This window comes from Streptosporangium sp. NPDC053982, assembly GCF_055585205.1.
The window spans coordinates 57,672-115,342 of sequence record NZ_JBVJKQ010000003.1 but is presented as its reverse complement, the minus strand read 5'-3'; the positions used below and the strand labels follow the sequence as shown (position 1 = coordinate 115,342).

Sequence of the window (57,671 nt, the reverse complement as noted above, 5' to 3'; positions counted from 1 at the left end):
CGCCGAGGTGCTGCACGGGGTGGACCTCACGGTCGAGCCCGGAAGCACCGTGGCGCTGGTCGGGCCCACCGGCTCGGGCAAGTCCACGCTCGTGCAGACCTTCGTCCGCCTGGTGGACCCGGTGGCGGGCGCCGTCCTGGTCGACGGGACGGACCTGCGCGAGGCCGCCCGCGGCGAGGTCAGCGCCGCGGTGGCGCTGGTGCCGCAGCAGACGTTCCTGTTCGACGACACCGTGCGCGGCAACGTCACCCTCGGCCTGCCGGTCTCCGACGAGGAGGTCGGGGAGGCGCTGCGCCTGGCTCAGGCCGACGGCTTCGTCGGCGCGCTGCCCGCCGGGCTCGACACCAGGCTCGGCGAGCGCGGCGCGTCCCTGTCCGGCGGGCAGCGCCAGCGCCTGGCCCTGGCCCGCGCGCTGGTCCGCCGCCCCCGGCTGCTCGTCCTGGACGACGCCACCTCCAGCGTCGACCCGCAGGTGGAGGGGAAGATCCTGTACGGCCTGCGCGACGCGGCCCGCTCCTCGACCGTGGTCGTCGTCGCCTACCGGATGGCCACCATCGCCCTGGCCGACGAGGTGGTCTACCTGGAGCACGGCCGCGTCGTCGACCACGGCCCGCACGAGGAGCTGATCGGCCGCTGCGAGGGTTACCGCAACCTCGTCACCGCCTACGAACGCGAGGAGGCCGAGCGCGAGGCGCTCGACGAGGACGGGACCGGAACCGGGGACGGGGTCCCCGGCGCAACCGGAGCCGCCGGGGCCGCCGGGACCCGCATCGCCGCGCCCGGGGCCGTCATGAAGGACACGGAAGAAGAGGAAGAGGTCAGAGCGTGAGTTCGCTTCAGGGCACCGAGCGCTCGGCGCTGGCCACCGTACGCCACGGGCTGTCGCTCACGCCCGAGTTCCGCAGGGGCCTGGCCGGGACGCTCGCCCTGGCCGTCGTCGCGACCGTGGGCAAGGTGATCGTGCCGATCGCCGTCCAGCAGACCATCGACCGGGGGCTCAAGGGGTCGGTCCCGGACGTGTCCTACATCCGTGCCGCCGTGCTGCTGTGCGCGGCGGCCGTGGCGCTCACCGCGCTGTGCGCGTACCTGATGAACGTCCGCCTCTACCGGGCCACCGAGGCGTCCCTGGCCACGCTGCGGGTGCGCGGCTTCCGCCACGTGCACGACCTGTCGGTGCTGACCCAGAACACCGAGCGCCGCGGCGCCCTGGTCTCCCGCGTCACCGGCGACGTGGACCAGATCAGCACGTTCATGCAGTGGGGCGGTCTGATGATCGTCATCTCCGTGGGGCAGCTCCTGGTCGCGACCGTCCTGATGACCGTCTACTCCTGGCAGCTCACCCTGCTGGTGTGGGCCTGCTTCCTGCCCCTGATGATCGTGCTGCCGCGCTTCCAGCGGTGGCTGTCGGGCGCCTACACGCTGGTCCGCGAGAGGGCCGGCGACATGCTGGCCGCGATCAGCGAGTCGGTCGTGGGCGCCGCGGTGATCCGCGCCCACGCCTCCGAGGCGCGCACCGCCGAGCGGCTGGACGCCGCGATCGAGGCCAGCAAGGCCGCGCAGACCCGCACGCAGCGGATCGTCGCCACGGTGTTCCCGGTGACCGAGATCGTCGCGGCGGTGGCCGTCGCCGGCGTGGTGCTGCTCGGGGTACGGCTGGGCGTCTCCGGCGAGATGACCGCCGGCAGCCTGGTGGCCTTCCTGTTCCTGATCACCCTGTTCGTGTCGCCCCTGCAGACCGCCACCGAGGTGCTCAACGACGCCCAGAACGCCGTGGCCGGCTGGCGGCGCGTCCTGGGCGTGCTGGACACCCCGCCCGACGTGGCCGACCCGGGCGCCGGCGGCGTCGAGCTGCCGCGCGGTCCCATCTCCGTCGCCTTCGAGGACGTCTCCTTCGCCTACCCCGGCGGTCCCCCGGTGCTGGACGGCGTGTCCGTCGAGATCCCGCCGCGTTCGCGGATCGCGGTGGTGGGGGAGACCGGCTCGGGCAAGACCACCTTCGCCAAGCTGCTGACCCGTCTGATGGACCCGGTCTCCGGCCGGGTCACCGTGGACGGCGAGGACCTGCGCCGGATCCGCTTCTCCTCGCTGCGCGAGCGGATCGTCATGGTGCCGCAGGACGGCTTCCTGTTCGACGGCACCCTCGCCGACAACATCCGTTTCGGCCGCCCGGAGGCGACCGACGAGGAGATCACGCTGGCCCTGACCGAGCTGGGGCTCGCCGACTGGCTGGAGGGGCTGCCCGCCGGGCCGGACACCCCCGTCGGTCAGCGGGGCGAGTCGCTGTCGTCGGGCGAGCGCCAGCTCGTCGCCCTCGCCCGCGCCTACCTCGCCGACCCCGACCTGCTCCTGCTCGACGAGGCCACCTCCGCCGTGGACCCCGCCACCGAGGTACGGCTGGCCCGCGCGCTGGAGGGCGTCACGCGGGGCCGTACGGCCGTCTCCATCGCCCACCGGCTGTCCACCGCCGAGGCGGCCGACGAGGTGCTGGTCTTCGACCGGGGCCGGATCGTGCAGCGCGGCCCGCACGCCGAACTGGTCCGCCAGGGCGGCGTCTACGCGGACCTGCACGCCTCCTGGGTCGCGGCGGCCCGCTCCTGAGGGCCGTCCCGCGGGGTCGCGGCCTTCCGGTCCGCGGCCCCGCCACCTGGACGGCGCCGTCGCCGTCCAGGTGGCGGCGGGGTTCTCCGGTGGCGCCGGGGAGGATTAGCGCGCGGGCGGTGAGGTAGTGCCTGTGGTGTGAACCCGACACCCGCGTCACGGGGAGAACATCGATGACGGACCTGACCGGCGAGGAGACGGAGGGGCAGCTGCCCCCGGTGCTCGACGTGCGCTCCGCGGCGGCCCGCAGTGACCTGCTCGACGAGATACCCGACCTGAGGGTCCTGGACGATGACGACGACGATCCCGTGCTGGTCAGGGAGGACGGCAGCCCGGTCGACACCTGGCGGGAGAAGTACCCCTACGGCGAGCGGATGGGCCGGGCGGAGTACGACCGGCTCAAGCGGCTGCTCCAGATCGAGCTGCTGAAGCTGCAGTACTGGATCAAGGACACCGGCGGGCGGCTGGTGATCCTGTTCGAGGGGCGCGACGCGGCAGGCAAGGGCGGCACCATCAAGCGGTTCATGGAGCACCTCAACCCGCGCGGCGCCACCGTCGTCGCCCTGGAGAAGCCCAACGAGCGCGAGAGCACCCAGTGGTACTTCCAGCGCTACATCTCCCACCTGCCGGCCGCCGGCGAGATGGTCTTCTTCGACCGCTCCTGGTACAACCGCGCCGGGGTGGAACGGGTGATGGGCTTCGTCTCGCCCGACGAGTACCTGGAGTTCCTGGAGCAGACCCCCGAGTTCGAGCGCATGCTCGTCCGCGACGGCGTCCACCTGGTGAAGTTCTGGTTCTCGGTGTCCCGCTCCGAGCAGCGCACCCGATTCGTGATCCGGCAGGTCGACCCGGTCCGGCAGTGGAAGCTGTCGCCGATGGACGTGGCCTCCCTCGACAAGTGGGAGGAGTACACCCAGGCCAAGGAGGACATGTTCCTGCACACCGACACGGAGGCGGCGCCGTGGACGGTGATCAAGAGCAACGACAAGAAGCGCGCCCGCATAGAGGCGATGCGCCACGTGCTCAGCCTGTTCGACTACGCCGACAAGGACCACGAGGTCGTGGGCACGCCCGACCCCAGGATCGTCGTCCAGGCGGCCGACCTGCTCGACGACGACCGCTCCCGCTGAGACGCGGCGGGCGGCCTGCGGCGCGACGGCACCCGGCGCGGGACCGTACGGCCGCCGGCGGGACGTCCCGCGGCGGGCCGCCCGATGCGCGGAGACGGTGGCGGGCGGCGTGGTGACCGGGTGCGGGACCGGGCGGTGACCGGGTGCGGGGACCGGGCGGCGGCCCGGCCCCCGGCTGCGGCAGAATTGCGGCATGTCCCTTGACCCCGCCATCGCGGCCCGGCTGAAGCGCACCGGCGACGGGCTGGTGCCCGCCGTCGTCCAGCAGTACGACACCGGCGAGGTGCTGATGCTCGCCTGGATGGACGACGAGGCGCTGCACCGCACCCTCACCACCGGCCGCGCCACCTACTGGTCGCGCAGCCGCGGCTCCTACTGGGTGAAGGGCGACACCTCCGGCCACGTCCAGCACGTCAGGTCCGCCGCCCTCGACTGCGACGGCGACACCATCCTGCTCAAGGTCGACCAGGTGGGCGCCGCCTGCCACACCGGCGACCGCACCTGCTTCGACGCCGGCCTGCTCGAGGTGACGTCCGGGTGACGGCCGCGCGGGCGCTGTGGACCTGGGTGGCGGCGTGCGCGGCGGGAGCCGGGCTGGTGCTGCTTTCCTCCGGCCGCGACTGGTTCACCGTGACGTACGGCGCCCGCGCGGTGCCGGTCTCCGCGGCCGACGTGGCCCCCGCGCTGGGCCCGGCCGCCTGGGCGGCGCTCGCCGCGATCGTCGCGGTGCTCGCGACCAGGGGGGTGTGGCGCGGGATCGTCGGCGGCGTGATGGCGGCGTGCGGTGCCGGGGCGGTGGCGGCCGCCTGGGCCGGATCCCGCCCGGCGGCGGCGGCCTCGGCCGCCGCCGAGCACGCCACCGGAGCGGCCGGCCCGGCCGGCGGGCTGGTCGCCGCGGCCCCGGCCTGGCCGGTGGTGGCCGCGGTGGGGGGCCTGGTCCTGCTGGCCGGGGGAGCGGTGGCCGCCGTCCGGGGGCGCCGCTGGCCCGGCATGTCCGACCGCTACGAACGTTCCGGCGGGGCGGGCCGCGCCGAGGCCCGGGGCACCGGTGAGCGGGCGCTGTGGGACGCGATCGACCGCGGCGCCGACCCGACGGCCGACACCGAGACGCCGGACGTCCCCGGTGGACCCGGCGGTCACGGTGAACCCGGCGGCCACGGCGGACCGAACATCTCCGGCGGACCGGACGGCCCCGGGAGACCGGACGATCCGGGCACGCCGCGCCCGTTCTGAGCGGCCGGGCACTTCGGGCGCGCCGGGCCCGCTCCGAGCGGCTGGACACCCCGGGCGCACCGGGCTCACCGGGAGGTCACGAACTCCGCACGGAAAAGGGCGTGGATCGGTGGGGCCGCTCGTTCTTCACTAGGATCTCGCTCCGCAGGCCGACAAAGGGGGTCATTCATGAGTTACGGGAACCAGCCCGGCGGTTATGGACCTCCGTCCGGCGGCCACGGTCCCTACGGGGACCACGTCCCCGGCGGTTACGGCCCGGCGGACGGTTACGGAGCGGGGAACGGTCACGGCGTGGGAGGCGGGTACGGCGCGCCGGGCGCGTACGGGCCGTCCGGCGGCTACGACCCCTACGGGTACGGCCCGCCGCCGCCCCGCGGCAACAACGGCATGGCCATCGCCGCGCTGATCCTGGGCATCGCGGGCCTGTTCCTGTGCGGGATCACCTCGATCGTGGGCGTGGTGCTCGGCCACGTCTCGCTGGGCCAGATCAAGCGCACCGGAGAGGAGGGCCGGGGCATGGCGATCGCCGGGCTGGTCCTGTCCTACTTCGGCATCGCCTGCTGGGTGGGCGTGGTGCTGGTGTGGCTCGCCTTCTTCGGGCTCTTCGCGGGCGCGGCGTACACGGGGTTCTGACCGGCGCTCCGGCCGGTGCGCGGCGACCTCCGGCGGAATCCCCGTACGGGGTCTCGTACATCTCCCGCGCGCCCCGCGCACGGACGGTTCCCGCCCGGAGTCCTGCCCGGGAGCGGCGGAGCGCGGCCGGGCCGGCGGCGGGGCGCCGGTCCGGGGATGAGTATCGTGGCCGGTAAAGGTCGTCCCGGTGGTGAGGGGCGCGCGGGCGGGGCGGAGGTGCGGGCGAGGCGATGGCGACGGACGGGGACGCGGTCCCGCGGAGGACGCGGGTGAGGTCCCTGACGGTCCCGCTGGGCGCCGCCGCGGCGGTGGTCCTGGCGGCCGCCTACGTCGGCGCCGTCGACCCCGGCGAGCCCGGTCACTACCCGCCGTGCCCGTTCCTGCTCCTCACCGGCCTGTACTGCCCGGGTTGCGGGGGGCTGCGGGCGGTGCACGCGCTCGTCCACGGCGACCCGGCGGCGGCGCTGGGGTTCAACCCGTTCGTCGTGGCGCTGGTGCCGGTGGCGGCGCTGGTGTGGGGCCGGTGGGCCCTGCTTTCCTGGCGAGGCCGACCGTTTGCCATGAAATCCGTACAAGCTAACTATGTATGGGTATTTCTGGCTTTAATGATCCTTTTCTGGATATTGCGTAATGTACCTTTTGGGGAATTCTTAGCCCCATAGTCCGCTACGGTGTCCCCCGTGGCAGGTGGACCCGGCAAGCCCGATACCATCGGCTGGACAAGGGCAATCGATTGGGGAGGGGCCTTACTCGTGAGCGAGTGGAGCGAGCGGACCGCGGTCACGGCAGGGTTCGCTGACCTGACCTCCGAGTTTCGCGGGGAGGTCCGGTGAGCGTGCTGGACGAAATCCTCGACGGGGTGCGCGCCGACCTCGCCGAGAGGCAGCGATCGGTGTCGCTGGAGGAGCTCAAGGAGCGCGCCGGCCGGGCGGCCCCGCCCCGTGACGCCTACGCGGCGCTCGGCGGGGACCAGGTGGCCGTCATCGCCGAGGTCAAGCGGTCGAGCCCGTCCAAGGGCGCGCTGGCCGCGATCGCCGACCCCGCCGCGCTCGCCGGGGACTACGAGGCGGGCGGCGCCCACGTGATCAGCGTCCTGACCGAGCGGCGCCGCTTCGGCGGCAGCCTCGACGACCTGGCCGCCGTCCGCGCCGTCGTCGACATCCCCGTGCTGCGCAAGGACTTCGTCGTCACCTCCTACCAGCTGTGGGAGGCCCGGGCCTACGGCGCCGACCTGGCGCTGCTGATCGTGGCCGCCCTGGAGCAGAACGCGCTGGTCTCGCTCATCGAGCGGGCCGAGTCGATCGGGCTGGCCCCGCTGGTCGAGGTGCACACCGAGGAGGAACTCGACCGGGCGGTCGACGCCGGAGCGAAGCTCATCGGCGTCAACGCGCGCAACCTCAAGACCCTCGAAGTGGACCGCGACGTCTTCGCCAAGCTGGCCGCCAAGATCCCCGAGGGCGTCATCAAGGTCGCCGAGTCCGGGGTGCGCGGTCCCCACGACCTGCTCGCCTACGCCAGGGCCGGCGCCGACGCCGTCCTGGTGGGCGAGAGCCTGGTCACCGGCAAGGACCCGCGGGCCGCGGTGGTCGACCTCGTCACCGCCGGAGCCCATCCCGCATCCCGACCCGAGGGGCAGTAGAGCAGTGGCAGCGACAGAGGAGACCATCCTGACCCCCGCCGACCTCGCCGGTAACGGCGTGTACGGCGATGACCCCGACATCCGGGGCAAGTTCGGCGTCTTCGGCGGCCGTTACGTGCCGGAGGCCCTGATCCCGGCGCTCGACGAGGTCGCCGCCGAGTACGAGAAGGCCAAGAACGACCCCGACTTCATCCGCGAGTTCGACCACCTGCTGCGCACCTACGCCGGGCGGCCGACCACGCTCACCGAGGTGCCGCGGTTCGCCGAGCACGCCGGCGGGGCCCGGATCATCCTCAAGCGCGAGGACCTGACCCACACCGGCGCACACAAGATCAACAACGTGCTCGGCCAGGCGCTGCTCACCCGGCGCCTCGGCAAGACCCGGGTGATCGCCGAGACCGGCGCGGGCCAGCACGGCGTCGCCACCGCGACCGCCGCGGCCCTGCTCGGCCTGGAGTGCGTGATCTACATGGGGGCCGTCGACTGCGAGCGCCAGGCGCTCAACGTCGCCCGCATGAAGCTGCTCGGCGCCACCGTCGTGCCGGTCGCCAACGGCAGCCAGACCCTCAAGGACGCCATCAACGAGGCGTTCCGTGACTGGGTGGCCAACGTCGACCACACCCACTACCTGTTCGGCACGATCGCCGGCCCCCACCCGTTCCCCGAGATCGTCCGCGACTTCGCCCGCGTCATCGGCGTCGAGGCCCGCCGCCAGATGCTGGAGCTCACCGGCCGGCTCCCGGACGCCGTGGCCGCCGCGGTCGGCGGCGGATCCAACGCGATCGGCATCTTCCACGCCTTCATCGGCGACGAGGACGTCCGGCTGCACGGCTACGAGGCAGGCGGCCGGGGCGCCGGGAACGGCGAGCACGCCCTCACCCTCACCCAGGGTTCCGTCGGCGTCCTGCACGGCGCGCGCACCTACGTGCTGCAGGACGACGAGGGCCAGACGATCGAGTCCCACTCGATCTCCGCCGGTCTCGACTACCCCGGCGTCGGCCCCGAGCACGCCTGGCTCAAGGACTCGGGCCGCGCCTCCTACCACGGCGTCACCGACGCCGAGGCGATGGAGGCGTTCGCGCTGCTCGCCCGCACCGAGGGCATCATCCCGGCGATCGAGTCCTCCCACGCGCTGGCCGGGGCCCTCAAGCTCGGCCGTGAGATCGGCCCCGAGGCGATCATCCTGGTCAACCTCTCCGGCCGCGGTGACAAGGACATGGGCACCGCCATGAAGTACTTCGACCTCTGACGACCGGCCCGCCTCCCCGCGCCCGGGCGCGGGGAGGAAGACCTGAACCGCGTGACTGGAACCAACGATGACGACTCTTCAGACGGTGTTCGCCAAGGCGAAGGCGGACGACCGCGCCGCACTGATCGGATATCTCCCGGCCGGCTTCCCCACCGTGGAGGGCGCCGTCGCGGCGGCCTCCGCCATGGTGGAGGCCGGCTGCGACGTGATCGAGATCGGCCTGCCGTACTCCGATCCGCTCATGGACGGCCCGACGATCCAGGCGGCCGTCCACCGGGCGCTGACCAACGGCACCCGCATCGCCGACGTGCTGCGCACCGTCGAGGGCGTCGCCGCGACCGGGGCCGCCACCCTGGTCATGACCTACTGGAACCCGATCGACCGCTACGGCGCCGAGCGGTTCGCCCGTGACCTGGCGAACGCCGGCGGGACGGGCACCATCACCCCCGACCTGACGCCCGAGGAGTCCGGCGCCTGGCGTGAGGCCAGCGCCGCCGCCGGGATCGACACCGTCTTCCTCGTCGCGCCCAGCTCCACCGAGGAGCGCATCAGGGCCGTCGCCGACTGCTGCACCGGCTTCGTCTACGCGGCCTCCCTGATGGGCGTCACCGGCGCCCGCGACACGGTGAGCTCCGCCGCCCGCGACCTGGTCGAGCGGACCCGCCCGCACGCCGACGTGCCGGTCTGCGTCGGCCTGGGCGTCGGCACCGGCGACCAGGCGGCCGAGGTGGCCGGGTACGCTGACGGCGTCATCGTCGGCTCGGCCTTCATCCGCCGCCTGTTGGACGCCTCCGACGAGGCCGCCGGGCTGGCGGCCGTCCGCGGGCTCGCCGCCGAACTGGCCGACGGCGTCCGCCGCCGCTGACCACGCGCCGCTGACCACGCGCGGCTGACCACCCGCCGTCGGCCACGCGCCGCCGGCTGCACGAGGCCGGTGCCGTACCCCCGCGGGGGTACGGCACCGGCCTCGTGGCGTTTCCCGCGCCGGTCGATGCCGCCGCAGGCCGTACGGCTTCGGCGGTGCGTCGCCGGTCGCCGGATGCGCGCCGTCACGGCCCGTGGCCTGGGACGGTGACACGCCGTGCCGCGGCGGGCTCCCGGACGGGCGGGGCGGTCCCGGCACGAGAGCGGGCGGCGCCCGGAGCCGCGAAGAATCATCTCCGACCGGTATATCCGCAGTTCAGAGCCATATCTCGGATAAAATTCCCAGGTTCGCCACGCTCGGCCGCGTCCGGGGCGGGGCGGCCCGCGAACGGCCCGCTGAGGTCCGCCGCAGGCTTATCCGACGCTTACCGGGCCCGTGATGGGATCTCCGCGAGATGGCGGGGGATTCCGCGACGAGCGCAGGCGGGGGCCTGGAATAGGAGACGATGATGCTCGTGACTTCCGAGAAGCCCACCAGCGTGGGAACACGGGGCGCGATTTCGGCGCTACCCTGGGTGACGACCGTTTCGCGGTTGGTGCTCGCGGGTGTGCTGATCGCCGCAGGCTGGCAGAAGATCGGTACTCCTGCGCTCTCCGTCCAGGCGGTCGAGGCATACGAACTGCTTCCTGAATCGTTGGCCAAGGTGGTCGGCTACGGCCTTCCCATCCTGGAGATCGTCGTAGGGGTGTTGCTGGTCGTCGGGCTGCTCACGCGCGTCGCGGGCATGATCTCCATGCTGCTCATGCTCGCGTTCGTCATCGGGATCGCCTCGGCGTGGGCGCGCGGGCTGCGCATCGACTGCGGCTGCTTCGGCGGCGGTGGTCAGCTCAAGGCCGGGGCCGAGCCCGACTACCTCCTCACGATCCTGCGCGACGCCGGTCTCTTCGCGCTCGGCGTGGTCGTCGCCTGGTTCCCGCCGGGCCGGCTCGCGCTGGACTCCGCGCTGGGACTGATCCCCGGGCGGGAGGTGTACGACGCCGAGGGCGACGAGGAGGAGCCCCACGTGAAGGAGAACCGCTGATGGGCAAGGCCGCGCGTGACCAGTCGGTCCGCGACCGGATCAAGGCGCAGCGCGAGGAGGAGCGGCGCAGGGAGCGGCTCCGCCGCATCGTGACCATCGCCGCCGCCGCCGTCGTCACCTTCGGCGCCATCGGCGCCGGCTGGTGGTTCGCCGCCCAGGGCAGCAAGCCCGAGGAGGCCGGCGGGGCGCTCGCCCCGATCAGCGTCGCCGCCGACGGCTCGGTGGTGATGGCCAGGCCGGGGGTGAACAGGCCGGTGCTGGAGGTCTACGAGGACTTCCAGTGCCCGGCGTGCAGGGCGCTGGAGGAGACCAGCGGCTCGACGATCAAAAACCTCGCGGCCGAGGGCAGGGCGAAGGTGGTCTACCACCCGATCACGATCTTCCCTGAGGACATGAACAAGGGCGTCACCCGGGGCAACTCGCTGCGCGCCGGCGCCGCCGCGCGCTGCATCCCCGGCGGCGCCCCGTGGGCCAGGTTCCATGACCAGCTGTTCAAGAAGCAGCCGGCCGAGAACACCCCGGGCTTCTCGCTGGAGGACCTGGTCGCCTGGGGCAGGGACGCCGGCGTCACCGACCCGGGCTTCGAGCGGTGCGTGACCGGCCAGGAGAAGGCGCAGGCCCACCTCGCCGCCAGCACGAGGATCCTCGACCAGGCGAAGCTGAAGGGCACCCCGACGCTCAAGCTCGACGGCAAGGAGGTCGACAACGAGGTGGCGTTCCGCCCGGCGGAGCTGCGCCAGGCCGTCGTTGATGCGGCCAAGTAGCCCGCGACACGGTAACGTCACCTGACATGCCCCTCGCCTCGATTCCCAGCCCTTCTCAAGGGGTCTGGCATCTCTTCGGCGTCGTCCCCGTCAGGGCCTACGCGCTGTGCATCGTGCTCGGTGTCATCGTCGCCGTCGTCATCGGCGAACGCCGCTGGAGGGCCCGGGGCGGGGCCCCGGGCACGATCGTCGACCTCGCCGTCTGGGCCGTGCCGTTCGGCCTGGTGGGCGGACGTCTCTACCACGTCATCACCGACTGGCAGCTCTACTTCGCGCCGGACGCGCCCAACAGGCCCATCGACGCGCTGTTCATCTGGAACGGCGGGCTGGGCATCTGGGGGGCCGTCGCGCTGGGCGCGCTCGGCGTGTGGTTCGGCTGCCGCAGGCGGGGCATCTCCCTGTCCGCGGTGGCCGACACCGTCGCCCCCGGCATCGCGGTGGCCCAGGCCATCGGCCGCTGGGGCAACTACTTCAACCAGGAGCTGTTCGGCGGGCCGACCGACCTGCCGTGGGGTCTGGAGATCGACCCCGACCGGCCGGGCACGATCGCCGGGGTCTCCACCTACCACCCCACGTTCCTGTACGAGTCGCTGTGGGACCTGGCGCTGGCCCTCCTCCTGGTCTGGGCGGGCAGCAGGTTCGCGCTGCGTCACGCCAGGGTGTTCGCCCTGTACGTCGCGGGCTACACCGCGGGCCGGTTCTGGATCGAGGGGATGCGCATCGATGAGGCCCACCACATCCTGGGCCTGCGTCTCAACCAGTGGACCTCGGTCGTGCTGTTCCTGGCGGCGATGGCCTACTTCTGGTACGCCCGCGGCAAGACCGGCGAGGAGCGGGTCCTCGCCGCGGGTCCCGGCGGCGAGCCGCCCGCCGACCCCGCCGACCCCGCCGACCCCGCCGACCCCGCCGACCCCGCCCACCCGGCCGGCCAGGCCGACGAGCACGAGGCCGCCGCGGCGGCCCCCGCGGATGAGCCGGGCGCCGAGGACGGGGCCGGTACGGCGAGCGAGGCCGATCCGGCGGACGAACCGGGTGAGAACGGTGGACCGGTCAGGAGCGGCGAAGCGAATGAGAGCGGCGAACCGGGCACAGTGTCGGCCGGGCTAGCCTTGGAGACCGGAGGGAGCGCCGATCCGGCGCACCCGGCGGATCAGGCCGACGGGCCGGAAGAGCCCGCCGACTCCCGGAAGGGGGTCGCGGAGGCTGCGTCCGACGGTCGGAAAGAGACATGATGAGCGGAGGGTCCGGCACGCGTGCCGAGATCCATCACGAGCACCGTGACGTCAACGGCGGATGGCTGCGGCCCTCGGTGTTCGGCGCGATGGACGGTCTCGTCTCCAACTTCGCCCTGATCGCCGGTGTGGCCGGCGGCACCTCCACGATCAAGGTCGTCGTGCTGGCCGGTGTGGCCGGGCTGGCGGCGGGCGCGTTCTCGATGGCCGGCGGCGAGTACGTCTCGGTCGCCAGCCAGCGCGAGCTCGCCATCGCCGAGATCGACATCGAGCGGCGCGAGCTGGAGCGCAACCCGCAGGCCGAGCAGGACGAGCTGGCCAAGCTCTACGAGTCGCGCGGCGTCGAGCCCGCGCTGGCCGCCGAGGTGGCCCGGCAGATCTCCCTCAATCCGGAGAAGGCGCTGGAGGTGCACGCCAGCGCCGAGCTGGGCGTCACCCTGGACGACCTCCCCTCGCCGAAGACCGCCGCGATCTCCTCGTTCCTGTCCTTCAGCCTGGGCGCGTTGCTGCCGCTCCTTCCGTACCTGCTGGGCGTCACCAGCCTGCTCTGGCCGGCGGTGGTGTCCTGCCTGGCGCTGTTCGGCGCGGGCGCCCTGGTCTCCCGGGTCACCGCGCGCAGCTGGTGGTACAGCGGCCTGCGCCAGCTCGTGGTCGGCGTGGTCGCGGCGGGGCTGACGTTCGGACTGGGCAGCCTGCTGGGAGGGACTTCCCTGTGACGACTCCTCCCGGTCCTCCCGGGCGCAAGCGCCGCCGCGGCTCCTCCCGGGCCGCCAGGCCGGCCGCCCCCGAGCCTTCTCCGGGCGTCCCCTTCCCGCCCGGCGCCGCGGCCCCGGACACCCCCTTCCTGGACGGTCCCTTCCCGGCGGGCCCCGCCGTGGACGACCCCTTCTTCCGGGAGGCGTACGCCCAGGGCGCCCCCTCCTTTCCGGGGACCTCCGCGCACGCCGCCCCCGCGTTCCCCGGGCGGCCCGCCCGGGCCGCCTCCGCCGTCCCGCCCGAGTTCCCCGTCCCGCCCGAGTTCGCCGTGGCGGACCCGGGGGAGGCGTGGGAGACCGAGGGCGCGGAGGTCCCCACCGGCCGGACGGGAAGGGGCCGCGGCAGGTCCCGCTCCGAGAAGCCGCGCCCGGAGAGGAGCCGTCCGGAGAAGTCGCGCTCCGAGAGGTCCCGCTCGGAGCGGTCCCGCTCCGGGAAGCCGCGCCCGGAGAAGACCCGCCCCGAGAACCGCTTCGACAGCGGCTCCCGGCTGGAGGAGTGGGGCCTGACCCCGTTCCAGCGGCGGGCCGTCATCGCGGGCACGGTGCTGGCCGGAGTGGCGGGCACCATCGTCGCCATGATCCTCATCGTCGGGTCGCTGGGCCAGGACGTCGTGCCCGAGCGGGTCACCACCGCCGCGCTGACCACCCGGCCCAGGCCCGACGCCTACAAGGGCTGGGCGTCGCCGAAGCTGTTCACGCCGATCGCGCAGAGCAAGGCCGACCCCGAGCCGCTGACGGTCAAGGACGTCTTCGCGGTCAAGACCCTCAAGGAGGGCAAGGTCACCCTGCGGCTGGCCGCCACCGACCTGAGCTCCGGCTGCCCGGCGACGGCCTGGGGGCAGCTCGCCGACCGGCTCGCCCAGGGCGGGTGCACACAGGCCGCCCGGGGCCTCTACACCAGCGCCGACGGCCGCTACGTCGCGATGTACACCCTGTTCAACCTCAGGGACGCCGCCTCCGCCGACGCGCTCGTCCAGGGGCTGACCACGGCGTACCGGGGCGGCTGGATCCAGGCGCCGCAGTCCGGCAAGGCCGTCTTCCCGTCCGGTGGATACACCGAGGGCAGCGGTTACGCCATGGGCCACTACGCCGGCCTGGCCTGGGTCGGCCGTACCGACGGTGCCGAGCCCGGTCCCCGGGACGACTTCGTCGCCCTGACCCTCGCGGTCCGCGGCGCGGAGAAGGCCGTGTTCCGCCGGGTCGTCGCGGCCGGCCCGGCCTCCTGACCCGCGGGAAGCGCCCCGGGCGTCTCCCGCGTCCCACTAGGCTGGTGCGTCATGCGCAAGTGGATCGCCGCAGCCGTCGCCGTGCCGGTCGTCGCCGCGGGGGCGGCGGCCTTCCTGTGGCTGCGCGGCGGTGACCTCCCGCGGCCGGCGACGCTGCGCAGCGAGACGACCAGCGCCATCTACGCGCCGATCGCCACCCGCGCCGCCGACCCCGACCCGCTGACCGCGGGCGAGGTCTTCCCCGCCGGGTCGGTGGCCGCGGGCGGGACCACCCTCGCCCGCCAGGGCTCCGAGACGCTCACCGACTGCGCCGCGGCGGTGTGGGGCGCCGCCGAGGAGGCGGTCGCCGGGTGCGGCCAGGCGCTGCGCGCCCGCTACGCCACCGCCGACGGACGGGTCTTCGGGCAGTTCGTCATCTTCAACCTGGCCGACGCGTCCGCCGCCGACCGGCTGGTGCGGGCGTTCGCGGGTCCCCGGGACGGCGGCGGCGGTTTCGTGCGCCTCGCCCCCGGCGCCCCGCCCGGCTTCGGCGCCGCGCGGAGCTGGGCGCAGGTGCGGGCCCTGGGCCACTACGTCACCGTGAGCTGGGTCGGCCCGGTGGGCGCCGCGGCCGGGGTGGACCTGACCTATCCGCAGGTGGCGCTGGACGGCCTCAGCCTGGCCGTCCAGCGTCGCCTGACGCGCTGACGGCCCCCGCGTCCGGGGGCCCCGCCTCGGCCCCGAGCCCCCCGCCGGACCCCGTGCCGGACGCGGCCCCGGACCCCGCGGCGTGCCCGGTTCCGGGTGCCGGGTGCGCCGCGGACCCGTCCGCCGCCACCACCGACGCCCGTACCGCGGCCGGCAGCTCCGCGAGGCGGCCGGCGGGCAGCTCCAGCACGGTCACCTCGCCCGCCCACGGCGCGGCGGCCTCCACCAGGGCCCTGGCCTGCCTCTTGGTCAGGTCGTCCCGGACCCGGATGAGGCCCTCGCGCCAGGTGTTGGCCAGCTTGCCATGGGCGTTGTCCAGGATGTGCCGCAGGACGCGACCCTCGTCCGTCTCCGGGGGCGCGAGCCGTACGGCGCGCACGACGGGGCCCTCGGCGGTCAGCTCGTACAGGGACGTCAGCGGCGCGCCGGGCAGGCCGGCGGGCGGCCCGGCGAGCGTGACCCGCACCTCGCGGGCGCGGGTGGCCAGCAGCAGCCGGGGGAGCGCCGCCTCCATCCCGGCGGGCACGGCGATCGCCACGCGACGCGGATCGCCCGCGTGCGGCTTGGCCAGCCAGGTGGACAGCCGCGTGCGCTGGACGCGGGGGAGGAGATCCTTCGGCCACTCGCCGACCAGCACCCCGGGCGACTCCCCGGGGTCCGGCGCGGCGGCCCGCGCGGCCGGACCGGCCGCCCCCGCCGACTCGACCGACTGGGGACCGTGGGTGTAGATCGCGGCGCTGAGGCCGTCGACGCGGGCCGCCACGGCGGGCCAGGTCTTGGTGGTGGGCCGCAGGACGTACAGGTCGGCGGCCGAGCCGATGGCCTCGGCGCCGAAGTAGCGGTTGAAGTCCGGGTAGATCGCCTCACTGACGAGGTTGAGCTGGGACAGGGCGTGCTGGACCTTCAGGGCGAGGGCCGAGGTGCGCTCGCTCGCGCCGTACGCGAGCAGGACGCGGCCCTGCTCGCGGTCGCGCAGCCCCTGCACGGCGCGCGCGGTGAACAGGCCGATCCCCTCGGGGGTGTACGGCGGGTCGGTGATCGCCAGGTCGGCCCAGGCGTGCGCCGAGGCGGGCAGGCCCAGGCGCAGGTCGGCCCAGCGGGTCCGGACGGCCAGGCCGAGCCGTTCGGCGTGGCCGGCGATGTGGTCCAGGATGCGCTCGTCGACGTCCACGACGGTGATCTCGACGCCGGGATGCAGCAGCGCGGTGGCCAGCGAGGTCAGGTCGTGGTCGCCCACGCACAGCAGCCGTGCCCCGTCCAGCCAGAACCGGGCGTCCATCAGCAGCGCCCGCCGGACCACGGTGTCGGCGGTCGCGGCGACGTGGTCGAGCGCCTGGCGGCCGCGCGGAGCCCGCGCGATCAGCTCTTCCATCGTCGCGACCAGGCCGGCGTGGCGGGGCAGCAGGTGGGCCACCGGGTCGGCCGGCGCGTTCTCCCTCGTGATCCCGGTGATCCCGGCCGGCGGGCGCGTCAGCCGGAACCGGTCGCCGGAGCGCTCCAGTTCGACCTCGCGCAGCAGCGCCTCGACGGTCCGCCGGGACGTCGCCGTCTCGCGGACCAGGTCGGCCAGCGTCCACCAGCGGCCGCCGGACAGCGCCGCGAGGACCGCCCGGGGCCGCCTGCCGTCCACACCGGCCCGCGCTATGAGGTCTTCGATCCCTTCCATGGCTCAACCCTAGGGCCGTGCGGCGCGGCGTCCCGCGCCGCCGCACGGGGGGACCGGGCGGATCGGTCCGGTCCTCCGGTGGCGTCCGTGACGGGTGGCCGGCCGCGGGACCCCGGAGAACCAGGGCGGTTCCGTGACGGGCGACCGGCCGTCCCCGGGCCGGCGGCGGATCCGGGAAACGGACGACCGGCGTCGTTTCGGGTGCCGGGCCGTAACCCGCGCGCCACCCGTCCGTCACCGCCCACCGGTGCGCAGAGTCACCAGAAAGGGGGGTAAATCGTAAAACATCTGTCAAATGGTCACTATGTGGACAGGATGGTCGTGTTTTGGACGGGGTACTGTAATGTCGAAACACTACGCAGCAGGGCCAACGTCGTCCCTTGCTTGATCCAGAGCAGTGAGACGACGGGAGGGATTCAATGCCTGCTGCCCACTTCGGCTTCCCCGAGCCCCAGGGCCTGTATCACCCCGAGCACGAGCACGACGCCTGCGGGGTCGCCATGGTCGCCGACGTGGCCGGGCGCCGCAGCCACGACATCGTCGTCAAGGCTCTGACCGCCCTGTGCAACCTCGACCACCGCGGGGCCCAGGGGAGTGAGCCGGACACCGGCGACGGAGCCGGGATCCTCACCCAGATCCCTGACGCGTTCCTGCGCGCCGTGACCGGTTTCCCGCTCCCCGAGGCGGGCTCCTACGCCGCCGGCACCGCCTTCCTGCCCGCCGGTTCCGAGGCCCGCGACGCCGCCGTGCGGCTGATCGAGGAGATCGCCGCGGAGGAGGGGCTGACCGTCCTCGGCTGGCGCGACGTGCCGACCGACCCGTCGCTGCCCGGCCCCAGCGCCCGCGCGGTGATGCCGTGCTTCCGGCAGCTCTTCGTCGCCTCCCCGAACGGGGAGCGGGGCCTGGAGCTGGACCGGCTCGCCTTCTGCCTGCGCAAGCGGGCCGAGCACGAGGCGGACGTCTACTTCCCCTCGCTGAGCTCCCGGACGATCGTCTACAAGGGCATGCTCACCCCTGGCCAGGTCGAGCTGTTCTTCCCCGACCTGACCGACGAGCGCTACGAGACCGCGATCTCGCTGGTCCACTCGCGCTTCTCGACCAACACCTTCCCCTCGTGGCCGCTGGCCCACCCCTACCGCTACGTCGCCCACAACGGCGAGATCAACACGGTCCGGGGCAACCGCAACTGGATGCGGGCCCGCGAGGCCATGCTGGAGACCTCCGCGCTCCCCGGCGACCTGTCGCGGCTCTTCCCGATCTGCGACCCCGCCGGCTCCGACACCGCCTCCTTCGACGAGACGCTGGAGCTGCTCCACCTCGCCGGGCGCCCGCTGCCGCACGCGGTGCTGATGATGATCCCCGAGGCGTGGGAGAACCACACCGAGATGGACCCCGCGCGGCGGGCCTTCTACGAGTTCCACTCCACCCTCATGGAGGCGTGGGACGGCCCCGCCTCGATCACCTTCTCCGACGGCACGCTGGTCGGCGCGGTCCTCGACCGCAACGGCCTGCGCCCCGGCCGGTTCTGGGTCACCACCGACGGCCTCGTCGTACTCGCCTCCGAGGCCGGCGTGCTCGACATCCCGCCGCAGGACGTCGTCCGCAAGGGCCGTCTGCAGCCCGGCCGGATGTTCCTCGTCGACACCGCCCGCGGCAAGATCATCGAGGACGGCGAGATCAAGGCCGAGCTGGCCGCCGAGCTGCCCTACGCCGAGTGGCTGCACGCCGGGCTGGTCCGCTTCGAGGAGCTGCCCGCCCGCTCCCGCGAGATCCCCAGCCACGGCGCGCTGGTCAGGCGCCAGCAGACCTTCGGCTACACCGAGGAGGAGCTGCGGATCATCCTGGCCCCGATGGCCAGGGCCGGCATCGAGCCGATCGGCTCGATGGGCACCGACACCCCGGTCGCGGTGCTCAGCGAGAGGCCCCGGCTGCTGTTCGACTACTTCAGCCAGCTGTTCGCGCAGGTCACCAACCCGCCGCTGGACGCCATCCGCGAGGAGCTCGTCACCTCCCTGTCCAGCACCCTCGGCCCCGAGGGCAACCTGCTGGAGCCGGGACCGGCCTCCTGCCGCCAGCTCGTCCTGCCGTACCCGGTGATCGACAACGACGAGCTCGCGAAGATCATCCACATCAACGACGAGGGCGCGCTGCCCGGCTTCCACCCGCACGTCGTCTCCGGCCTGTACGAGGTCGCCGGCGGGGGAGAGGCGCTGCTGCGCCGCCTGGACGAGATCCGCGCCGAGGTCTCCGCGGCGATCGAGGGCGGCGCCCGCGTCATCGTGCTGTCCGACCGCGGCTCCACCGAGACCCTCGCGCCGATCCCGTCGCTGCTGCTCACCGGCGCGGTCCACCACCACCTCATCGCCGAGAAGACCCGCACCCGGGTCGGGCTGGTCATCGAGACCGGCGAGGCCCGCGAGGCCCACCACATGGCGCTGCTCATCGGCTACGGCGCCGGCGCGGTCAACCCGTACCTCGCCATCGAGACCGTCGAGGACATGGTCGCCACCGGCGCACTCGCCGGCGACCCCGCCAAGGCCGTGCGCAACCTCATCAAGGCGTACGGCAAGGGCGTCCTGAAGGTCATGTCCAAGATGGGCGTGTCCACCGTCGCCTCCTACACCGGCGCGCAGATCTTCGAGGCCCTCGGCCTCGGCGCCGAGGTCATCGACACCTGCTTCGCCGGGACCACCTCCCGCCTGGGCGGCGTCGGCTTCGACGTCCTCGCCGAGGAGGTCGCGCGCCGCCACCGCCGCGCCCACCCGCGCGTGGACAACGCCCACCGCCGCCTGGAGGTCGGCGGTGAGTACCAGTGGCGCCGCGAGGGCGAGCCGCACCTGTTCAACCCCGAGACCGTCTTCAAGCTGCAGCACGCCACCCGCTCGCGCCGCTACGAGATCTTCAAGGAGTACACCTCCCTGGTGGACTCCCAGGCCGAGAGGCTCATGACGCTGCGCGGCCTGTTCCGGCTCCGCGAGGGCGTCCGCGAGCCGATCCCGATCGACGAGGTCGAGCCGGCCTCCGAGATCGTCAAGAGGTTCTCCACCGGCGCCATGTCCTACGGCTCCATCTCGATGGAGGCCCACGAGACCCTCGCCATCGCGATGAACCGCCTGGGCGGCAAGTCCAACACCGGAGAGGGCGGCGAGGACCCCGAGCGGCTGCGCGACCCCGAGCGCCGCTCGGCGATCAAGCAGGTCGCCTCCGGCCGGTTCGGCGTGACGTCGGAGTACCTCGTCAACGCCGACGACATCCAGATCAAGATGGCCCAGGGCGCCAAGCCCGGCGAGGGCGGCCAGCTCCCCGGCCACAAGGTCTACCCGTGGATCGCCAAGACCCGGCACTCCACCCCCGGCGTCGGCCTCATCTCGCCGCCGCCGCACCACGACATCTACTCCATCGAGGACCTCGCCCAGCTCATCCACGACCTGAAGAACGCCAACCCCGCGGCGCGCGTGCACGTCAAGCTCGTCGCCGAGGTCGGCGTCGGCACGGTCGCGGCGGGCGTGTCCAAGGCCCACGCCGACGTCGTGCTGATCTCCGGCCACGACGGCGGCACCGGCGCCTCCCCGCTGACCTCGCTCAAGCACGCCGGCGCCCCCTGGGAGCTCGGCCTGGCCGAGACCCAGCAGACGCTGCTGCTCAACGGCCTGCGCGACCGCATCGTCGTCCAGGTCGACGGCCAGCTCAAGACCGGCCGCGACGTGGTCATCGCCGCGCTGCTCGGCGCCGAGGAGTACGGCTTCGCCACCGCCCCGCTGGTCGTCTCCGGCTGCGTGATGATGCGCGTCTGCCACCTCGACACCTGCCCGGTCGGCGTCGCCACCCAGAACCCCGAGCTGCGCAAGCGCTTCTCGGGCCGGCCCGAGTTCGTGGTCAACTTCTTCGAGTTCATCGCCGAGGAGATCCGCGAGTACCTCGCCGCCCTGGGCTTCCGCAGCCTGGAGGAGGCCATCGGCCACGCCGAGCTGCTGGACACCGCCTCGGCGGAGAACCACTGGAAGGCCGCGGGCCTGGACCTGTCGCCGATCCTGCACCTGCCGGAGCTGCCCGCCGGAACCGCGGTGCGCCGCGTCCGAGAGCAGGACCACGGGCTCGCCGCGGCCCTGGACAACACCCTGATCCAGCTCGCCGAGGGCGCCCTGAACGACGGCCGCCCCGTCACGCTGGAACTGCCCATCCGCAACGTCAACCGTACGGTCGGCACCATGCTCGGCCACGAGGTGACGAAGCGGTACGGCGGCGCCGGCCTGCCCGACGACACCATCGACATCCGCTTCACCGGCTCGGCGGGCAACTCCTTCGGGGCCTTCCTGCCCCGCGGCGTCACGCTGCGCCTCACCGGCGACACCAACGACTACGCCGGCAAGGGCCTGTCCGGCGGCCGCGTCACGCTGCGGCCGCACGAGGAGGCCCCGCTGGAGGGCCACATCATCGCCGGCAACGTCGCCCTGTACGGCGCGACCTCCGGCGAGATGTTCGTCCGCGGCGTGGCCGGCGAACGGTTCTGCGTCCGCAACTCCGGCGCCACCGCGGTCGTCGAGGGCGTCGGCGACCACGGCTGCGAGTACATGACCGGCGGCCGGGTCGTCGTCCTCGGGCCCACCGGCCGCAACTTCGCGGCCGGCATGTCCGGCGGCGTCGCCTACCTGCTCGACCTCGACGCCGCCCGCGTCAACCGGGAGATGGTGGAGATCGAGACCCTCGGCGACGCCGACGCCGAGGAGCTGCGCGGGCTCCTGGAGCGGCACCTGGCCGAGACCGGCTCCACGGTCGCCAGGGCCCTGCTCGCCGACTGGGATCCCGGCCGGTTCAGCAAGATCATGCCGACGGACTACAAGCGGGTCCTGACGGCCGCCGAGAACGCGCGGCTCGAAGGACGGGACATCGACGAGGCCGTCATGGCGGCCGCCGTACAGGGATAGGGGGCGTAACCGATGGCCGACCCGAAGGGTTTCCTCACGCACGGGCGCGAGCTGCCGGCCCGCCGCCCGGTGGACGTGCGCATCCGCGACTGGAAGGAGGTCTACCAGGACTTCCCGCGGCCCGCGCTGACCAGGCAGGCCTCACGCTGCATGGACTGCGGCATCCCGTTCTGCCACAACGGCTGCCCGCTGGGCAACCTCATCCCCGAGTGGAACGACCTGGTCTACCGCGACGACTGGCGGGAGGCCGCCGAACGGCTGCACGCGACCAACAACTTCCCCGAGTTCACCGGCCGCCTGTGCCCCGCCCCGTGCGAGGCCGCGTGCGTGCTCGGCATCAACTCTGACCCCGTCGCCATCAAGCGGGTCGAGGTCGAGATCATCGACCGCGCCTTCGCCGAGGGCTGGGTCGCCCCCGCGCCGCCGGCCGTCCGGACCGGTAAGAAGGTCGCGGTCGTCGGCTCCGGCCCCGCCGGCCTGGCCGCCGCCCAGCAGCTCACCCGGGCAGGGCACGACGTCGTGGTCTTCGAGCGCGCCGACCGGATCGGCGGCCTGCTGCGCTACGGCATCCCCGAGTTCAAGATGGAGAAGCGCCACATCGAACGCCGCCTGGAGCAGATGCGGGCCGAGGGCACCGAGTTCCGCACCGGCGTGAACGTCGGCGTCGACGTCACCGCGGCGCAGCTGCGCGAGGAGTTCGACGCCGTCGTCCTGGCCGGCGGCGCCACCCAGTGGCGCGACCTGCCGGTCGCCGGCCGCGACCTGGGCGGCGTCCACCAGGCGATGGAGTATCTCCCCGGGGCCAACCGGGTCCAGGAGGGCGACCACCCGGCCCCGGCGATCGACGCCGCCGGCAAGCACGTCGTCGTGATCGGCGGCGGCGACACCGGCGCCGACTGCATCGGCACCGCGATCCGCCAGGGCGCCGCGTCGGTCACCCAGCTGGAGATCATGCCCAGGCCCCCGGCGGAGCGCCCCGGCAGCCAGCCGTGGCCGACCTTCCCCATCCTGTTCAAGATGGAGAGCGCCCACGAGGAACTCGCCGAGGGCGGCGGCGACCGCGTCTACGCCGCCTCCACCACCGAGTTCGTCGGCGACGCGGACGGCAACATCAGGGCGCTGCGCCTGGTCGACGTCGAGGGCCCGGCGAACGGCTTCGCGCCGATCCCCGGCACCGAGCGGGAGATCCCGGCCCAGCTCGTCACGCTGGCCATGGGCTTCCTCGGCCCGGAGAAGGGGTCCCTGCTGTCCGACCTGGCCGAGGACGGCGGCGAGGGCTTCTTCGACGCCCGCGGCAACGTCGCCCGCGACGCCTCCTACATGTCCGGGGTGGACGGCGTGTTCGTCGCCGGTGACATGGGCCGCGGCCAGTCGCTGATCGTGTGGGCGATCGCGGAGGGCCGCTCGGCCGCCTCCGCCGTCGACCGCTACCTCGTCGGCGACACGGCGCTGCCCAGGGCGATCCCGCCGACCGCCCGCCCGCTGGTCTGACGTCCCGCGCGGCGCCGGGGACCCCGGCGCCGCGCGGAGCCGTGCCCGGCCCGGGTCGCCCTCGGCCCGGGCCGCGCTCAGCGTCGCCGGGGTCGGTCCGAGCCGTGTCGGGCCCGAGCCGGGTCCAGCGCGAGCCGTGTCCGGCCCGGGTCGCGCTCAGCGTCGCCGGGCGAGCGTCACGCCGTCGCGCATCGGCAGCATCACCGACTCGACGCGGTCGTCGGCCACCACGATGTCGTTCATCCGGCGCATCACGACGTCCGCCTCCTCCTGGAAGGAGTCGTCCAGCACCCGGCCGGAGCGCAGCACGTTGTCCAGCACGATCAGGCCACCCGGACGCAGCCGGGTCACCAGCTCCTCGTAGTAGGAGGGGTAGCTCACCTTGTCGGCGTCGATGAACGCGAAATCGATCTCCGGGTCGGCCGGCAGCGCCCTGAGCGTCTCCAGAGCCGGGGCGATCCGCAGGTCGATCCGGTCCGCCACGCCCGCCCGCTCCCAGTAGCGCCGGGCCACCGAGGTCCACTCCTCGCTGACGTCGCAGGCCAGCAGCCGCCCGTCCGCGGGCAGCCCGCGGGCGATGCAGATCGACGAGTACCCGGTGAACACCCCGACCTCCACGGCCCGCCGCGCTCCGGTCAGCCGGACCAGCATGGTCAGGAACGCGCCCTCGTCCTGCGTGATCTGCATGCTCGTGACGTCGGAGAACGCCTTCCGCGTCTCGTCCGCCAGATCCCGCAGCACGTCGTCGGCCGGGCTGGAGTGGGCCAGCACGTAGTCGTTGACGGCGGGGTTCACGATGTCCATGTCGCCTCCTGGGTCAGGTTCTTCCGGGACCCTACCTCCGCGCCTCCGGACGGACCCGCCCGGATCCGGGCCCTCCGGCCCGCCGTGCCGTAGGGCGCCGCCCCGCGTCCCGGCGCCCCGCCGTACCGGGTCCGTACCAGGTCGTGCCGGAGAGACCCGCCGTACCGGAGAGAGCCGTCGCCATACCGAAAAGAGCCACCGGAACGACGCCCGCGTTGCCTGAGTGGTCGAATACCGGGAAGGATGGCCCCTTGGTCCGGACAGCCGTGGAGGGGATCGGATGAGTCGCTGGAGCAGACACCTGGTGGTCATGACGGCGGTGGCCGCTCTGACGGGCACCCTCACGGTGGGGGCACAGGCCGGCGGCGCGTCGGCCGGGACCGGCCCGCTCCGCGACTACCTCGTCTTCTACCCCGGCGGCGGGCACGACCGGGCGGTCGCCGCGATCGGCGCGGCCGGCGGCACCGCGACCGCCACCGAGCCCAGGCTCGGCTACGTCGTCGCCCGGGGCCCCGGCGACCGCTTCGTCGAGCGCCTGGCCGCCGGCGGCGCCGTCACGGGCGTCTCCTCCGACCGCGCCATCGGCTTCGCGTCGTCCGCCCCGGCCCTCCCGGCCGGCCACTCCGCCCCCGCGGCCGCCGGCCCCCGCGCCCCCCGGCTCCCGGGCGCCGGTCACGCCGCGGCCCCGCCGCCCTCCCTCGCCGCCCCGGCCGCCCCCCGCGCGGGCCGGGCCGCCTCCCGTACGGGGCAGGCCGCCTCACGCGCCGGCCGGGCCGCCCCGGCCGCCGAGCCGCTGGCCTCCCGGCAGTGGGACATGAAGATGATCGGCGCCACCGCCACCGGCTCGTACGCCACCGCCCCGGGCGACAGGAAGGTGCTCGTCGGCGTCATCGACACCGGCATCGACGGCAAGCACCCCGACATCGCCCCCAACTTCGACCGCGCGCTCAGCCGCAACTTCGTCACCGACCGGCCCAAGGACTCCAAGGGCGAGACCCTCGACGGTCCCTGCGAGTTCAGCGGCTGCAAGGACCCCGTCGACTGGGACGACGACGGCCACGGCACCCACGTCGCCAGCACGATCGCCTCGCCCGTCAACGGCCTCGGCGTCGCCGGCGTCGCCCCGGGGGTCACCGTCGTCAACCTGCGCGCCGGCCAGGACTCCGGCCTGTTCTTCCTCAAGCCCAGCCTCGACGCCCTCACCTACGCCGCCGACGCCGGGATCGACGTGGTCAACATGAGCTACTACATCGACCCCTGGCTGTTCAACTGCCGGGCCAACCCCGCCGACTCCAGGGCCGAGCAGCTCGAACAGCGCGGCGTCATCACCGGCATGCAGCGCGCCCTCGACTACGCCCGCAAGCGCGGCGTCACCCTCATCAGCGCCCTCGGCAACGAGTCCACCGACCTCGGCAGGCCCAGGACCGACACCGAGAGCCCCGACTATCCGGCCGAGGCCGAGCGGACCCGCCGGATCGACAACTCCTGCCTGAACGTCCCGGCCGAGTCCAAGGGCGTCATCTCCGTCGCGGCACTCGGCCCCAGCAAGCGCAAGGCCTACTACTCCGACTACGGCGTCGAGCAGACCGACCTCTCCGCGCCCGGCGGCGACGAGCTCGACGGCCGCGGCATCGACCAGACCAGGACCATTCTGGCCGCCGCCCCCGAGCACGCCCTCCGCGCCCAGGGCCTGATCTCCCGCGACGGCAAGCCCGCCTCGTCCTCCGTCGTCCGCGACTGCCACGGCGGCACCTGCGCCTACTACCAGTACCTCGCCGGCACCTCCATGGCCGCTCCGCACGCCACGGGCGTCGCCGCCATCCTGATCAGCCGCTTCGGCAAGCCGGGGAAGGGCGGCCTCACCATGCCGCCCGCCGACGTCCAGCGCCTGCTGTACGCCACCGCCTCCAAGCGGCCCTGCCCCTCGCCGCGCCGCTTCGTCTACCGGACCGGGGGCTCCGGCGACGCCCAGACGTGCGAGGGCGGCAAGGACCGCAACGGCTTCTACGGCAGGGGAATCGTCGACGCCGCCAGGGCCGCCACCGTCAGGCCCTGACGCCGTCCGCACGGCGCGCCCCGCGTACGGCCGGGCGGCGGTACGGCCGTCCGTACGGCGGGGCGCGGAGTTTCCGCCGCCGCGGCGTCGCGGGGATCCCTCGGCGGCGCGACGGCGGCTCACCCACGGGTGACCCCTGGATGACCCGCGGGTGACCTGCGGGGACGGGGAGGCCGGTTCGCCATCGCCGCCCCCGGCCGGTAGCGTTGAGGTCACCGAGTTTTTCATGCCTGCTCCGGGCAATGTAACGACCAAGTGGTCTGTACCAATTAGGCTGGGAACCGTGACTCGTCGCGCGAAAATCGTCTGCACCCTCGGCCCCGCCACATCCTCACCCGAACGCCTGCGCGAGCTCATCGCCGCCGGCATGGACGTGGCCCGTTTCAACCTCAGCCACGGCAGCCACGAGCTGCACAAAGAGGTCTACGACAGGGTGAGGGAGGCCGCCGCCGAGCTCGGCCGCGGCGTAGGCGTGCTGGCCGACCTTCAGGGCCCCAAGATCCGGGTCGGCAAGTTCGAGGAGGGCCCGATCCGCCTCGGCTTCGGAGACGTCTTCACCATCACCACCGAAGAGGTCCCCGGCGATCGGGACCAGGTCTCCACCACCTACCTCGGCCTGCCCAACGACGTCCGTCCCGGCGACAGCATCCTCGTCGACGACGGCCGGGTCCACCTCGAGGTCACCCGCGTCGACGGCCCCCGCGTCACCACCCGCGTGGTCACCGGCGGCATGATCTCCGACAACAAGGGCCTCAACCTCCCCGGCGTCAACGTCAGCGCCCCCGCGCTCACCGACAAGGACGAGACCGACCTGCGCTGGGCGCTGCGCACCGGCTTCGACATGATCGCGCTGTCCTTCGTCCGGCGTCCCTCCGACGCCGACGTGGTGCGCAACATCATGGAGCAGGAGGCCGTCCGCCTGCCGCTGCTCGCCAAGATCGAGAAGCCGCAGGCCGTCCAGCGGCTCCCCGAGATCGTCGAGGCGTTCGACGGCATCATGGTCGCCCGCGGCGACCTCGGCGTCGAGCTGCCCCTCGAAGAGGTGCCGATCGTCCAGCAGCGCGCCATCGAGCTGTGCCGCGAGAAGGCCCGCCCGGTCATCGTCGCCACCCAGATGCTCGACTCCATGATCAGCTCTCCGCGGCCCACCCGCGCCGAGGCGTCCGACGTCGCCTACGCCGTCATGGACGGCACCGACGCGGTCATGCTCTCCGGTGAGACCTCGGTCGGCCAGTTCCCGGTCCAGGCCGTCGAGACCATGAGCCGCATCGCCTGCGCGGCCGAGAAGCGCGCCCTCAAGGCCACCCACAGCCTCGAACGCCTTCCCGAGACCACCGGTGGCGCCATCGCCCGCGCCGCCGCCGAGGTCGGCGCCATCGTCGGCGCCAAGGCCCTGGTCGCCTTCACCATGTCCGGCGAGACCGCCCGCCGCCTGGCCCGCTACCGCTCGCCGATCCCGCTGCTGGCCTTCACCTCCTCCCCGCACGTCCGCAACCAGCTCGCGCTGACCTGGGGCGTCGAGACGTTCGAGGTGCCGTTCGTCCACCACACCGACGACATGGTCCGCCAGGTCGAGGCCGCCCTGCTGGCCCACGCCCGGCTGGAGAAGGGCGACAAGGTCGTCATCGTCGCCGGATCGCCTCCCGGATCGCCCGGCTCCACCAACGCCCTGCGCGTCCACACCATCGGATCCGCGGTCTCGAACCTCCCCTGACCGGCCCGAAGACCCGCCGTGCGAAGAATCCTCCGCGCGGCGGGTGTAGGCCCCCTTCTCCCGGGTAGTCAGCCCCCTCCGAAGGAGGGGATCATGGCACGAGACGTCATCAGCATGATCATCGCGGATCACCGCGACATCAGAACGGTCCTCGGCCGGCTCCGCCGGGAACCGGCGGCCCGCCCCGCCCTGCTCGTCGAGCTCGCCGCCAGGCTCGTCGCCCACGACCGGGGCGAGGAGGAGATCGTCTACCCCGAGATCACCAGGGTGGATCCCCGGGAGGCCGAACACGCCCTCCACGCCACCGCCGAGCACCAGCGTGCCGAGCAGATGCTTCTCTCCCTGCTGGACATCGCCCCCGGCGCCGCGGAGTTCGAGTCGCGGCTCGACGACCTCGCCGGCGTGGTCACGCGTCACTTCGCCGCCGAGGAGGAGGGGATCCTCCCCGCCCTGGCCGCGGCGCTTCCCCGGAACCGCCTGGAGGAGCTCGGCCACGCCTTCGCCAGGCTCACTGCCGAGGAGATCCGTATCGGTCTCTCCGCGGGGAACCGCTGATCCGGGAACCGGACATGGCCCCGGATGACGTCGGTCCGGTGTCCCGGTCGCGTCCCCGGATGACAAATGCCGAAAAATACGGTCTTGTAGTGTCCTGAATCCTTCAAGAAGATCGGCACAGAGCGCCCGCGCGGCGGTGCGCCCGACGCCGAACGAAGGGTTGCGGATGATCCAGGGCAGTCGGCCGGTGGGCCCGGGAGACCAGCATGACGGCGGCGCGAGGAGCGTCGCGGACGTCCGGGGACGCCCGGGACGTCCCGTTCCGATCGCCGATCGGGTCACCGAGATGATAGAGAGCCGGCTCGGCAGGCCGCTCGACCCCGACGAGAACTTCTTCGAGGCCGGGCTCAACTCGATGGCCCTGGTCGAGTTGCACGCGGACATCACCGGCACGTTCGACATCGACATTCCGGTCACCGCGATGTTCACCCGGCCCAACGCGAAGGCGCTCGGCCGCCTCGTCGAAAGCGCCCGCGCCGGCGCCCCGGCTCCGGGCAGCCCGGCTTCGGGCACCCCGGCCGGTGGCGTCCCCGCGTCCGGCTCCCCGGCTCCCGGCTCTTCCGCTCCTGGTTCTCCGACGTCCGGCTCCCCGGCGGGCGGGGCTCCGGTGGGCGGGGCTCCGGCGCAGGCCGGGGATGACTCCTCACGGCCCCGCCCGTCCGGCGGCGGCCGAAGGGACGTCCGGGCCCGCATCCGCCGGGGGCCGGGAGCGTCCCGGTGACGGGAAGCCGATCGGTCGCGGTGATCGGCACGGGGCCGTGCGGTCCGCTCTCCGCGGCGTCCGCCGAGGCCGCGCTGGGCGACGCCGGGCACGACCCGTCACAGCCCCCCGGCGTCCTCGCCCTGCACGAGAGCGTGGAGGACGCGTGCCGGGCCCTGCTGTCCGGCGTGTGCGACATCGCGGTCACCCGGGCGGGCGCCGTCCTGGCCGGGCAGGGGCCGGCGGACCGCGCGGTCGCGCTGCGGAGGCTGGGGGAGGCGCTTCTCGACGGCGACCCCGTGCACGCCGTACTCGACACGGACCCCGCGACCGGCCGGCCGACCGCGGGGGAGGGCCTTCCGCCGGTTCACCCTCCGTCCGGCGCCGGACCCCGCGTGGTCGTCTGGTCCGGGCGCACCGTGGAAGAGGCCGACGCCGTACGGCGAAGCCTGGCCGGCTTCTTCGCGTCGCTCCCCGGGGAGCGGTTCGCCGACGCCGTCGCCACGCTCCAGCGGGGCCGCACGCCGCATCCGTTCCGGGGAGCGGTCGTCTGCTCGACCGCGGCCGAGGCCGCGCACGCCCTCGCCACCGCCGCCACGGCCTCCGATCCCGCCCGGGACGGCGCCGGAGTGCGGTTCGTCTTCCCGCCGGGGGGGACCGGACGGCTGGGCGCGGCCCTGTACGGGGCGGAACGGCTGTTCACCGAGTCCATGGACGTCTGCCTGGAGGAGTTCGAACGGCACGGGATCGACCTCTGCGACGAATGGCTCGCCGGGAAGCGGGACGACGCCCCCGTCACCTTCGCGGTGACCTGCTCACTGGCGGCCACCCTGACCGGCTGGGGCGTCACGCCCGCCGCCTGCTCGGGAGACGGCGCCGGGGAGGGCGCGGGGGAGATCGCGGCGGCCGCCGTCGCCGGGACACGGGGATTCGGCGAGGCGGTCGCCCTGGTGGCCTGTGGGGGTACCGTCGCCCCCGAACCCGCGAGGGCGGCCGGAACGCCGGAGACCGGCGAGGCGGGCGGCGGTGGGGCCGCCGTCGCCGGCTCCGTGAGGACGGCCGGAACGTCCGGGACCGGCGGGACCGATGCGCCCCGGTCCGCCGGGGCGGGGGAGACGTTCACCCTGGTCCTCGGCCCGGCCGCGTCCTCACCGGGCGGGCCGGCGATCGACTGCGGAGACGACCGGCACGGCCTGATGACGGCGCTCGCCCGGCTGTGGACGCTCGGCTGCCGGGTCGACTGGGAGGCGCTCGACCCCGACCATCCCCTTCAGCGGATGTCCGTCCCGGGCGGGTTCGACCCCGCCCCGGCGGAGCCGGCCGCCGGAGAACCGCTCAGGCGGACCGGCCTGCCCGAAGGTCCGGAGGGGACGACGGACGGGGCCGGAGAATCGGCGGGGCGGACCGGTGAGGGCGAAGGTCCGGCGGGACGGGCGGGCGGACCCGGAGAACCGGTGAGGAAGCCGGGCGGGCTCGCGGGGCTGCCCGAGCCCGCCGAGCCGCCGCGCCCGCCGGGGCCCGTGCCGTACTCGTTCTGGGTGCTGGAGCAACTGGCGGGCGGGAGCGGCGTCTCCAACCTGGCGGTGGCGTTCCGGACCCGCGAGCCGCTGCGCCGCTTCCCGCTGCAGAACGCCGTCAACCGTCTCCTCCGGCGGCACCCGGCCCTGCGCCTGCGGTTCCCCGAGGTGGACGGGGCCCCGGTCCGGCACCTCACCGCGCCGCAGGACGCGCGGATCACGCTGGCGAGCGCGGCGACGACGGAGGAGACGATGGTCGCCGACCTGCAGGCGTTCCTGGACGAGCCCTTCGACCTCGCCGGGGACCTGCTGTTCCGGGCGGGCCACTTCACGCTGCCGGAGGGCGGCGGAAGCGTGGTCTGCCTGGTCGCCCACCACATCGTGGTCGACGCGACGTCGATGCAGTTCCTCGTCGAGGAGCTGGGCGCCTTCTACGACGCCCAGACGGGCCAGGCGCCGCTGCCCGCCAGGCTCGCCGGCCCCGCCCCGATGCTGGAGCCGGGCCGGGCGTCGCGGGAGTCGATCGGCTACTGGCTCGACCGGCTGGAGGGCGCGGACCCGGCCGCCATGCCGCTGCCCGGCAGCCGCCCCTCTCCCGAGCGGCCCACGTTCGCCGGGCACACCTGCTCCTGGGAGGTGGACGCGGCGACCCGGCGGGCACTGGACACACTGCGGACCCGGCTGCGCACCACCGACAACATGGTGCTGACGAGCGCCTTCCTGCTCGCCCTGCGCTGCCACGGGGCCGGCCCCGACATGGTGGTCGGCGTGCCGGTCAGCACCAGGACCGCCGCGACCCGCGACCACGTCGGCTACGGCGTCAGCACGATGCCCCTGCGGGTGCGCACCGACCCGCAGGAGGGTTTCGCGGCCCTGGTCAGGAGGGTGGAGGACGCCTTCTTCGAGGGGGTGGAGCACGCGGACGCCTCCGTCGAGACCGTTCTCGTCGAGCGCGGGCACGGCACCGGTGACTGGCGGGTGCCGCTCTTCCGGCACATGTTCAACTACCGGCCGTGGACCGACGAGCGGGTGAGCATCCAGGGCTCCGTGCCCGAGTACGTCGAGGACCTCTTCGACCGCAGCCGCCTGGACCTGCAGTGCATCGCCGTACACGAGCCGGACCGGCTCACCGTCCGGGTGTGGCACAGCACGGAGGTCCACGACGAGACCGAGATCACCGCCTTCGTCGCGCGGATGACCTCGCTGCTGCGGCAGGCCGCCGAGGACCCCGAGCTGCCGCAGCGCGCCCTGGAGGCGTTCTCCCCCGTGGACAGGGCGCTGCTGGACCGCCTCAACGACACCGGCCGCCGGTGGAGCGGCCCGCCCACGCTGCCGGAGCGGATCGCCGCCCACCGGGGGGACGCCGTCGCCGTCGTCGACGGCGACCGGGAGGTCCGCTACGGGGAGCTGCTGGACGCGGCCGGAGCCGTCAGGGACGCGCTCCTCTCACGCGGGATCGGGCCCGGTGACATCGTGGCGCTCGGCCTCGGACGCTCGGTGGAGCTGGTGGCGGCCGTGCTCGGCGTGTGGGCGGCCGGGGCCGCCTACCTGCCCCTGGATCCGGGCCATCCGGAGCTGCGCCTGGCCTACCAGGTCCGGGACGCGGGGGCCCGCCTGGTCGTCGCCCCCGCCGCGGTCCCCTGGGCGGGGGAGGTCCCCGTCCTGGCCGTCCCGTGCGGCCCCGTGTCCGGTCCGGAGGCCGTGTCCGGTCCGATGCCCCCGCCCGGCTCCGAACCCGGTCCCGGCTCGGCGCCGGGTTCCGGGACAGGCCCCGGCGCCGAAGCCGCCGATCGCGTGTCCGCGCCGGACGCCGCGCCCGTGTCCGCGCCGACGGCCGGGGACGCGCTCGCGTACGTGATCTACACCTCCGGGTCCACCGGGCGTCCCAAGGGCGTGGCCGTGACCCACGGCAACCTGGCCAACCTCGTCCTGGACTTCGCCGGACGGCTGGGACCGGACGCCGCGGCCCGGGTGCTGTGGTCCACCACCCCTTCCTTCGACATCTCGGCCCTGGAACTGCTGCTGCCGCTGGTCGGCGGCGGCACCCTGGTCATCGCCTCCGACGCCGACCGGCTCCGGCCGCGCGGGCTCCTGGACCTCGTCGCGGCGCGGGACGTGCGCGTCGTGCAGGCCACGCCGACGGCGTGGCGGCTCGCCGTACCGGAGGCGGGCGGCGAGCTGGCCGGGCGGACCGTGCTGTGCGGCGGGGAGCCCCTGCCGGCGGCGCTCGCCAGGGACCTGCTGGCGCTGGGCTGCCGCCTGTTCAACGTCTACGGACCCACCGAGACGACCATCTGGTCCACCGCGGCGGAGATCGCCGGGGCTCCGCGCGATCCGGTGCCGATCGGCGCGCCGCTCGCCAACACCCGGATCTTCGTCCGGGACGCCGACGGGCGCGAGGCCCCTCCCGGGGTCCCCGGGGAGCTGTGCGTGGCGGGCGACGGGGTCGCCGCGGGATACGTCGACCGGCCCGAGCTGACCGCGGAGCGGTTCGGCGCGCATCCCCGGCACGGCCGCTTCTACCGCACCGGCGACCTGGCCAGGCTCCGGCACGACGGAACCCTCGACCTGCTCGGCCGCGACGACCGGCAGGTCAAGCTGCGCGGGCACCGGATCGAGCTGGGTGAGGTCGAGGCGGTCCTGCACGACCACGAGACGGTCGGGGCCGCCGCCGTGGTCGTCCGCGGGGACACGATGACGGCGTTCGTGCGGCCCGCGCGCGAGCCGGCCGACCGGGCGGCCTGGCGCGAGGAGCTGTGGCGCCACGCCAGGACCCGCCTGCCGGACTACGCGGTCCCCTCGGGGTTCGTGCTCGTCGACCGTTTCCCGGAGACCGGCAACGGCAAGATCGACTACCGGAGCCTCACCGTGCCCGAGGAGGAGCACCCGGCGGCGCCCGCCGCCGCTGCGGGCTCGCCGCTGGTGGAGGGGGTCCTGCGGCTCTGGAGGGAGGCGCTCGGGCGGCCCGGACTCGGTGAGCACGACAACTTCTTCCTCAGCGGGGGGCACTCGGTGCTCGCCGTACGGCTGATCGCCCCGCTGGAGGAGCTCGTGGGGCACCCGATCGGGGTGCGCGCGATCTTCGACCATCCCACCCCGGCCGGGCTGGCCGCGTTCGCCGGGACGCTCACCGGGCGGGCCGGGACACATACCGAACAGGCCGGGACGCCCACCGGGCGGGCCGGGGAGCACGCCGGACGGGCCGGGACGCCCACCGGGCGGAGCGAGCCGCCCCCCGGAGGGACCGGGACATCCGCCTGGCAGGCCGGGACGCCCGTCCGGGGGACCGGGGAAGAGGAAGGAGCGGGCCGTTGACCGCGCCATGGTTCGTACCGGCCGGGGATCGGCCCGAGGGCCGCGTCCGGCTGTACGCCTTCCCCAACGCCGGGGGAGGCCCGGCGTCGCTCACCGGGCTCGCCGCCGCCTTCCCGCCCGAGGTCGAGGTGTGGGCGGTGAACCTGCCGGGCAGGCAGGCCAGGCTGGCCGAGCCGCCCCGCGACGACCTCGGCGGTCTCGTCGATGATCTGGCCCGCGACCTGCTGGCGACCGCGCGCCCGCCGTACGCGCTGTTCGGCTACTGCAGCGGCGCGCTGCTGGCGTACCTGGTCTGCCGCCGCCTGACCGAGCTGTCCGCGTCCGCCGGACCGCCGCCGGATCCCGGACGGGCGGCCCCCGGACGGGCGGCCCCCGGATCCCCACCGGACCCCGGACCGTCGGACCCCGGACCGCCGGGCTCCGGCTCGCAGGCGGCGCTCGTCCCGGGACAGGCCGCGGAGCGCCCGCCCCTGCCCGAACGGCTGCTGGTGGGCTCCTTCGCGGCGCCGGACGTCGCGCTCCTGCTGCGCAGGCTGCCGTCCCTGCCGTCGTGGCTGTTCTGGGAGCAGCTGATCGAACTCGGCGGGGTCCCGGCCGAGGTCGCCGAACGCGAGGTGCTCAGGCCCATCCTCGAACCCGCGCTCCGCGCCGACTTCGGCATGCTCGCCGGCTACCGGCACGTCCCCGCGCCGCCGCTGCCCGTCCCCGTGACCGTCCTGTACGGCGCGCGCGACCGCTCGGTCTCCCGGGGCGGGCTGCTCGGCTGGCGCAGGCAGAGCGTCCACCGGCCGTCGCTGCGCGAGCTCGACGCCTCCCACTGGCTGGCCGAGGAGGCCCCCGACCGGCTGGCCGCCGTCATCACCGAGGAGATCGGATGCGTCTGGGATACAGCATGAGCTACTGGGGCGGGGCCGGACTCGGTCCCGCCGACCACCTCGCCCTCGTCCGCGAGGCCGAGCGGCTGGGATACGACTCGGTGTGGGCCGCCGAGACCTACGGCACCGACCCGGCGAGCCTGATGGCCTGGATCGCGGGCCGTACCGAGCGGATCGGTCTGGGCACCGGTGTGTTGCAGATGTCGGGACGCAAACCGGTGGTCGCGGCGATGACGGCCGCCACGATCGACCAGGTGTCCGGCGGCCGGGCCCGGCTGGGCGTGGGCGTCTCCGGCCCCCAGGTCGTGGAGGGCTGGCACGGCGAGCCCTTCGACCGGCCGGTGGAGCGGGCACGCGACTACCTGTCGGTGCTGCGGCTCGCCCTGTCCGGGCGGCCGGTGAGCCACTCGGGGCCGACGATGACGCTGCCGCTGCCCGGCGGCCAGGGCAAGGAGCTCTCGCTCGCGGTGTCGCCCGTGCAGGAGCGGCTGCCCGTCTACCTCGCCGCCATGGGCCCCAAGGTGACGGCCCTCGCCGGTGAGCTGGCCGACGGCTGGCTGGCCATCCACTTCCCTCCCGGCCACCTCGCCGAGCGCATGGCCGAGCTGCGCCGGGGCGCCGAGCGGGCGGGCCGGAGCCTGGACGGCTTCGACGTGGTCCCGATGGTCCTGGCCATGGTCGACGAGGACGAGGAGCTGGCCTACGACATGATGCGTCCCATGCTCGCCCTCTACCTGGGGGGCATGGGCTCGCGCCGCACCAACTTCTACAGCCGCCTGGCCCGCACCCTGGGGTTCGGCAAGGAGGCCGAGGCGGTGCAGGAGGCGTTCCTGTCCGGGCGGCAGGGCGAGGCGATGTCGTCGCTGCCCGACGCGCTGGTCGACGCGATGACGATGTGCGGGCCGCCCGGCAAGCTGCGCGAGCGGGTGGCCGCCTACCGCGAGGCGGGGGCGACCGGCCTGGTCGTCGGCCTGGTCACCCCCACCCTGCGGCTCCGCCTGGAGCAGCTGGAGCTGGTGGCGGGGCTGACCGGCTGACGGCCCGCCTCGTGGCGGGTTCGCCGCACGGGAATCCGGCGGGACCTCTCCCCGCGAAGAAGGGAAGGAGTGGAGAAGAGGCCGCGATCCCCGGAGGACCGTCATGAGCGAACCCGCCCGCCCGTCCGACACCGGCCCGGCCCCCGACACCGGCCCGGCCCCCGACACCGGCCCGGCCCCCGACACCGTCTCCGGAACCGGCGCTGCTTTCGGGACCGGCTACGCCTCCGAGACCGGTACCGCCTCCGAGATCGGTATCGCCTCCGGGACCGGTCTCGGCGACGCCCCGGACGCCGAGGCCGACTGCGTGGTGGCCGGCGGCGGTCCCGGCGGGATGATGCTGGCCTACCTGCTGGCGCGGGGCGGCGCGCGGGTCACCCTGCTGGAGTCCCACGGCGACTTCAACCGCCGCTTCCGGGGCGACACCCTGGCGCCCGGGGTGCTCGACTACCTCCACACGCTGGGGCTGGCGGAGGAGATGCTGGCGGAGCTGCCGCACGCCACCGCCGACACCTTCCGCTGGCACGTCGGCGACCGCGTCTACACCCTCGTCGACTACCGGCGTGCCAGCGACCGCCACCCCTACTACGCGCTCATCCCCCAGGCGAGGTTCCTGCCGTACCTCGCCGGCCGGGCCGCCGCCTATCCGGGGTTCCGGCTGCTCATGCGAGCCCGCGTCTCCGAACTGCTGCGTGACGAGGCGGGCCGGGTCACCGGAGTACGGCACACCGGGCCCGGCGGCCCCCGCGAGGTGCGGGCCCGCCTGGTCGTCGCCGCGGACGGCCGCAACTCCAAGCTCCGGACGCTCGGCGGATTCACCGCCCGCGAACTGGGCGCGAGCCTCGACATCCTCTGGTTCGCCGTGCCGCGGCTTCCTGGCGACCCGGCTCTGTCGGGTCTCCAGCTGTTCAGTGTTCCGGGCGCGACGCTGGCCGTGCTCGATCAGGACACCCAGTGGCAGCTCGGCTACAACATCCCGGCGGGAAGCTTCGGCGCGATGCGGGAACGGGGCACCGCACCGATCGTCGAGGCCTTCACCGGGCGGCTTCCCTGGCTGCGTGAACGGCTCGCCGCGCTGACCGACGTCAACCAGCTGTCCCTGCTCCCGGTCCGCATCACCGACGTCGACAGCTGGTACCGGCCGGGGATCCTGCTCATCGGCGACGCCGCGCACGTGATCTCCCCGGTCGGCGGCAACGGCATCAACTTCGCGATCGCCGACGCCGCGGAGGCCGCCAACCGTCTCCTGCCCGTCCTTCTCGACCCCTCCTCGTCCCCCGAAGCGCTGGACGCCGCCTGCCGCCGGGTCGAGGAGGTGCGCCGGCCGCCGGTCGACCGGGAGCAGCGCATGCAGGTCAGGATCGAACGCGGCGCCCGGGCACGCCTGGAGTCGCGATCGGCGGGCCTGCCGCTGTTCTTCCGCCTGATCGACAGGTTCCCTTCCCTGGCCGTCCGCAGCGGGCGCCGGAGCGTCGCCGCCATCGGCATGCCGTCCCCCGGCCCGGAGATCCTCAGGGAGCCGGTCTCAGGGAAGACCCCGTGACGTCCATCCGCCCGGGGACCCTCCGAGGCCACCACGGTCACAAGCCACCGCGCCGCGCCGGAACGCCTCACCGGCGAGTCCACCTCCCACGCCGATCCGGCCGACGCCTCGCCTCCGCAGGACGTCGGGAAGATCTGGCCGAATGGGGGATGGCGCATCGGGCGGACGGCCGATGGCGGTGGACCGGCGCCGGGCCAGGATCATGGCATGAGACGGATCATGGCGGTGGCGGTGGCGGTTCTGGCCGCCGCGAGTGTGGGGGGTTGCGGTGTGAAACTGGACGCGAAGGAGGTGCATTCCGCTCAGGGCTTCGCGTTCTCCGGTGACGTGCTCACCATCGAGTCCTCGCTCGGCGGGCTGAGGGTCCTGCCGGGAACCGCGGGGAGTGTGCAGGTGGAGCGGTGGGTCCGGGGCAAGGCGGCCGAGGAGGGGAACGCGTCGTGGTCGCTCAGGGACGGCACGCTGCGCCTCAGTGGGAACTGCGTCAACGTTTTCGGTGACTGCGGTGCCCGGTACCACGTCAAGGTGCCGCCGGGGGTCAGGCTCGTGGTCGACGGCGGGGACGACGGAGTGATCCTCAACCGGCTGGCTCAGGACGTGGACGTGTCCACCTCGGGTCCCATCAGGGTTTACGAGACGGAAGGCCGGCTGCGGCTCCGGGGGAACGATGAGGTGATAACAGGGGAGCGGCTCAGGTCGGCGGACGTCAGGGCACGCACCACGGCCGGGAACATCACCCTGTCGTTCGCCGCCCCGCCGTCCAAGGTGGACGTGTCGTCCGTCGACGGCCGGGTGACGGCGACCGTGCCCGACGGCGCCTACGGCGTGACCGCCAAGAGCACACACGGCAGCGAACGGTCCCAGATCAAGGACACCCGGAGCGACAGGACCATCATCGCCAGGAGCACGTCCGGGGACGTCCGGGTGAACGCCAGCTAGGCGTGTCTCCCCGGAACCGGGGATCCGGGCGCGGGCGGATCCCCGGATCCGTGCAGGCCTCTACTCCCGGGGCCCGGCGGGGATCTCCTTCGTCCGGGGGATGGGGGAGAAGACCAGCAGCAGGATCGGCAGGATGGCACCGGCGACGACCGCGACGAGGATGGCGAAGCGCAGGCCGACGGCGTCACCCAGCAGGCCGGCGCCCAGCGCCCCGAGCGGCGCGGGGATCAGGCCGAGGGAGTAGATCGTGCCGATCACCCTGGCCTGCAGGCGCGGCGGGGTGATCGACTGCACCAGCGTCATGTTGCTGACGAAGAAGACCTGGTTGCAGGCCCAGACGACGAACTGGGACGCGCCGAGCATCACCGCGGCCGTCCAGACGGAGCCGGAGGCGAACGGCACCAGCAGCAGCGAGCAGTTGCCGATCACCGTGCTCCACAGCAGGGTCGGGCCGATGCCCAGGCGGCGCATCGTCCGCACCGACAGCGTCGCGCCGAGGATCGCGCCCACCCCGCCGGTCGCCATGACGGCTCCCACCCACTCCGGCGGCAGGTCGGGGCCGCCCCTGAGCAGGAACAGGATGTAGATCGACTGCATCGCGCCCATGACGAAGAACGAGTACAGGCCACTGGCGATCGCCAGCGGGCGGATCATCGGCTGCGTCATCACCCAGCGGAACCCCGCCCAGATGGCCCGGTGCACGCTGCCGGCCGTCTCGTCGTCCGGCTCGGGCCGCGCCTCGGGACGGCGGATCAGCAGCACCGCCACCGCGGAGAACAGGTAGGAGAACACGTCGATCAGGATCAGCATCGGCGCGGCCATGACCTTCAGCAGCGCCGACGCCGCGCCCGGACCGGCGGTCTGCGCCAGCGACTCACTGAGCTGAAGCTTGCCGTTGCCCTCCGCCAGATGCGACAGCGGCACCAGCGAGGGGAAGTAGGAGCGGTAGGCGACCTGGAAGAGCACCGACAGCAGGCTGAGCGCGAACACCACCGCGTACAGCGCGCCCAGCGTCAGGGAGTCCATCACGTACAGCAGCGGCACCAGCGCCAGCACCACGGCCCGGCCGAGGTCGGTCCAGATCAGCACCGGGCGCTTGCGCATCCGGTCGACGTAGACGCCGAACAGCAGGAACCCCAGCATCGGCAGCCGGACCAGCGCGCCGAGCACCCCCATCTCGGTCGCGCTCGCGCCCAGGGTGACGACGGCGATGAGCGGGATCGCCACGTAGGAGATCTGCGATCCGGCCTGGGACAGGGCCTGCCCGGCCCAGAGCCGCAGGAAGTCGTGGTTGCCCCAGAGCGTGCCCCCGCCCCCGGGTCCGGATCCGGCGTGGGCGGTCCCGTCCCCGGCCCGCTCGTCTCCGCCGTGCCCGTCCCCTGCGGCCCCGGGGGTCGCGGGGTTCTCGGGGGTCTCGGGGGTGTCGGCCTCCCGCACGTTCCCGGCCTCCTGGGGGGACGAGTCCTCCCGCGTGCGCTCAGCCTCCGGTGACACCATCGTCGATCCAGCTCCTCACTTTGGCGGCCGCCTCGGCGACCAGGGGTTCGAAAAGGACGACCACGCGCTCACCGGGGATGGGCTCGATCGCGAGCGCCCCCTTGACCACGGACCTCCAGCCCAGGTCGGGCCGATCGCCGACGGGCGCGAACAGCGCCACGTCCCCGTCGTAGGGCTCGTGGCGGTAGCGGCCGACGGCGTGCGCGTTGGCCCGGAACACCCGCAGGTAGCGCCGCGCCTGCTCGACGTCGGCGGTGTCCGGGGCCAGCCGCCGCTCCCGGCCGGCGGCCTCGATGACCGCCAGCAGCATCTCCTCCGGGCCGAGTCCCGCGAACTCGGCGGCATTCGTCTCCAGCGGCCCGCCGGCCAGCGCGTGCGTCATGAGCGAGGCGTCGTCCTCCAGCGAACTGGTGATCACCGGCTCGTCGGCGTCGGAGTAGAACAGCACCACCAGCGGCACCTCCTCCCCGAGCGCGCGCAGCCGCCTGGCGATCTCCAGCGCGATGTTGCCGCCGATGCAGAAGCCGCCCAGTACGTACGGCCCGGCCGGCCGCAGCTCACGCAGCCGCGCCACGTAGTCGTCGACCATCTCGGCCATGGTCGGGTGAGGGTCCTCGCCGGAGGCCAGGCCGCTCGCGGCGATCGCGTACACCGGCTGGTCGGGGCCGAGCCTGCGGGCCAGCGGCAGATAACGGAAGACCTGCCCGCCGAGCGCGTGCACCAGGAAGATCGGCGGCCGGTCGCCGCCGGCGTTGAGCGTGACGATCCGCTGCCCGGCCGACAGGTCCTCCGGGCCGCGCAGCAGATCGGCGAGGCCCGCGACGGTCGGCGAGGCCAGCACGGCGGCCACCGGCAGCTCCCTGCCGAACTCCCGCCGGATCCGCGTGGCCAGCCGCAACGCCAGCAACGAGTGCCCGCCCAGGTCGAAGAAGTCGTCGAACACGCCGACCGCGGTGACGCCGAGCACGTCCTCCCAGACGGCGGCCAGCCGGCCCTCCACCGGATCCCTGGGCGGCACCCGGTACCGGTCCGGCTCCGGCCGTTCCGGCTCGGGCAGCGCGGCCCGGTCGAGCTTGCCGTTGGCGGTGAGCGGCAGGGCGTCCAGCGTGACCCACGCCGCCGGGATCATGTGCTCGGGCAGCCGGTTCCGCAGCCGTGACCGCCACTCCACCTCGGCGCCGCCGGTCACGACGTAGCCGACCAGGCGGTCACCTGCGGCGACGACCGCGGCGGCGCGCACCTCGGGCTGGTCGAGGAGGGCGGCTTCGATCTCGCCGGGTTCGACGCGCATGCCGCGGATCTTGAGTTGGTCGTCGAGGCGGCCGAGGTAGTCGAGTTCGCCGTCGGGTCGCCATCGGGCGCGGTCTCCGGTGGCGTAGAGGCGGGATCCGGGGGGTCCGTAGGGGTCGGGCAGGAAGCGTTCGGCGGTGAGGGCGGGTCTGGCGAGGTAGCCGCGGGCGAGTTGTACGCCGCCGATGAACAGCTGCCCCGGCGTGCCCACCGGCACGCGCGCCATCCGCTCGTCGAGCACCTCCAGCCGGGTGTTGTCCACCGGCCGGCCGATCGGGACCACCTGTTCTGCCGGGTCGCACCGGTGCCAGGAGACGTCCACCGCGGCCTCGGTGGGGCCGTACAGGTTGTGCAGCTCCGCCCCGGGCAGCCGGCCGGTGAAACGGCGTACCAGGTCGGCCGGGAGCGCCTCACCCGAGCACACGACCCTGCGCAGCCCGCCCGCGGGCCGCTCCGGCAGGCCCTCCGGCGAGGCCTCCGGAAGATCCCTCACCGGGTCCGCCGGAAGGCCGTGGTCCGCCGGCAGGTCACGGTCCGGCGGCAGGTCACGGTCTGCCGGCAGGTCACGGTCCGCCGGAAGCCCCCTCAGCAGGTCCTCCGGCAGGTCGAGGAACGCCTCCAGCATCGACGGCACGAAATGCGCCGTGGTGACCCCCTCGCCGGCGATCAGCCCGGCGATGCGGCCGGGGTCGTAGTGGACGCCCGGCTCGGCGACCACCAGCCCCGCGCCGGTGACCAGCGGCCAGAACAGCTCCCACACCGACACGTCGAACGACATCGGCGTCTTGTGCAGGACCCGGTCGGCCGGGGTGAGGCGGTAGGTCTCCTGCATCCAGCGGAGCCGGTTGACGATGGCGCGGTGGGAGACGCCGACGCCCTTGGGCCGGCCGGTCGATCCGGATGTGAAGATCACATACGCGAGGGAGTCCTCCGGGAGCGGCTCGCCGTACCGGTGGCCCTCCGGGAGCGGCTCGCCGTCCCAGCCGTCCGGCAGCGTCACCGTACGGGTGGCCGGCGGGGCCTGCCCGGCCAGGGCGGCGGAGGTGAGCACCACCGAGGCGCCGGCGTCGGCCAGCATGTCCCGCAGCCGCCCGGCCGGGTGCCCCGGCTCCAGCGGCAGGTAGGCGCCGCCGGCCGCCAGCACGCCCAGCAGGGCGGCCGGCAGGTCCAGGCTCCGCTCCAGGTGGACGCCGACCGGCTCGTCGGCCCGCACCCCGGCGTCGCGCAGCGCCGCCGCCACCTGCTCCGCCCGCCGCGCCAGCTCGCCGTAGGTGATCCACTCTCCCGCGAAGCCCACCGCCGGGGCGTCCGGGACCGCGGCCGCGCGGGCGAGCACCAGGCCGTGCAGGGTGCCTCCGGCGTGGTCGCGGCCGGTGGCGTTCCAGCGGGTGATCGCCGCGACGTCGGCCTCGCCGATCTCCGGCGCACCGGTGACCGCCTCCAGCACGTGCGCGGCCAGGGACTCCATCTGCCCGCGCGGGAACTGCGCGCCGTCGTAGGAGACGGTGAGCGTCAGCCCGCCGCCCGGGACCCGGACGAAGGCCACCGTGCACGGCACGTCGGTCTGCTCGAAGAACTCCTGCCCGGTGACGGCCGGGCCGTCCTCGGGCAGCCCGCCGTACACGTGGAAGTCCCTGAAGTCGAACAACGTGTCCAGCAGGGGGGAGCGGCCGGCGAGCCGCTGGATCTCGAACAGCGGATAGTGCCGGTACGGCACGGCCGCCACCTCGGCGTCGAACACCCGCCGCACCAGCTCGGCCCGGTCGGCGGCGTCCAGCCGCACCCGCAGCGGCAGCGTGTTGAGGAACAGGCCGAGAACCTCGCCGCCACCCTCGCTCTCCGGCCTGCCGTGCCCCAGCACGCCGGTCATCACCTCCCGCTCGCCGGTCACCAGGCCGAGCGCCAGCAGGTAGGCCGTCAGCAGGATCGTGCGCGGCGGGACCCGCAGCTCACGGGCGTCGCGTTCCAGCGCGGCCACCGCGGACGCCGGCACCGGTACGGCCAGCACCTCGGCGGCGCGCGGCCCGTCCGAGGGGAACCCGGGCAGCCGCGGCAGGCGGCTGTCCGGGGCGTCCGTCACCCGCTCCCGCCAGAACTCCCGCGCCTCCTCCGAGGCCACGGCGGCCCGTTCGGCCGCCACCAGGTCCCGGAACGCCGCCCGCGGCGGCGCGAGGCCATCGGCCCGCCTCTTCGGGTCACCGGCTCGCTCCTCCGGGTCGCCGGTTCGTCTCCCCGTGCCGCCGGTCCGCTCCAGGCGGCCACCGGTTCGCTCCTCCGGGGCGTCGGGCCGTTCCCACGAACCGGCGGCGTAGCGGCGCAGGATCTCGGTGACCAGGGCGGCGACGCTCCAGCCGTCGAGGATCGCGTGGTGGAAGCTGAGGCTGAACGCGAACTCGCCGTCGTCCAGCACGTGCGCGCAGGCACGCATCAGTGGCGGAGACGCCCAGTCGAACCCGGTGCGCTTCTCCGCCTCCCGCCACTCGGCCAGCCGCTCCCGCGCCCCGTCGCCGCGCAGGTCGGCGACCTCCAGCGGGATGACGGCCGTGTCATGGACGAGCTGCAGCGGCTCGCTGAACCCGGTCAGGTCGAAGGAGGTGCGCAGCACCGGGTGCCGGGCGGCGACCTCGGCCAGCGCCCGCTCCAGCGCGGCCGCGTCGAGACCGCCGCGCACAGTGATCGTCATCAGGTCGTGGTAGGTGGAGCCGCCGGTGTCGAGCTCGCTGTGGTACAGCATGCCGGCCTGCAGCGCGGCCAGCGGATACGCGTCCTCGATCATCGGTCGCCTTTCCCGAGTTTGGCCAGGTCCTCCGGACTGAGCAGGCCGAACGCCTCCGTCGCGGGCGTGCCGGCCGGTGCGGGGCCGTCCGCGCGGGTGAGGGCGGAGGCCAGTTCCGCGACGGTCTGGTGGGTGAACAGCCGCTGCAGGTCGAGTTCGTAGCCCCTGCGCCGCAGCCCGGCCACCACCGACAGGCTGCGGATGGAGTCGCCGCCCACGGCGAAGAACCCGTCGTCGCGGCCGATCTCCTCCACGCCCAGCACCTCCCGCCACACCTCGGCCACGTCGCGTTCCGCGCCGGTGCGGGGCGGCTCCGCGGGAAGCCCGCCGCGGCCGTCCGGCGGGGGCAGCGCGGCCCGGTCGAGCTTGCCGTTGGCGGTGAGCGGCAGGGCGTCCAGCGTCACCCACGCCGACGGGACCATGTGCTCGGGCAGCTCCTGGCGGAGCCACTCGCGGGGATCGGGGGAGCCGCCGGTTCCGTCGCGCCAGACCATGTAGCCGACCAGGCGCGGCCCGGCGGCGTCACGCCACACGCCGACCGCGGACGCCTCCAGACCGGGATGCCGGGCGAGTACGGCTTCGATCTCGCCGGGTTCGACGCGCATGCCGCGGATCTTGAGTTGGTCGTCGAGGCGGCCGAGGTAGTCGAGTTCGCCGTCGGGTCGCCATCGGGCGCGGTCTCCGGTGGCGTAGAGGCGGGATCCGGGGGGTCCGTAGGGGTCGGGCAGGAAGCGTTCGGCGGTGAGGGCAGGTCTGGCGAGGTAGCCGCGGGCGAGTTGTACGCCGCCGATGAACAGCTGCCCCGGCGTGCCCACCGGCACCGGCCGCAGCGCCTCGTCCAGCACGTACAGCCGGGTGTTGTCCACCGGGCGCCCGATCGGCACGGTCTCCTCACCCGGCGCGTAACGGTGCCAGGAGACGTCCACCGCGGCCTCGGTGGGACCGTACAGGTTGTGCAGCTCCACCCCGGGCAGCCGGTCGGTCAGCCGCCGCGCGGCGGCGGCCGTCAGCTCCTCGCCGCTGCAGATCACCCGCCGCAGCGACCGGCAGTCCTCGATCCCCTCCTCGGCGGTGAAGGCGGCCAGCATGGACGGCACGAAGTGCGCCGTGGTGACGCCCCGGCTCCGCACGAGGTCGCGCAGGTAGGCCGGGTCGCGATGGCCGCCGGGCCGGGCGACCACCAGCGCCGCGCCGGTGATCAGCGGCCAGAACAGCTCCCACACCGAGACGTCGAACCCGGCCGGGGTCTTGTGCAGGATGCGGTCGTCGGGGGTGAGGCGGTAGGTGTCCTGCATCCAGCGCAGGCGGTTGACGATGGCGCGGTGGGAGACGCCGACGCCCTTGGGGCGACCGGTCGATCCGGACGTGAAGATCACATACGCGAGGGAGTCCTCCGGGACGTCCCCCCCGGGGAACGCCGCGAAGCCGGAACCGGACCCCGGCGCCGTCGTGCCCTCCGCGGTACCCGTCCCGGTGTCCTCGGCGGCGTCCTCCGGGCCGTCCTGCGAGGTGCCGTTCGAGGTGCCCTCCGGGGCGTGCCCGGCGGACGGCATCGGTCCGGGGGCCCGCTCCAGGACCGCGTTGAGCTCCGTCGCGCCGGCCTCGTCCAGCATGAGCCGGACGCGCCGCTCCGGCAGGCCCGGGTCCAGGGGCAGGTAGCCCCCGCCCGCCCTGAGCACGGCGAGCAGCCGCACGGGCAGGTCGAGCGAGCGTTCGGCGTGGACGGCGACCACGGAGTCCGGCCCCGTCCCGCCGGCGGCCAGGCGGGCGGCCAGCAGCGCCGACCGGGCGTCCAGTTCGGCGTAGGTCAGCGTTCCGTCCTCGGACACCACCGCCGGGGCGTCGGGGGTGCGCGCCGCCTGCTCTTCGAACAGACCGTGCAGCGTGCCGCCCGGATGGTCGCGGCGGGTGGCGTTCCACCGGTTCAGCACCAGCTCCCGCTCCTCGGGCGGGAGCACCTCCAGCTCCGACAGCGGGGTGTCCGGGGCGTCGGCGACGGCGCGGAGCAGCGCCAGGAAACCGCCGGCGAGACGCTCGACGGTGTCCGGCCGGAACAGGTCGCGGTCGTAGACGAACCTGGCCGCCACGCCGTCACCGGTCTCCGCGGCGTACAGCTCCAGGTCGAACCGGGCCGTGGTGGTGCGCAACGCGAACGGCTCCGCCCGCCGCCCGCCGCGCGCCCCCGCCGAGCCCGCCGGGTTCACGGCACCCGCAGCTCCCGGAGACTCCACGGGGGCCGTGGATTCCGGAGAACCCGGAGAACCCGGAGAACCCGGAGAACCCGGGGAGCCCGTCCCGGGCACCGCGTCCAGGTAGCTCTGCAGGGCGAACAGCGCCTGCGCCAGCGGCGGGCGGCTGGTGTCCCTGGCCACGTCCAGTTCGGCGACGAGCTTCTCGAACGGCAGCTCCTGGTGGGCGTAGACCTCCAGCACGGCGTCCCGGGTGCGGTCGAGCAGCTCCCCGAAGCCGGGGTCGCCGGACAGGCGGGCCCGCATCGGCAGCAGGTTGACGAACAACCCGACCATGTCCTCCAGCTCGGCCAGGTCCCGCCCGGACAGCGGGGAGGCCACCGCGAAGTCACGCTGCCCTGACCAGCGGGCGAGCGTCGCCTGGAACGCCGCCAGCAGCGCCATGTAGAGGGTCGCGCCGCGGGCGCGGGCCCGCTCCGCCAGCCCGGCGACGAGGCCGGCGTCCAGCCGCAGGTCGTGCCACGCGCCCCGGTGCGCCGGCCGTACGGCCCTGGGCGCGTCCGCCGGCAGGTCCAGCGCGGGCAGCCCGGCCAGTTCCCCGCGCCAGAAGTCCAGGTGCCGCTCCAGGTACGGCCCGGCCAGCCGCTCGCGCTGCCGGAGCGCGTAGTCGCCGTACCCGGCGCGCGGTTCGTCCCGCCGGCCCCGCCCGTCCGGCCCGTCCGGCCCGTCCGGCCGCCGCGCCTCGCCGAGCAGTTCGCCGAGCAGGATCTCCGCCGACCAGCCGTCGGCGACGATGTGGTGCACTGCGACCACCAGGACGTGGTCGGCGGGCCCGAGCCGCAGCAGCGTCACCCGCAGCAGCGGACCCGCGGCCAGGTCGAAGGGGCGCTCCGCCTCGGCGTCGGCGATCCCGCGCGCCTCCTCGGCGGAGGCGGCCTCGGCGACCCGCAGCAGGACCCGCGCGTCCGGATGCCCGGCGGGGACGATCCGAACCTCCGGCCGCCCGTCCGGGGCGCCGGGGAAACGCATGCGAAGGCTCTCGTGCCGGGTCACGGCGTCGTCCAGCCGGTCCTGCACGGCCGCGGCGTCCACCGGCCCGCGCAGCCGTACCGCGGCGGGCAGCACGTACGTCGGGGTGCCGGGGGTGAGCTCCTCCATGAACCAGATGCGTTCCTGCGCGAACGACAGCGGCGGCGCCGTGCCCTCCGGCCGTCTGGGCAGGGCGGGGGCCGCCCGGCGGTCCCCGGCGGGCGGGTCCGGCTCGCCGTCCTGACCGTTCCCGGCGAGCAGGTCCAGCTCGCGGGCGAGCCGCCGGGCCGACGGGTGGGTGAAGACGAGCTTGAGCGGCACGTCCAGTCCCGTCGCGGCCGAGAGCCGGGCGACCGCCCGGGTGGCCAGCAGCGAGTGGCCGCCGAGCCGGAAGAAGTCGTCGAGCGCGCCGACCTTCCCGGCCCCGAGCACCTCGGCCCACACCGAGCACACCAGTTCCTCGGTGGCGGTGGCCGGGGGCAGGTGGTCGTGCCCCGCGCGCGGCCCGGGAGCGGGCAGCGCCGCCTGGTCGACCTTGCCCGACGGGGTCAGCGGGATCCGGTCCACGGTCACGACCGCGCCGGGCACCATGTACGACGGCAGCTCCGCCGCCAGACGCGCGAGCAGCCCGTCCTCCGCCTCCGCGAGACGCGACGCCTCCCGGGGTACGGACGCCTCCCGGGGCACGGACGCCTCCCGGGGCACGGACGCCTCGCGGGGCACGACGTAGGCGACCAGGCGGCGGTCGCCGGGGATGTCCTCCCGGACCGTCACCACCGCCTGGGCGACCCCGGGGAGGGCCAGGAGGCGATCCTCGACCTCACCGGGCTCGATCCGGTAGCCGCGGACCTTGACCTGCCGGTCGACGCGGCCGAGGATCTCCACCCGCCCGTCCGGGCGCAGCCGCGCCCGGTCACCGGTGCGGTAGAGACGCGACCCCGCAGGGCCGTACGGGTCCGGGACGAACCGGGAGGCGGTCAGCGCCGGCGCCCCCCGATAGCCGCGTCCCACCCCGGCTCCGCCGACGCACAGCTCGCCGGCCACCCCGACCGGGACCGGCGAGCCGTGCTCGTCCAGCACGTGGACGCGGCCGCCGGTGAGCGCGTGGCCCACGGTGGGCCGCCGGGACGCCTCGGGGGGATCCAGCTCCGCGGCGGTGGCGATGATCGTCGTCTCGGTGGGGCCGTAGCTGTTGACCAGGGTGACCCGCTCGCCGTGCTCGGCGTACCAGGCGGCGAGCGCCGGGGCGGGCAGCGGATCGGCGCCCAGGATGAGCAGCCGCAGCGTCTCGGGCCACGCGACGCGGGCGGCGGTCAGCTCCTGCCAGTAGGAGGTGGGCAGGTCGATGACGGTCAGCGACCGCCCGCGCGGGGTCCGCAGGAAGTCGGGCAGCGGCTCGTCGGGGGCCAGCACCAGCTCCGCCCCCGAGGTGAGCGCGGGGTAGACCTCCTCGGCGTGGGTGTCGAACCCGGCGGAGGCGAACTGCAGCACCCGGTCACCGGGCCGGATGCCGTACTCGCGGCGCATCCACGCGACGCGCGCGTCCAGCGCGCGCCGTTCGACCTCCACGCCCTTGGGCCGGCCGGTCGACCCGGAGGTGTAGATCACGTATGCCAGGGCCGCCGAGCCGGCCGCCGATCCGGTCACCGGCGGGACGGCGGACATCGGGGCGGGGGAGGGGGCCGCGGGCGGCGGGCCGTCCGCCGCACCGCCCGGAGTCCTCCCCGGAAGGTCGTCCGCCGCGCCGTTCAGGATGGTCCCCGGCGGGCCGTCCGCGACGCCGTCCAGAGTGATCACCGGCAGGGCGTCGCACTCGAGCAGGCCGTCCTGGGCGAGCAGCAGCGACGCCCGCGCGTCGCGCAGCATCCAGCGCAGCCGCCCGGCGGGATGGGCCGGGTCCAGGGGGAGGTAGGCGCCGCCGGCCTTCAGTACGGCCAGCAGTGCGACGATCAGCTCGGGGCTCCGACGGGCGCAGACCCCGACCACCGTCTCGGCCGTCACCCCCGCGGAGACCAGCCGCGCCGCCAGCCGCTCCGCGCGGTCGCGCAGCTCGCCGTAACCGAGCCGCCGGTCGCCGTGGCTGACCGCGACCGCGTCCGGGGCGAGTCGCGCCCGCTCGTCGAACAGGCCCAGGACCGCCGCCGCGCCGCCCGTGCGGTCCGCGTCCCTCGCAAGGCCCGCGCCGGGCCCGCCGCGCGTGTCCTCCGCGTCCCCCAGGTCCACCGCGTCCTTCACGCCGCCCGCGCCGCCCGCGCCGCCCGCGCCGCCCGCGCCGTCCGCGCCGTCCGTGTCCGTGTCGTGCGCGGCGGACGCGCCGGTCCACCGGGAGGACGGCAGGGACGCGGTGACGGCCGGGACGCGGTCCTCGGGCAGCAGCATCGCGGCGCGCAGCCGCGACAGCGGGATGTCGCGGTCGTCGACCACGGCCTCCAGCATCCGCTCGTACCGGCGCAGCATCCTGGAGACCGTGCCGTCCTCGAACAGGTCGGCGTTGTAGGACAGCATCGCGTACAGCGAGCCGGAGCGCGGCGTCACGTCCAGCATCAGGTCGAACTTCGCCTGACGCGCCCCCGGGTCGAACACCTCCGTCTCGACCCCGGCGATCTCCAGCTCCGACGCCTCCCGGTCCTGCATCACGAACATGGCCTGGAACAGCGGCGTGGTGCTCAGGTCACGCTCGACCCGCAGTTCGTTCAGCAGCCGCTCGAACGGGATGTCCTGGTGGGCGAACGCCTCCAGCACGACCGTCCGGACGCGGCCGAGCAGTTCCCGGAAGCCGGGGTCGCCGGACAGGTCGCCGCGCAGCGCGAGCGTGTTCGGGAAGAACCCGACGACCCGCTCCAGCTCGGGACGGTCCCGCCCGGCGATCACCGAGCCGACGCACACGTCGTCCTGCCCGGAGTGCGCCCCGAGCAGCGCCTGGAACGCCGCCAGCAGCACCATGAACGGCGTGCACCGCTCCTCGGCGGCCAGCCGTTCCAGCCGGGCGGTCAGCCCGCCGCCGAGCCGCCGCACCGCGTAGCCGCCGCTCGACGAGCGCACCGCCGGCCGGGGCCGGTCTGTGGGGACGTCGAGGACCGGCACCCCGGCGAGCCGTCCGCTCCAGTAGTCGAGCTGCCTCCGCACGGCGGCCTCGTCCACCCGCTCCCGCTGCCAGGCCGCGTAGTCGGAGTAGCGCAGCGGGACGGGCGGCAGCCCGGCCTCGCGCCCCTCCAGCCGGGCGGCGTAGCAGTCGGCGAACTCGCGCAGCAGGATCTTCAGCGACCAGCCGTCGGCCACGATGTGGTGCAGCACCACGCACAGCACGTGGTCGGACGGGGACATCGTGATCAGGTGGACCCGCAGCAGCGGCCCGGCCGCGAGGTCGAACGGCCGGTTCGTGAGGTCGGCGACCAGCCTCGTCGCGAGGCCCTCCCGCTCGGCCGCCGGGGCGCCGCCGAGGTCGAAGACCTCCGGCTCGACCGGCTCCGGCGGACCCGCCTCCTGCACGGGGCGCCCCTCGCGGACGGTGAAGCGGGCGCGCAGCGTCTCGTGCCGCTCCACCAGCCGACCGAAGGCGTGGCGCAGCGCGTCCACCGAGACCGGCCCGCGCAGCCGCTGCACCATGAACATGTTGTAGGAGGCGTCCGCCGGGTCGAGCCGCTGCAGGAACCACAGCCGCTCCTGCCCGAAGGACAGCGGCGCCGGACCGCCGGCGTCCGGCCGCGGCGGGATCTCCTCCCGCCGCGGCGCCGCCTTCCCCCGCAGCTTCTCCTCCAGCGCCGCCCGCTGCTCGGGACTCAGCCGCGCGAGCCTCGCCCTCAGGTCACCGTCACCCATCCGCCGGGTCCTCCAACGCGGCCAGCAGTTCCTCCAGCTCGTCGTCTCCGCTCATCCGCAGCTCCAGCAGGGCCAGCGCGTGCTCGGCCACCGTGGTGGCCTCGAAGCAGCGCCGCAGCGGCATCTCCACGCCGTAGCCCTCCCGGTAGCGGGTGACCAGCGACACCGCCAGCAGCGAGTGCCCGCCGAGCTGGAAGAAGTCGTCGTCGACGCCGATCCGGTCACGGCCCAGCAGCTCACCCCAGAGCGCGCACAGCTCCTCCTCCAGCGGGGTGCGCGCCGCCGCGTACGGCGTGCCGAGGTCGGCCCGTCCCGAACCGCCCGGCGACGGCAGCGCGTCACGGTCGAGCTTGCCGCCGGGCGTCAGCGGGACGTCGTCGATCCCCACGAACGCCTGGGGGACGAGCGCGGCGGGCAGCTTCCCGGTCAGGTGCCTGCGCAGGTCGGCGGTGAGCGCGCCGGGATCGCCGGCCCAGTCGACGTAGGCGACCAGGCCGCGCCCGCCCGGGGCGTCGTCGCGCAGCGCCACCACCGCCCGCCGCACCTTCGGGTGCTCGGCGAGCAGCGCCTCGATCTCACCCGGCTCGACCCGCCAGCCGTGCACCTTCACCTGGTCGTCCAGGCGTCCCAGGAACTCCAGGTCGCCGTCGCCGTTCCATCGGGCCGCGTCGCCGGTGGCGTACATCCGCGACCCCGGCGGGCCGTACGGGTCGGGGACGAACCGGTCGGCCGTCAGGCCGGGCCGTCCCGCGTAACCCAGCGCGACCTGCGTCCCGCCGATGTGCAGGTGCCCCGGCACGCCCGCCGGGACCGGCTGGAGGCGGTCGTCCAGGACGTACAGCCGGTTGCCGGGCATGGGCCGGCCGATCGGCAGCGTGTGCCGGGACCCGCCCGGCTCCACCCGCCAGGCCGACACGTCCACCGCCGCCTCCGTCGGCCCGTAGAGGTTGTGCAGCTCCACACCGGGCAGCCGCCCGGCGAACCTGTCCGCCAGGCGCGGCGTCAGCTCCTCGCCGCTGCAGATCACCCGCCGCAGCGACCGGCACGACTCGATGCCCGTCTCCTCCAGGAACAGCGCCAGCATCGACGGCACGAAGTGCATCGTCGTCACCGCGTGCTCCTTGACGAGGTCACGCTGGTGACCCGGGTCGCGGTGCCCGCCGGGACGGGCCGCGACCAGGACGCCCCCGGTGACCAGGGGCCAGAAGAACTCCCAGACCGACACGTCGAAGCTCGCCGGGGTCTTCTGCATGACCGCCTCGCCCGGGGCGAGGCCGAACCTGCGCTGCATCCAGGCGAGCCGGTTCACCACGCCCCGGTGGGTGTTGACCACCCCCTTGGGGCGGCCCGTCGACCCCGAGGTGTAGATCACGTAGGCGGGGTGATCGGGCCCGGTCACCGGCGCGGGGGCGTGCGACGGCCCGTCCCCCCAGTCGCCGGGATCGTCCAGCAGCACCGGCTTGACCGCCCCACGGGGAAGCAGGTCACGCAGGTGGCTCTGGGTCAGCAGCACCCGGGCTCCGCTGTCGGTCAGCATGAACGCCAGCCGCGCCCGGGGATACTCCGGGTCCAGCGGCACGTAGGCCCCGCCGGCCTTCACCACGGCCAGCAGGGCGACGACCAGGTCCGCCGACCGTTCGGCGCAGACCGCCACCGGGGCGGCCGGGCCCACGCCGATCCGGCGCAGCCAGTGGGCCAGCCGGTTGGCGCGCTCGTCCAGCTCGGCGTAGGTCAGCGTGACGCCGCCCGCCACCACGGCCGGGGCGCCGGGCGTCCTGGCCGCCTGGGCCTCGACGAGCGCGCCCAGCGTCGCGCCGCCGCCCGCCAGGGCTTCCGCGGGACCCGCCTCCGCCGGGCCCGTCTCCGCGAGGCCCTCGCCCGCGCCCACCGCGCCCGCCGTACCTCCGGCGCCCGCCGTACCTCCGGTGCTCGCCGTACCCGCCGTGCACTCCGGGAAGCCGGCGTCCGTCCCCGTGCCGAGCGCCAGGATCCGCTCCCGCTCCTCCGCGGTGAGCAGCGGCAGCCGGGAGATCGGCGTGCGCGGGCCGGCGACGGCCCCCTCCAGCAGCGTCTCCAGGTTCGCCGCGAACCGGTCCATCGTCGCCCGGTCGAACAGGTCCGTGCTGTACTCCAGCCGGGAGTGCAGCAGCCCCCCGCGCATGTTCAGGTCGAGCTGCAGGTCCACCTTGGCGGTGCCGTTGGCGATCTGGCCCTCGTTGGTGTCCACCGCCAGGTTGAACATCACCTGGTAGATCGGCGGCACGCTCAGGTCACGCGTCGGCTGCAACGCCTCGACCAGCCGCTCGAACGGCAGCTCCTGGTGGTCCAGGGCGTCGGCCACCGTGTCGCGCACCCTCGCCACCGCCTCGGCGAACGTCGGGTCGCCGCCCAGGTCGGTACGGAGCGCCACGGCGTTGACGAACATCCCGATGACCGGCTCGGTCTCCGGCAGCAGCCGCCCCGCGATGGGCGTGCCCACCACGATGTCCCGCTGCCCGGACCACCGCGACAGCACGGTCGCGAACGCGGCGAGCAACACGACGAACAACGTCGCGTTCAGTTCCTTGGCCAGCCGCTCCACCCCCGCCGACAGCTCCGCGGAGAACACGCCGAGCCGCATGTCCCCGTGGTAGGTACGGCGGCGCGGACGCGGCCGGTCCGCGGGCAGCGCCAGGTCGGCCGGTATCCCGGCGAGCCGCTCCCGCCAGTGGGCCAGCTCTCCCTCGACGAACTCCCCGGTCAGTCGGCCGCGCTGCCACGCCGCGAAGTCGGCGAACTGGATGGGCAGCTCGGGAAGCCTCGGCTCCCGGCCCTCGCCCAGCGCGTCGTAGCACTCCTCCATCTCGTTGACGAAGATCAGGCTCGACACGCCGTCGAAGACCGTGTGGTCGAACACGCAGACCAGCCGCAGGTCGTCGCCGGCCATCCGCACCTGTCGCAGCCGCCACAGCGGCGCCCGGTCCAGCGCGAACGGCTCGGCCGCGTCGGCCTTGGCGAGCCTCGCCAGCTCGGCCTCCCGCTCCTCGGCCGGCAGGTGGGTCAGGTCGGTCTCGGTCAGCCGCACCTCGGGAGACTCGCCCGTGACGACCTGCACCACCTGGCCGTCGCGGAACTCGAAGACGGTCCGCAGCACCTCGTGGCGGCGCACCACCCGGGCGATGGCCCTCTCCAGCCGGCGCGGATCGACAGGCTGGCGGGCGCTCATCGGGATGAGCATGCCGATGTTGTAGACGGCCAGGTCGGGCTCGAAGCGGGCGAGGAACCACATCCGCTCCTGGCCGGAGGACGCCGGGAAGACGTCCACCGCCTGCCCGCTCACCTCGCGCCCTCCACACCCGCGCCCGCGCCGGCACCCGCGCCCGCGCCGGTACCCGTGTCCGTTCCCGTGCCCGCGTCCGTTCCCGCGCGGGCGGCCATGGCCTCGCGCAGGCTCCGCGGCCGCATGTCGGTCCACACCCGCTCGATGTGGGCCAGGCACTCCTCCCTCGACCCGGTGAAACCCTCGTCGTGCCAGCCGTCGGGGTTGCCCCGGCCGGCGGGCCAGACGGAGTACTGCTCCTCGTCGTTGACGACGACCTTCGTGTCGGCGGCCATCGTGTCGGCGGTCTCGGCGCCGGCGGCGTTCGTGTCCATGACTGACTCGCTCACTGCTGCTCGCTCCTGCGGGGAAGCCGGGGGATGACGGTCTGGCCGGCGGGCGCGGACGGGGCGTCCGCCGCCGTGGCGGCGCGGGTCTGCTCGATCAGCGCGGTGACCCCCGCGACCGTGGGCTCCTCGAACAGGCTGCGCATCGGCAGCCGCACGCCGAGCTCCTTGCGGATCAACGCGATGAGCTGCACCGCGATCAGCGAGTTGCCGCCGAGTTCGAAGAAGTCGTCGTCGACGCCGATGCGTTCACCGCCGAGCACCTCGCCCCACAGCCTGGCGACGGCGGACTCGACCTCACCACGCGGTGCGACGTAGTCGTCGTCCGCCGCCCGCGCGGGCCGCTCCGCCACCGCCGCCGGGTCCAGCTCCGTCTCGACCGTCTCCTGGGTGACCGAGCCGACGTTCGCCAGATAACCGGCCAGCGGCGTCGCCGCGACCACCACCTGCGGCCCCAGCGGTACGGCCAGCAGACGGCGGAACGCCTCGGCGCCGTCCGCGGGACGGATGCCCACCTCGCCCGCCGCGTCCGTCTCGGCCGACGCGTCCTGCCCGCCCCGCCCGACCGGCGCCTCCGGCGTCGGCGGCCCGTCCGGGACGCCCTCACCGGCCGCCGCGCGCTGCGCGCCCGCGTGGGCCGTCACCCCGGCCACCACGGCGTCGGTGTCGATCCGCCGCAGCACGTAGTCGGACATCTCCGCCAGGACCGTGCCGTCCATCCCGATGAACGTCACGTCCACCGCGAGCACCTCGTCGGTGTCGCTGTCCCGGAACCGCATGTGGCTCCAGAACGACCTCGGCAGCCGGTCCCGGACGGTGATCCGCCCGTACCCGAGCGGCAGGTAGTGCCCCTGGATGTCCACCCAGGTGAAGGACGTCGCGCTGTCCATCATCGCCGGGTGCAACCCCCACCGGTCCAGGTCCAGCGCCACCAGGTCGTCGGCCTCGAACAACCCGAGCGCCTCGTTCCGCCCGACGCGGCACTCCCGCATGTTGCGTCCCCAGTGCGGGCCGAGGTCCAGCAGCCCCGACAGCGGCACCCCGCCCTGGTCCGCCCCCGCCGGAGCGCACCGCGCGGCGATCGCCGCCACGTCCACGTACGGCGCCGGCCCCGGATCGACCCGGGCCGCCGTGCCCCGCGCGTGGACCCGCTCCCGGCCGCCGATGACGCTGCGCACCTGGAACTCCGCGCCCTCCGCCTCCGGGGCGAACACCACCCGGATCTCCGCCGACGCGCCGTCGGCCACCGACAGCGGCTCGACGAACACCACGTCACGCAGCTCCACCACACCGTCGGACGGCGGCAGCACCGCGTCGCTCGCGCACCGGGCCATCTCCACGTGCCCCGTGCCCGGCAGCACCGGCACACCGGAGATGCGGTGCTCCTCCAGCACCCAGTGCGTCTCGGGGGCGAGGTGCCCGCCGACCCAGCCCAGGCCGTCACCGTCCGGCTCGTGGCGCGCCGTCAGGATCGGATGGTCGACCGCCCTGATCCGGTCGCCGCGCTGCAACGCCACGAACCCGGCCGGAGCGGCGACCTCGGCCGCCATGCCGACCTCCAGCCACCTGCCCCAGTTGACCGACACGACCGACGTCGCCCGCCAGCCGTGCTCACCCCTGGCGTGCGCGTCCAGGAAGTTGTTGGCCGCGCAGTAGTCGACCTGCCCGAACCCGCCCGCCACCGCGGTGATCGACGAGCACAGCACGACGGCCTCCAGGTCGAGGTCGCCGAACGCGTCGCGCAGCGCGAGCGTCCCCGCCACCTTGGGCGCCAGCACCTCCTCGGCCGCCGCCCGCTCCTTGACCTCGGCCATGCCGCCGCCGGGCAGTCCCGCCGCGTGCACGACCACGTCCACCCGGCCGAACCGGGCGAGCACCTCGTCCCTGACGCGCCGCATGTCGTCCGCGCGGGTCACGTCGGCCGCGAGCACCGTCACCTCCGCCCCGGCGGCCTCCATCCGGCGGATCGCCGCGATCGCCCGGCCCTCCCGGCCCGCCGGGTGCGCGTCCCACTCCGACCGGTCCGGCAGCCCGGACCGCGACAGCAGCGCCAGCCGCACCCGCGCCCGGGACGCCAGGTCGGCGGCCAGCGAGATCCCGATGCCGCCCAGACCGCCGGTGATCACGTAGACCTGCCCGTCCTGCGGCCCCGCCCCGGCGCCCGCCGCCCCGGCCACGACCTCCGCCGCACTCGAGGCGTCCGCGGCCACAGCGCCCGCCGATCCGGCTCCGGTGCCCGCGGTCCCGGACGCGTCCGGCACGGCGGGCACCTCGACCTGCTCGTAGTGCCGCAGCCAGCGCCGCCCGCCCCGCAGCGCCACCGACGGCAGCAACCCCGCCTCGTCCGGCTCCGGCCGCCTGCCCAGCTCCGCCGCGGCGTGCCGCGCCCAGTCGCCCCGCCCGCCGGCGTCCACGTCGACGTGCCGCACCCGCAGCCACGGCGTCTCCAGCGGCACCACCCGGGGGAAACCGGCCAGCGTCGCGTGCTCCGGCCGCAGCAGGTCACCGCCGACGACGTCCTCGGTCCCCGAGGTCACCAGATCCAGCTCCATCTCACCGGCGGGCTGCGCCGCCGTCAGCGCCTGCACCAGCGCCAGCACGCTGAAGAAACCCCGGTCCTGCGCCCGCCACACCTCGCCCGCGCCGTCCGCCGGGCCGCCGCCGGCCGCCCAGGCGTGCACCACCCTGCCCGGCACCGCGCCCAGCTCCGCCAGCAACGCGTCGTAGTCGGCCCGCTCCGCCGGCCGTACGGTGAAACCCGCCTCCGACGCCGAGAACGCCGCACCCGGCCGCACCTCGGTCACCTCGGCCCCCGCCGCGCGCAGCGCCTCCACCAGCGCCGCCGAACCCTCGTCGGCGAACACCAGCGCCCGGCCCACCGGCGCGGACGGCACCGGCACCGGCGCCGCCTGCCGCCACACCGGCACGCTGAACCACTCCGGCAGCGGCAGCTCCCCACCGGCCGGCGCCGCGTGGTTGGCCACCCCGCCGACGAACGCCCCCTGCGGATCCGGGTCGATCCACGCCCTGCGCCGCTCCCACGGATAACCCGGCAGCGACACCCGCCGGCCCGCATCGCCGAACTCGCCCGTGTCCACGCCGTTCACCCACAGCGCCCCGACGGCGGCCGACAGCACCCGCACGTCGTCGCCCACGTCCTTCGGACCCGGCAGCGACGCCAGCGGCGCCACCCCGCC

General features: G+C 74.4%; 34 protein-coding genes and 1 pseudogene (2 of these 35 cut by a window edge). 27 read left to right on the top strand and 8 right to left on the bottom strand.

Annotated elements, in window-relative coordinates:
• The 16 genes from ACZ6W9_RS05795 to ACZ6W9_RS05720 all read left to right on the top strand — a co-directional run.
• On the top strand, positions 1 to 829 hold the 3' end of the coding sequence (locus ACZ6W9_RS05795; RefSeq protein WP_470116891.1) for an ABC transporter ATP-binding protein. Its footprint begins 1,052 nt before the window's first position; 829 of the gene's 1,881 nt are visible here — the last part of the coding sequence; the start codon falls outside the window, past its left edge; the stop codon is at positions 827 to 829.
• Positions 826 to 2,598 (top strand): ABC transporter ATP-binding protein, encoded by a 1,773-nt coding sequence (locus ACZ6W9_RS05790; RefSeq protein WP_362945534.1) that lies wholly within the window; start codon positions 826 to 828, stop codon positions 2,596 to 2,598. Before ACZ6W9_RS05795 ends, ACZ6W9_RS05790 begins: the two co-directional genes overlap by 4 nt.
• 173 nt (positions 2,599 to 2,771) lie before the next feature.
• Complete coding sequence (ppk2, locus tag ACZ6W9_RS05785; RefSeq protein ID WP_389954585.1) at positions 2,772 to 3,728, top strand: polyphosphate kinase 2; 957 nt, start codon at positions 2,772 to 2,774, stop codon at positions 3,726 to 3,728.
• Between the two features lie 193 nt (positions 3,729 to 3,921).
• Positions 3,922 to 4,269 (top strand): phosphoribosyl-AMP cyclohydrolase, encoded by a 348-nt coding sequence (gene hisI / locus ACZ6W9_RS05780; RefSeq protein ID WP_389954581.1) that lies wholly within the window; start codon positions 3,922 to 3,924, stop codon positions 4,267 to 4,269.
• Positions 4,266 to 4,961, top strand: a complete 696-nt coding sequence (locus ACZ6W9_RS05775) for a Trp biosynthesis-associated membrane protein (RefSeq protein ID WP_389954578.1) — start codon at positions 4,266 to 4,268, stop codon at positions 4,959 to 4,961. The genes hisI and ACZ6W9_RS05775 overlap by 4 nt, the downstream gene beginning before the upstream one ends.
• Before the next feature lie 291 nt (positions 4,962 to 5,252).
• Positions 5,253 to 5,594: a DUF4190 domain-containing protein gene (locus tag ACZ6W9_RS05770; RefSeq protein ID WP_470116795.1), complete on the top strand. Its 342-nt coding sequence runs from the start codon at positions 5,253 to 5,255 to the stop codon at positions 5,592 to 5,594.
• 269 nt (positions 5,595 to 5,863) lie between these two features.
• A complete protein-coding gene (locus tag ACZ6W9_RS05765) occupies positions 5,864 to 6,256 on the top strand; it encodes a DUF2752 domain-containing protein (protein ID WP_389954573.1) in 393 nt (130 codons plus the stop codon).
• Between the two features lie 167 nt (positions 6,257 to 6,423).
• The gene (gene trpC, locus ACZ6W9_RS05760) at positions 6,424 to 7,233 is read left to right on the top strand and encodes an indole-3-glycerol phosphate synthase TrpC (RefSeq protein WP_362945522.1); all 810 of its coding nucleotides are present in this window, start codon (positions 6,424 to 6,426) and stop codon (positions 7,231 to 7,233) included.
• 58 nt (positions 7,234 to 7,291) lie between these two features.
• Positions 7,292 to 8,482 (top strand): tryptophan synthase subunit beta, encoded by a 1,191-nt coding sequence (gene trpB / locus ACZ6W9_RS05755; protein WP_470116890.1) that lies wholly within the window; start codon positions 7,292 to 7,294, stop codon positions 8,480 to 8,482.
• 67 nt (positions 8,483 to 8,549) lie between these two features.
• Complete coding sequence (gene trpA, locus ACZ6W9_RS05750) at positions 8,550 to 9,347, top strand: tryptophan synthase subunit alpha (protein ID WP_389954570.1); 798 nt, start codon at positions 8,550 to 8,552, stop codon at positions 9,345 to 9,347.
• 505 nt (positions 9,348 to 9,852) lie between these two features.
• Entirely contained in the window at positions 9,853 to 10,428 is a 576-nt protein-coding gene (locus tag ACZ6W9_RS05745; protein WP_389954567.1) for a MauE/DoxX family redox-associated membrane protein, read from the top strand.
• The gene (locus tag ACZ6W9_RS05740) at positions 10,428 to 11,192 is read left to right on the top strand and encodes a DsbA family protein (protein ID WP_362943531.1); all 765 of its coding nucleotides are present in this window, start codon (positions 10,428 to 10,430) and stop codon (positions 11,190 to 11,192) included. Before ACZ6W9_RS05745 ends, ACZ6W9_RS05740 begins: the two co-directional genes overlap by 1 nt.
• Positions 11,193 to 11,218: 26 nt before the next feature.
• Complete coding sequence (gene lgt / locus ACZ6W9_RS05735) at positions 11,219 to 12,424, top strand: prolipoprotein diacylglyceryl transferase (RefSeq protein ID WP_470116794.1); 1,206 nt, start codon at positions 11,219 to 11,221, stop codon at positions 12,422 to 12,424.
• Complete coding sequence (locus ACZ6W9_RS05730; RefSeq protein ID WP_389954561.1) at positions 12,424 to 13,140, top strand: VIT1/CCC1 transporter family protein; 717 nt, start codon at positions 12,424 to 12,426, stop codon at positions 13,138 to 13,140. The genes lgt and ACZ6W9_RS05730 overlap by 1 nt, the downstream gene beginning before the upstream one ends.
• Complete coding sequence (locus ACZ6W9_RS05725) at positions 13,137 to 14,405, top strand: hypothetical protein (RefSeq protein ID WP_470116793.1); 1,269 nt, start codon at positions 13,137 to 13,139, stop codon at positions 14,403 to 14,405. Before ACZ6W9_RS05730 ends, ACZ6W9_RS05725 begins: the two co-directional genes overlap by 4 nt.
• A gap of 51 nt (positions 14,406 to 14,456) precedes the next feature.
• Positions 14,457 to 15,092: a hypothetical protein gene (locus ACZ6W9_RS05720; RefSeq protein WP_470116792.1), complete on the top strand. Its 636-nt coding sequence runs from the start codon at positions 14,457 to 14,459 to the stop codon at positions 15,090 to 15,092.
• Here ACZ6W9_RS05720 and ACZ6W9_RS05715 read toward each other — a convergent pair.
• Complete coding sequence (locus tag ACZ6W9_RS05715; protein ID WP_470116791.1) at positions 15,058 to 16,758, bottom strand: bis-aminopropyl spermidine synthase family protein; 1,701 nt, start codon at positions 16,756 to 16,758, stop codon at positions 15,058 to 15,060. The two genes, ACZ6W9_RS05720 and ACZ6W9_RS05715, sit on opposite strands and share 35 nt — an antisense overlap.
• A 419-nt stretch (positions 16,759 to 17,177) precedes the next feature.
• Between ACZ6W9_RS05715 and gltB the strand changes: the two genes are divergently transcribed.
• Together gltB and ACZ6W9_RS05705 are read left to right on the top strand one after the other, a co-directional pair.
• Positions 17,178 to 21,683 (top strand): glutamate synthase large subunit, encoded by a 4,506-nt coding sequence (gene gltB, locus ACZ6W9_RS05710; RefSeq protein WP_470116790.1) that lies wholly within the window; start codon positions 17,178 to 17,180, stop codon positions 21,681 to 21,683.
• 12 nt (positions 21,684 to 21,695) lie between these two features.
• Positions 21,696 to 23,174 carry a glutamate synthase subunit beta gene (locus ACZ6W9_RS05705; RefSeq protein WP_389954548.1) on the top strand — a complete coding sequence of 493 codons (1,479 nt, stop codon included), beginning with the start codon at positions 21,696 to 21,698 and terminating at the stop codon, positions 23,172 to 23,174.
• Positions 23,175 to 23,330: 156 nt separating this feature from the next.
• On the opposite strand, the gene ACZ6W9_RS05700 is transcribed toward ACZ6W9_RS05705, so the two are convergent.
• The gene (locus ACZ6W9_RS05700) at positions 23,331 to 23,978 is read right to left on the bottom strand and encodes an O-methyltransferase (protein ID WP_389954546.1); all 648 of its coding nucleotides are present in this window, start codon (positions 23,976 to 23,978) and stop codon (positions 23,331 to 23,333) included.
• A gap of 280 nt (positions 23,979 to 24,258) precedes the next feature.
• On the opposite strand from ACZ6W9_RS05700, the gene ACZ6W9_RS05695 reads away from it, so the two are divergent.
• The 9 genes from ACZ6W9_RS05695 (at position 24,259) to ACZ6W9_RS05655 (ending at position 38,229) form a co-directional block, all read left to right on the top strand.
• Positions 24,259 to 26,034 (top strand): S8 family peptidase, encoded by a 1,776-nt coding sequence (locus ACZ6W9_RS05695; RefSeq protein ID WP_389954543.1) that lies wholly within the window; start codon positions 24,259 to 24,261, stop codon positions 26,032 to 26,034.
• Positions 26,035 to 26,317: 283 nt separating this feature from the next.
• On the top strand, positions 26,318 to 27,748 hold the full coding sequence (gene pyk / locus ACZ6W9_RS05690; protein ID WP_362943494.1) for a pyruvate kinase: 1,431 nt from the start codon (positions 26,318 to 26,320) through the stop codon (positions 27,746 to 27,748).
• Between the two features lie 93 nt (positions 27,749 to 27,841).
• Positions 27,842 to 28,303: a hemerythrin domain-containing protein gene (locus ACZ6W9_RS05685; RefSeq protein WP_389954540.1), complete on the top strand. Its 462-nt coding sequence runs from the start codon at positions 27,842 to 27,844 to the stop codon at positions 28,301 to 28,303.
• Between the two features lie 166 nt (positions 28,304 to 28,469).
• Positions 28,470 to 29,024 carry an acyl carrier protein gene (locus ACZ6W9_RS05680; RefSeq protein WP_470116789.1) on the top strand — a complete coding sequence of 185 codons (555 nt, stop codon included), beginning with the start codon at positions 28,470 to 28,472 and terminating at the stop codon, positions 29,022 to 29,024.
• Positions 29,021 to 33,835 carry an amino acid adenylation domain-containing protein gene (locus ACZ6W9_RS05675; RefSeq protein ID WP_470116788.1) on the top strand — a complete coding sequence of 1,605 codons (4,815 nt, stop codon included), beginning with the start codon at positions 29,021 to 29,023 and terminating at the stop codon, positions 33,833 to 33,835. The genes ACZ6W9_RS05680 and ACZ6W9_RS05675 overlap by 4 nt, the downstream gene beginning before the upstream one ends.
• Positions 33,832 to 34,731, top strand: coding sequence for a thioesterase II family protein (locus ACZ6W9_RS05670; RefSeq protein WP_470116787.1), 900 nt, complete (start codon positions 33,832 to 33,834; stop codon positions 34,729 to 34,731). Before ACZ6W9_RS05675 ends, ACZ6W9_RS05670 begins: the two co-directional genes overlap by 4 nt.
• Positions 34,710 to 35,747 carry an LLM class F420-dependent oxidoreductase gene (locus tag ACZ6W9_RS05665; RefSeq protein WP_389954529.1) on the top strand — a complete coding sequence of 346 codons (1,038 nt, stop codon included), beginning with the start codon at positions 34,710 to 34,712 and terminating at the stop codon, positions 35,745 to 35,747. Before ACZ6W9_RS05670 ends, ACZ6W9_RS05665 begins: the two co-directional genes overlap by 22 nt.
• 103 nt (positions 35,748 to 35,850) lie before the next feature.
• Entirely contained in the window at positions 35,851 to 37,290 is a 1,440-nt protein-coding gene (locus tag ACZ6W9_RS05660; RefSeq protein ID WP_470116786.1) for an FAD-dependent oxidoreductase, read from the top strand.
• 207 nt (positions 37,291 to 37,497) lie between these two features.
• Positions 37,498 to 38,229 (top strand): DUF4097 family beta strand repeat-containing protein, encoded by a 732-nt coding sequence (locus ACZ6W9_RS05655; protein WP_470116785.1) that lies wholly within the window; start codon positions 37,498 to 37,500, stop codon positions 38,227 to 38,229.
• A gap of 60 nt (positions 38,230 to 38,289) precedes the next feature.
• Here the strand turns inward: ACZ6W9_RS05655 and ACZ6W9_RS05650 are convergent, their stop codons facing one another.
• The 6 genes and pseudogenes from ACZ6W9_RS05650 to ACZ6W9_RS05625 form a co-directional block, all read right to left on the bottom strand.
• Positions 38,290 to 39,726, bottom strand: a complete 1,437-nt coding sequence (locus ACZ6W9_RS05650) for an MFS transporter (RefSeq protein ID WP_470116784.1) — start codon at positions 39,724 to 39,726, stop codon at positions 38,290 to 38,292.
• Positions 39,707 to 43,792 (bottom strand): AMP-binding protein, encoded by a 4,086-nt coding sequence (locus tag ACZ6W9_RS05645; protein WP_470116783.1) that lies wholly within the window; start codon positions 43,790 to 43,792, stop codon positions 39,707 to 39,709. The genes ACZ6W9_RS05650 and ACZ6W9_RS05645 overlap by 20 nt, the downstream gene beginning before the upstream one ends.
• Entirely contained in the window at positions 43,789 to 50,829 is a 7,041-nt protein-coding gene (locus tag ACZ6W9_RS05640) for an amino acid adenylation domain-containing protein (RefSeq protein ID WP_470116782.1), read from the bottom strand. The genes ACZ6W9_RS05645 and ACZ6W9_RS05640 overlap by 4 nt, the downstream gene beginning before the upstream one ends.
• Complete coding sequence (locus ACZ6W9_RS05635) at positions 50,822 to 54,148, bottom strand: non-ribosomal peptide synthetase (RefSeq protein WP_470116781.1); 3,327 nt, start codon at positions 54,146 to 54,148, stop codon at positions 50,822 to 50,824. The genes ACZ6W9_RS05640 and ACZ6W9_RS05635 overlap by 8 nt, the downstream gene beginning before the upstream one ends.
• Before the next feature lie 98 nt (positions 54,149 to 54,246).
• A pseudogene (locus tag ACZ6W9_RS05630) lies at positions 54,247 to 54,423 on the bottom strand (MbtH family protein); the annotation flags it as partial.
• Positions 54,424 to 54,473: 50 nt separating this feature from the next.
• Positions 54,474 to 57,671 carry the 3' portion of a type I polyketide synthase gene (locus tag ACZ6W9_RS05625; protein ID WP_470116889.1) on the bottom strand. The gene runs 2,475 nt beyond the window's last position, so only the last 3,198 of its 5,673 coding nucleotides appear in the window; its start codon lies off the right edge, out of view; its stop codon occupies positions 54,474 to 54,476.

What these genes read in the sequence shown, in the direction of transcription:
- hisI (WP_389954581.1), top strand. Translation starts at nt 3,922, where the DNA reads ATGTCCCTTGACCCCGCCATCGCGGCCCGGCTGAAGCGCACCGGCGAC.
- ACZ6W9_RS05645 (WP_470116783.1), bottom strand. Translation starts at nt 43,792, where the DNA reads ATGATCGAGGACGCGTATCCGCTGGCCGCGCTGCAGGCCGGCATGCTG.
- ppk2 (WP_389954585.1), top strand. Translation starts at nt 2,772, where the DNA reads ATGACGGACCTGACCGGCGAGGAGACGGAGGGGCAGCTGCCCCCGGTG.
- ACZ6W9_RS05730 (WP_389954561.1), top strand. Translation starts at nt 12,424, where the DNA reads ATGAGCGGAGGGTCCGGCACGCGTGCCGAGATCCATCACGAGCACCGT.
- ACZ6W9_RS05665 (WP_389954529.1), top strand. Translation starts at nt 34,710, where the DNA reads ATGCGTCTGGGATACAGCATGAGCTACTGGGGCGGGGCCGGACTCGGT.
- lgt (WP_470116794.1), top strand. Translation starts at nt 11,219, where the DNA reads ATGCCCCTCGCCTCGATTCCCAGCCCTTCTCAAGGGGTCTGGCATCTC.
- ACZ6W9_RS05685 (WP_389954540.1), top strand. Translation starts at nt 27,842, where the DNA reads ATGGCACGAGACGTCATCAGCATGATCATCGCGGATCACCGCGACATC.
- ACZ6W9_RS05715 (WP_470116791.1), bottom strand. Translation starts at nt 16,758, where the DNA reads ATGGAAGGGATCGAAGACCTCATAGCGCGGGCCGGTGTGGACGGCAGG.
- ACZ6W9_RS05720 (WP_470116792.1), top strand. Translation starts at nt 14,457, where the DNA reads ATGCGCAAGTGGATCGCCGCAGCCGTCGCCGTGCCGGTCGTCGCCGCG.
- ACZ6W9_RS05740 (WP_362943531.1), top strand. Translation starts at nt 10,428, where the DNA reads ATGGGCAAGGCCGCGCGTGACCAGTCGGTCCGCGACCGGATCAAGGCG.
- ACZ6W9_RS05695 (WP_389954543.1), top strand. Translation starts at nt 24,259, where the DNA reads ATGAGTCGCTGGAGCAGACACCTGGTGGTCATGACGGCGGTGGCCGCT.
- trpA (WP_389954570.1), top strand. Translation starts at nt 8,550, where the DNA reads ATGACGACTCTTCAGACGGTGTTCGCCAAGGCGAAGGCGGACGACCGC.
- ACZ6W9_RS05660 (WP_470116786.1), top strand. Translation starts at nt 35,851, where the DNA reads ATGAGCGAACCCGCCCGCCCGTCCGACACCGGCCCGGCCCCCGACACC.
- ACZ6W9_RS05700 (WP_389954546.1), bottom strand. Translation starts at nt 23,978, where the DNA reads ATGGACATCGTGAACCCCGCCGTCAACGACTACGTGCTGGCCCACTCC.
- gltB (WP_470116790.1), top strand. Translation starts at nt 17,178, where the DNA reads ATGCCTGCTGCCCACTTCGGCTTCCCCGAGCCCCAGGGCCTGTATCAC.
- ACZ6W9_RS05650 (WP_470116784.1), bottom strand. Translation starts at nt 39,726, where the DNA reads ATGGTGTCACCGGAGGCTGAGCGCACGCGGGAGGACTCGTCCCCCCAG.
- ACZ6W9_RS05745 (WP_389954567.1), top strand. Translation starts at nt 9,853, where the DNA reads ATGATGCTCGTGACTTCCGAGAAGCCCACCAGCGTGGGAACACGGGGC.
- ACZ6W9_RS05640 (WP_470116782.1), bottom strand. Translation starts at nt 50,829, where the DNA reads ATGGGTGACGGTGACCTGAGGGCGAGGCTCGCGCGGCTGAGTCCCGAG.
- ACZ6W9_RS05655 (WP_470116785.1), top strand. Translation starts at nt 37,498, where the DNA reads ATGAGACGGATCATGGCGGTGGCGGTGGCGGTTCTGGCCGCCGCGAGT.
- ACZ6W9_RS05705 (WP_389954548.1), top strand. Translation starts at nt 21,696, where the DNA reads ATGGCCGACCCGAAGGGTTTCCTCACGCACGGGCGCGAGCTGCCGGCC.
- ACZ6W9_RS05680 (WP_470116789.1), top strand. Translation starts at nt 28,470, where the DNA reads ATGATCCAGGGCAGTCGGCCGGTGGGCCCGGGAGACCAGCATGACGGC.